We start from the raw sequence: 57,256 nt of genomic DNA, 5'->3' as shown, positions 1-57,256 counted from the left end.
ACCAATCCGCTTGGCGCTGCGGCGGACGCATAGGGGGAGAGAAGTGTCACCTATGTATCCGGTTCAAAGTGTTACCCATCTATCGGCTGGACAGCTGGTCGCAGCCTCGGCGCTCTTCCTGCAACGCTGGCGATTGGCGAAACCGGCGACGACAGCATCCTTCGCCCCGTTTACGAGGAGAAGATGGCGGCAGCCAGATGAGGGGCGGCGCTGGCGTTCGGAAGATGGGTTTGATTGGAAGGGTCTAACCTGCAGCGACCGCGTCGAGAACGCCACCTCCACCTTGCCAAACCCAACCGCGCTGCTATTCTTGCTGCTAAAATAATTTTACACACAGGCAAACATGTTTCTCTAACCGCAAGGCTGAGATGAGCCAGTCGCCCTACCCTTCAGTGACAGCTGGGCCGCCGCGGCCGAGCCTCGTCGTGAGGCCCGGACAGATCGCGCTGCCGCCGGGCATGGAGCGCCATACTATCCTGGGGAATGGCGCGGTGCTGATCGAGGTCGAGGCCGGCGATACGTTCACCGTGCGCAATGTCGAGGGCGGGCAGGCTTGCGAGTTGCTGGCCTGGGACAGGACCGGCGCCACCGATCCTTCCATCCTCGGCGAAAAGTCCAACAGCAATGCCGCCGGGATCAAGGCGCTTCTGGCCGAGGGCGATGACAGCCTGGCTTCCGTCCGTCGTGGCCTTGAGCGCCGCCAGGTGCAGCTCGACGAGCCCAAGGCGGTGCGTGTGTTCGGTGGCGCAACGCCTGCCGGCACCGAGCAGGCATTCACTGTCACGCGCGACGGCGCGATGCTGATTGCCGCACCCGGCGGGCCGATGCTCGTCGACGGCCATGATACGGCAACGCCGCTCACCGTTCTCGTGCGGCGCAACACCATCCGGCTGAAAACGAAGTCGCAGCTTGCCGATCCGCTCGCCGATCCGGTGCTAGACCTGCGCGTCCATTCGGCGACGGCCGAATCCTATTTCGTCAAGGCGGGCGACTACCTGCAGATCATCGATGTCGACGGCCGCCAGTGCACCGATTTCCAGTGCTTCTCGGCGCGCAAGCTGGACAAGGGGCTGGACCATCCGCTCGACGTAACGACCACGCGCACGCTGATGGGGTCGAGCTACCCGATGCCCGGCCTTCACTCGAAATATTACGACCAGGACATGGAGCCCCTGGTCGAGGTTATCCAGGACACATGCGGCCGGCATGATGCGTTCGCGCTGGCGTGTGCCGCCAAATATTACGACGACATCGGCTATCCCGGCCACACCAACTGCTCGGAGAATTTCAACCGCGCGCTGGCCGACAAGGGTGTCACCCCACGTGCCGGCTGGATGGCGATCAACTTCTTCTTCAACACGGCGATCGACGCCCATGGCGTCATGGTGTCGGATGAGCCGTGGTCGCGCGCCGGCGACTATGTCCTGCTCAGGGCGCTCACCGACATCGTCTGCGTCTCCTCCGCCTGTCCCGACGACACGACACCGGCCAATGGCTGGAACCCGACCGACATCCATGTGCGAACCTATTCCGGCCAACACAAATTCTCGCGAGCGATCGCCAGACGCATGACGCCCGATTCGGAACCGAAAATGACCCGCGAGACCGCCTTCCATTCAAGCTTCGCCAAGCACACCCGCAACTTCGTGGAATACCGGGGTTATTGGCTGGCCAATTCTTTCGCCAAAGAGGGGCCGATCGCCGAGTACTGGGCCTGCCGGCAGGACGCGGTGATCATGGACCTGTCGCCGCTGCGCAAGTTCGAGGTCGCCGGTCCCGATTCCGAAGCGCTGCTGCAATACACGCTGACCCGCGACGTCAAGAAGCTCGGCGTCGGCCAGGTCGTCTATTCCGCCATGTGCTACGAGCATGGCGGCATGATCGACGACGGCACGCTGCTGCGGCTCGGCAAGGACAATTTCCGCTGGGTCGGCGGCGATGACATGTCCGGCGAATGGCTGCGCGAGACGGCAAAGAAGCTTGGCCTCAACGTGCTGGTGCGCTCGTCCACCGACCAGATGCACAATGTCGCTGTCCAAGGGCCGAAGAGCCGTGACATTTTGCGAGAGGTGGTCTGGACCTCGCCGCTGCAACCGTCGATCGACGAACTCGAATGGTTCCGCTTCGCTGTCGCGCGCATCGGCGGCGGCAATGGCATTCCGGTCGTGGTGTCGCGCACCGGTTATACCGGCGAGCTCGGCTACGAAATCTGGTGCCACCCACGCGACGCCGAAAAAGTGTTCGATGCCATCTGGGAGGCCGGCCAGCCGCACGGGCTGAAGCCGATGGGCCTGCAGGCACTCGACATGGTGCGCATCGAAGCCGGGCTGATCTTCGCCGGTTACGAATTCTCCGACCAGACCGACCCGTTCGAGGCGGGCATTGGCTTCACCGTACCGTTGAAGGCCAAGACCGACGATTTCATCGGCCGCGAGGCGCTGATAAGGCGCAAGGAACATCCGCAGCACAAGCTCGTTGGCCTCGACATCGACAGCAATGTCGCCGTCGGCCATGGGGATTGCGTCCATATCGGCCGCGCCCAGATCGGTGTCGTCACCTCGGGCATGCGCTCGCCGGTGCTGAACAAAAACATCGCTCTGGCGAGGCTTGACGTCACCCACGCGGCAATCGGCACAGAGGTGGAGATCGGCAAGCTCGACGGTCATGCCAAGCGGCTGCCGGCGCGCGTCGTGGCCTTCGCCCACTACGATCCGCAAAAGACCAGGCCGCGATCCTGAGGGTTGCACCCCCGGCCCTTCGCAGGCTCAGGGCGTTCGAAGCTCGAAAGCAATTGGCTTTCCGTCCGCTACCGCGGACCGCTTCTCACCCCACAAGGGGAGAAGGACAAAGCGAGCGTTTCGCAACCGTGATGTGCACGACGCCACAAATCACTTGACGTGAAAGCGCGCCGGATCAATCTTCACTGTTAAGAAAAAAATACGACTGAGTGGAAACACTGGAGTCGTGCGGTCATGTACCGGGGAACAAGCTTCGCGAAGCCGAGGCATCACCGGCCGGGAACACAAAATGGGGAATTCAGACAGATGAGCACGATTACCACTGCCCTGGAGCAGCCCGCTGAAGGCAAGCTGCTCCGCAACATCGACTGGCGCGGCGCCTTCTGGGTGGCGAGCGGCGTTCCTGCCCTTGTCCTGTTTTCGATCGGCGGCATTGCCGGAACGACGGGAACGCTGGCCTTCGGGATCTGGATCGCTTCCATGATCATGGGCTTCCTGCAATCCTTCACCTATGCCGAGATCGCCGGCCTGTTCCCGAACAAGTCGGGCGGCGCCTCGATCTACGGCGCCACCGCCTGGCTGCGTTATTCCAAGTTCATCGCGCCGCTGTCGGTGTGGTGCAACTGGTTCGCCTGGTCGCCGGTGCTGTCGCTGGGCTGCTCGATCGCCGCCGCCTATATTCTCAACGCGCTGGCGCCGGTGCCGCTGTTCACCGAGGCGTCGCCGGACGTCGTCGCCTATATCGCGGCGCATGCCGGAACGGTGCCTGCCGACGCCATCGCCGCGGTGACCGCGGCGGCCACGCCGGCCATCCGCAACTGGACGCTGTTCAGCCACACGCTAGGTCCTGTCTCCTTCACCCTCAATGCCACTTTCTTCATCGGCGCGGTGCTGATGCTGATCATCTTCTCGATCCAGCATCGCGGCATTCTCGGCACCGCCAATGTGCAGAAGTATATCGGCCTCCTGGTCATCATCCCGATGCTGATCGTCGGTGTCGTGCCGATCGTCACCGGCCAGATCAACTGGGCGAACTTTTCGCCGCTGGTGCCGCTGGCGGCGGCTTACGCGCCGGAGCCCGGCTCGTGGAACATTGCCGGCTGGACGCTGGTTCTAGGCGGCATGTTCATCGCGGCGTGGTCGACCTACGGCTTCGAGACCGCCGTCTGCTACACATCGGAGTTCAAGAACCCCGGCACCGACACGTTCAAGGCGATCTTCTATTCCGGCCTGCTCTGCATGCTTCTGTTCATCCTGGTGCCCTTCACCTTCCAGGGCGTGTTGGGCCTCAACGGCATGCTGGCGACGCCGATCGTCGACGGCTCCGGTGTTGCCGATGCACTGGCCGGCATGGTCGGGGGTGGCGCATTGATCCACAGCCTCTTGGTGATGCTGATGATCCTGGCGCTGGTGCTGTGCATCATGACGGCAATGGCCGGCTCGTCGCGCACGCTCTACCAGGGCTCGGTCGATGGCTGGCTGCCGCGCTATCTCAGCCACGTCAACGAGCATGGCGCGCCGACGCGCGCCATGTGGACCGATCTCGTCTTCAACCTGATCGTGCTGGCCATCGCCTCGGCCGACGCGACGAGCTTCTTCTTCATCCTCGCCGTGTCGAACTGCGGCTACATCATCTTCAACTTCCTCAACCTCAATGCCGGCTGGATCCACCGCATCGACAACGGCCACATCAACCGGCCTTGGAAGGCGCCGAGCTGGCTGCTCGGCCTCGGCGCCATCTTCGCCTATGTAAACGCCATCTTCATGGGCGCCGGCGCCAAGGTGTGGAACCCGATGGCGCTCTGGGCCGGCCTGATCACAGCCGCCTTGATCATCCCGGTGTTCTGCTACCGGCACTACGTCCAGGACAAGGGCAAGTTCCCCGACCACATGCTGGCCGACCTCGGCATGGCGGGCGCAGACCTCTCGGTCAAAAAGGCAGGCATGCTGCCCTACCTGACGCTGGTCGCCGGCCTGGTGGTGATGCTGCTCGCCAACTGGTACTTCGTCATCTGAAAGTGATGGCTTGAAAAGAATGGGCGCGCTTCGGCGCGCCCGTTTCTTTTTGTGGCAGACGTCAGCCGGCCTTGCGGATGACCGCTTCGGAGCCTTCGAAGAACCGGTTCGGCGGACGCTTCAGGCCGAGATTCTCGCGCAAGGTGGTGCCCTCATACTCGCGCCGGAAGAGCTTTCGCCGCTGCAGCTCGGGCACCACCTTCTCGGCGAAGTCGTCGAGCCCGGCTGGCAGATAGGGGAACATGACGTTGAAGCCGTCTGACCCTTCGGCAAACAGCCATTCCTCCATCGAATCGGCGATGGTTTTCGGCGTGCCGACGAAAGCAAGGCCGGAATAGCCGCCGAGCCGCTGCGCCAGCTGGCGGACGGTCAAAGTCTCTCGGCGCGCCAGCTCGATGACGCGCTCACGGCCGCTCTTGGAGGCATTGGTCTCGGGGATTTCGGGCAAGGGCGCGTCGGGATCGAAGCCGGATGCGTCGTGCCCCAGCGCGATCGACAGCGAGGCAATGCCGCTCTCGTAATAGACCAGGCTGTCGAGCTTGGCGCGTTTGGCCTGTGCTTCCTCGACGCTGTCGCCGACGATGACGAAGGCGCCGGGCAGGATCTTGATGTCGTCGCGCGAACGGCCGAGCTTCTCGGCCCGGCTTTTGACATCGGCAAAGAAGCGCTGCCCGGACGCCAGATCGGAATGGGCGGCGAAGATCACCTCCGCCGTTTCGGCTGCCAGCTGCCGCCCGGCCTCAGATGCGCCGGCCTGGACGATGACCGGCCAGCCCTGCACCGGCCGCGCAATGTTGAGCGGGCCGCGCACCGAGAGATGCTCGCCCTTATGGTCGAGCACATGCAGCTTCGCGGGATCGAAATAGAGCCCGCTCTCGGCGTCGCGGATGAAGGCGTCGTCGGCAAAGCTGTCCCAGAGGCCGGTCACCACATCGTAGAATTCCCGCGCATTGTGATAGCGCTCGTCGTGCTCGACATGCTCGTCGAGGCCGAAGTTCAGCGCGGCGTCGGGATTGGATGTGGTGACGATGTTCCAGCCGGCGCGGCCGCCGCTGATATGGTCGAGCGAGGCGAAGCGACGGGCAATGTGATAGGGCGCGTCGAAGGTCGTCGATGCGGTGGCGACAAGGCCGATATGATCAGTGACGGCGGCGAGCGCCGACAGCAGCGTGAACGGCTCGAACGAGGTCACCGTGTGGCTGCGCCGTAGCGCCTCGATCGGCATGTTGAGAACGGCCAGATGGTCGGCCATGAAGAAGGCGTCGAACTTCGCCGCCTCAAGCGTCTGCGCAAAGCGCTTCAGATGGGCGAAGTTGAAGTTGGCATCGGGATATGAGCCGGGATAGCGCCAGGCCCCGGTGTGAAGACTGACCGGACGCATGAAGGCGCCGAGCCGCAATTGCTTATTGTCTACCATGGGATGATCACCTGATGCGAACGAGGGTTGCCGCTCCGATATGTAAGCAGGATCGGACGGCTTTGCCGTCCTGGGAAGGAATTCTGTTTTGCAAAACCGGCGCCGCGAAGCATTTTCATACAGGTGGCCGTTCAACCTATTTTGATGAACCCGCCTGGTGTTGAGATACTTGCCTGGGTGCTCGGTGCCACCGGCAAGGAGAAAGCCAGAACGCCGCACGTCAAGCGTACGGCGTTCCAGCATTTTCCAAGGAAGATCCTGTGCCCCAGCAGCGCCTACTCGGCGGCCAGCGCCAGTGGCGGCCTGTCATTGTCCTGCACGGCCTCATCAGCCGGCTTCCTGCCTTTCTTCGGCTCGCGGCCGAAGAACAGCGCGTAGCCTGCCGGCAGCACCAGGATGGTGAGTACGGTGGCGACGAGGATGCCGCCCATCATGGCGTAGGCGAGCGGTCCCCAGAACACCGCACGCGAGATCGGGATCAGCGCCAGCACCGCCGTCATCGCCGTCAGCACGATCGGCCGGAAACGGCGCACGGCCGAGCCGATGATGGCCTCCGATCGGTCCATCCCCCTGGCGATGTCCTGATCGATCTGGTCGACCAGGATGATCGAGTTGCGCATGATGATTCCGAGCAGCGCGATGACACCAAGGATGGCGACGAAGCCGAACGGCGCGCCGCTGATCAACAGAGCCGCCGCCGCACCGATGATGCCGAGCGGACCGGTGGCCAGCACGAGCATCGCCTTGCCGAAATGCTGCAGCTGGATCATCAGGAGCACGACGATGACGGCCAGCATGATCGGCGCCTTGGCGGCAATCGAGGCCTGGCTTTCGGCGGAATCTTCCGCACCGCCCTGGATCTCGATCTTGTAGCCGGGCGCCAGGCCGGCGCGCATGCCCTGCATGTCATTGTAGAGCTTGGTGACGACGTCGTTCGACTGCACGCCATCCGGCAGCGTGGCGCGCACCGAGATGGTCGGCAGGCGGTCGCGCCGCCATTCGACGCCCTGCTCGAGCACCGGCACCACCTTGGCCACCTGCGACAGCGGCACGAAGCCGCCGAAATCGGTCGGGATATAGACCGAGTCGACCGAGGACAGCAGGCTGCGGCTGGCGTCCGGTTCGCGGGCGACGATGGAAACCGTCTCCTCGCCATCACGGAAGTCATCGAGCGGCGCGCCGGACATCGCTGCCTGCAGCATCTGGCGGATGCGCTGCGAGGTGACGCCAAGCGCACGGGCGCGGTCCTGGTCGATGACCAGCTTCATCGCCGGTACCGGCTCCAGCCAGTCGTCATGGACGGCGCCTAGGAGCGGATTTTCGGCGAATTTCGCCTTCACCTGGTCAGCTATGCGGCGCACCTCCTGGCGGTCCGGACCCATGATGCGCATCTGCACCGGCCAGCCGGTCGGCGGGCCGAGGAACAGACGGTCGACCTTGGAGCGGATCGAAGGGAAATCCTGCGCCAGGACTGAGCGCAGCTTGAGGATCAGCCGCTCACGTGCCGGCTCGTCATTGGCCATCACCAGAAGCTGCGCATAGTTCGGATTGCGCAATTGCTGGTCGAGCGGCAGGAAGAAGCGCGGCGCGCCTTCGCCGATATAGGTGGCGATGAAGCGCTTGTCCTTGTCGTCCATCATCCGGGCTTCCAGCGCTTTGGCCTGCGTCTCGACCTCCTTGATCGAGGTTCCCTCAGGCAACCAGAGATCGACGAGGATTTCCGGCCGCGAGGATTGCGGGAAGAAGTTTTGTGGGATGAACTGGAGCGCCCACAGGCTGGTGGCGAAGGTGACCAGCGTCATCACCAGAACGATGATGCGGTGGCGCACCGCCCAGCCGACCGTGGCGCGCAGCCGCCGGTAGAAGCCGGTGTCGAAGGCGTCATGATGGTTGCCGGCGTGTTTGCGCTGCTTGAGGATCATGTAGCCCAGCCACGGCGTGAAATAGACGGCGACGAACCACGACACGACCAGCGCGATGCCGACCACATAGAACAGCGTGCGCACATATTCGCCTGCGGTCGAGGCGGCGAAGCCGACCGGGATGAAGCCGGCTATGGTGATCAGCGTGCCGCTCAGCATCGGGAAGGCGGTCGAGGAATAGGCGAAGCTCGCCGCCTCGATCTTGACCAGCCCCTCCTCCAGCTTGCGCTCCATCATCTCGACGACGATCATGGCGTCGTCGACCAACAGCCCGAGCGCGATGATCAGGGCGCCGAGCGAAATGCGCTGCAGATCGATGCCGAGCTCGTACATGATGGCGAAGGTGGCGGCCAGCACCAGCGGAATGGCAATGGCGATGACCAGGCCGGAACGCCAGCCGATCGACAGCAGCGAGACAGCAAGCACGATCAGCAGCGCCTCGCCGAGCGCCTCCATGAACTCGTTGACGGCGTCCTTGACAACCTCGGGCTGGTTGGAGATCTGGTCAACCGCAACGCCGTAGGGCAGCGCTTCCTCAAAGCGCTTGTAGGTCGCCTCGACATCCGTGCCGACGTCCCTGACGTTAAAACCCTTGGCCATGACGACGCCGACCTGGACGCTTTCGTGGCCGTTGAAGCGGTACTTGCGCTGATAGGGATCTTCGAGACCGGAACTCACGGTGGCGATGTCGCCAAGACGTGTCACCTGACCACCGGCGCGCAGGCGCAATTCCCTGATGTCGGCAGCCCTGGTGACATCGCCCTCGACCGAGATGCGCACCGAGCGCAGGCCGGTGTCGACGGAGCCCGCCGGATCGACATTGTTCTGGCCCTTGATGGCGTTCTGCAGGTCGGTCAGCGTCAGGCCGCGTTCGGCCAGGGCCTTGGACGAGACGTCGATATAAAGCTTCTCCGGCTGGTCGCCGATGATGACGGCCTTCTCGACGCCCGGCGTCGTCAGCAGCATGTCGCGAGCCTGGGTGGCGAATTTCTTCAGCTCCGGATAGCTGTAGCCGTCGCCGCCGATCGAGTGCAGGGTGATGAAGGTGTCGCCGAACTCGTCGTTGAAATAGGGCCCGAGCAGGCCTTGCGGCAGGTCGCCGGAGATGTCGCCAACCTTCTTGCGCACCTGGTAGAAGGCGTCCTTCACCTCCTCTGCATTGGTGTCGCCCTTGATCTGGACGGTGATGATGGCGCTGCCGGCGCGGGTGTAGGAACGGACGAAGTCGAGGTGCGGCGTTTCTTGCAGCTTGCGCTCGATCTTGTTGACGACCTGGTCTTCCATCTCCTGGATCGAGGAGCCCGGCCAGATCGCCTGGACGACCATGACGCGGAAGGTGAAATCGGGGTCTTCCTTCTGGCCCATGCGCATCAGGCCGAGCGCGCCGGCAATGATGATCAGACCGAACAGGAAGCGCGCGATCGAGGGATGGCCGATGGCCCAGCGCGAAAGATTGAAAGGCTGCTTTTCAGTGCTGTCGGTGGCGGTCATCGGCGTCAGTCCAATTCGTTGATCGTGCGCGCATACGCTTTGCATGCAGCTAGGATATTCCGATGCTGGCTTCCGGGCGGCGAGGCTTTCCGAGCGGAGAGACACTCATCGCGGTGGGACGCGCGGATCGATGCGGAGGAACTCGATCTTGGCGTCTCGACCATCGGGCGCTCGCCGCCCGGAAACCCTGAATTCGCTTGCCCAGCCCTTTCGCCGAAGCGACGATCAAGCCGGCTTCATGCCTGCGGTCAGCGCAGGGCCTTTGCGGCATCGCCTTCCGCAGAGGCGGCCTGGACCGCATCGCCGGTCAGCTTGACCTTGAGATTCTCGGTCATGAACTGGGTGCCGGCGGCAACGACGACATCCCCCGGCTTGAGCCCGTCGGCGACGCTGACGCCGTCGGCGGTGAACTCCGCAACCTTGACCAGGCGCTCGTGCACCGTCTCGCCGGCGCGGTCGACGGTCCAGACAATCTTGCGACCATCCTTTTCCGCAAGCGCGCTGAGCGGGATCGACACCATCTCCTGCTTCTTGGCCACCGAGGCCTCGATGTTGGCGGTCATGCCGAGCAGCACGCGCGGGTCGTCGGGCAGCGAGACGCGGACGGCAAAGGTGCGCGACTGCTGGTCGGCGCTGCCGGCGACTTCACGCACTTTGCCGGAGAGCGCCAGCGCGTCATCGGACCAGAAGCTGGCCTTGACGTCCTTTCCCGGCTTGAAGGCGGCGATGTCCATTTCGGGAACCGCGATCAGCACTTCCTTTTCGCCGTCGACGGCAACGGTCATCACAGGCGTTCCGGCGCCGACCACCTGGCCGACATCGGCCGAGACCGCCGTGACGATGCCGTTCTCGCTCGCCTTGAGATCGGTGTAGACGACCTGGTTCTGCGCCTGGGCAAGGGTAGAGCGGGCGGCATCGCGCGTCGCTACCGCCTGGTTGTAGCTCAGCGTCGCCTGTTCGAGTTGCGACTTGGAGGTGAAGTTCTTGGCAAAAAGCTGTTCGGCGCGCTTGCGAGACAGATCGACCGTCTCGACCTGCCGCTCGGCGGCGTCGAGGCTGGCCTTGGCGCTCTTGACCGACAGCTCATAGTCCGTGGGATCGATACGGGCTAGCACATCGCCTGTCGTCACATGCTGGCCGATGTCGACCAGGCGCTCAGTGACCTTGCCCGAGATGCGAAAGCCGAGGTTCATTTCGGTACGGGCTCGCACCGAGCCGGAATAGGTGAGTTCGCGACTCTTTTCGGCCTGGCCGATCTCGACCACCTTGACCGGACGGATGATGTCCTGGACCTCGGTCTTCTCCTGGCTGCAGGCGGCGAGCCCGAGCGTGGCGACGATCAGGCCGGCGACCGGCAGCTTGCGGATGATGGAACTGGACAAAGACACTTTCGTGCTCCCGACTGGAGATGAACGGTCGACACCGGCGCCCGGCGGGCGGCGGCTGTTACTTCAGAGCCTTGATCGCGTAATCGATGAGATCGTCGGGCATCGCCCGATTGGTCTTGGCAAGGCATTGCGCCACCATTTGGGGGTGACACAGAATGACGGTGGCGGCGCCGAAGCAGCGCGATGCGATGACCGGATCCTGGTCGGCAAACTCGCCGGCCTCGATGCCCTCGCGGATCACCTCGGCAAACAGGTCGTGAATGCTGTCGATATGCTTGTCGATGACGCCCCAGTCGCGCTCGAGCGCGACGATGACCATTTCGTGGACCTTCTGGTCGTCGAGCATGACTTCCAGTGTCATCTTGTACTGCGCATGCACGTAGCGGCGCAGCCGCTCCTCGGCGCTGATCGGCAACCGGGAAATCTCGTAGGCCATGTTGTAGCTGGCGAGGAGCATGCGGCCGCAGACGGCCTGGTGGATTTCGACCTTGGAGGCGAAGAAACGGTAGATGTTGGCCGGCGACATGCCGAGTTCGCGGGCGATGTCGGCGACATTGGTCTTGCCGTAACCATAGTGCCGGAACAGGCGTTCGGCACAGTCGAGAATGCGGGTGACATTCTCCTGGCGGGTGGAGTCGGCCATTATGCTGGCGGCTTCGGACATGGCTCTCTGTCGATTTATGAGTGACGAATTTCAACTTTCGTCAGTCGTAAATCGAAAAGAGGGAAGTGTCAATGCGAATTCGACGTACGCGTATAATTTGGTGACAGAGGGTGACAGAGGGTGTGCGCGAACTCGACCTTGCGCGTGCCGTTGCGCTCTGGAACTAAGATCCCTTCGCCATTTCCCGCAGCTGAAACTTCTGGATCTTCCCCGTCGATGTCTTCGGGATCTCGGCAAAAATCACCGCCTTCGGCACCTTGAAGCGGGCGAGCAGCGCGCGGCAGTGTTCGATGATCTCGGCCTCGCTTGCCACCTTGCCGGGCTTCAGCTCGACATAGGCGACCGGCACCTCGCCCCATTTGTCGTCTGCCTTGGCGACGACGCCGCAGGACGCCACGGACGGGTGTTTGTAGAGGGCTTCCTCGACCTCGATCGATGAAATGTTCTCGCCGCCGGAGATGATGATGTCCTTGGAGCGGTCCTTGAGCTGGATGTAGCCGTCGGGATGCATGACGCCGAGGTCGCCGGAGTGGAACCAGCCGCCGGCAAAGGCCTCTTCGGTCGCCTTCCTGTTCTTCAGATAGCCCTTCATGACGATGTTGCCGCGAAACATGACCTCACCGATCGTCTCGCCGTCGGCCGGCGTCTTCTGCATCGTCCCCGGGTCCATCACGGTCAGGCCTTCGAGTGCGGCATAGCGCACGCCCTGCCTTGCCTTCTTCTGCGCCTTCGATCCCTTGTCTAGATCGTCCCACGCGTCGTGCCATTCGTTGACGACCGCCGGGCCATAGGTCTCGGTCAGCCCGTAGAGATGGGTGACGGCAAAGCCGGCATCGGCCATGCCCGACAGCACCGCTTCCGGCGGAGGTGCTGCCGCCGTATTGAAGGTCACCGTCTGGGAGAACGTCCGCTTGTCTTCGTCCCTGGCGTTGATCAGCACCGACATGACGACCGGCGCACCGCACAGATGGGTGACGCCGTGGTCGGCGATGGCATCGTAGATCGGCTTCGACCGCACCCAGCGCAGGCAGACATGGGTGCCGGCCTGGACGGCCAGCGTCCACGGGAAGCACCAGCCATTGCAGTGGAACATCGGCAGCGTCCACAGATAGACGGCGTGCTTGGCCATGCCGGCATGGATGGTATTGGTGTAGGCCATCAGGGCAGCGCCGCGATGGTGGTAGACGACGCCCTTCGGGTTACCGGTGGTGCCCGAGGTGTAGTTGAGCGAGATGGCGTCCCATTCGTCGTCGGGCATCGACCAGGCGTAGCCCTCGTCACCGCCGGCGACGAACCCCTCATAGTCGATCGCGCCGATGCGCTCGCCCTTCGGATAGGGTGCATCGCTGGCATAGTCGGGATCGTCATAGTCGATGACCAGCGGCTTCACCTTGGCCAGTGCCAGTGCCTGTTTGACGACAGCAGCGAATTCGCGGTCGACGATGAGCACCTTGGTCTCGGCATGGTCGAGCTGGAACGCGATGACGGCGGCATCGAGCCTTGTGTTGAGCGAATGCAGCACCGCTTTGGCCATCGGCACGCCGAAATGCGCCTCCAGCATCGGCGGCGTGTTCGACAGCATCACCGTGACGGTATCGCCCTTGCCGATGCCGCGCTTCGACAGCGCCGAGGCGAGCTTCAGCGAGCGCTGCCAGAAGGTGCGATAGGTGATGCGCTGGCTGCCATGGATGATGGCGACATGATCGGGATAGGTGCTTGCCGCCCGCTCCAGATAGGTGAGCGGCGTCAGCGGCTGATGGTTGGCGGCGTTCTTGCCGAGATCCTGCTCGTAGGGACTGCCCATCCCGTGCTCCCCGAATTTTCATTGTTGAGAACTTCTAACCACAGGTTCCCGCCACGTCACCATCGGCGATTCCCGACCGGGCACATTTGGCGCAATGATCGTCCAGATTCGATGGCCAAAAAGGTATCGTGTACCCACGCCAATTTGACTTTTGTCGAGAGCCGTGAATAATGTCAGCCGAGGAGACGGCATGGCGATCCGACCGGCAGAACAGCTTATCCACAAGGCCGCATGGCTCTATTATGCCCATGGCCTGCGCCAGGACCAGGTCGCCAGCCAGCTTAACATCTCCCGCGCCTCGGTCGCCATGTATTTGCGCAAGGCGCGCGAGACCGGCATCGTCAACATCTCGACCTCGACGCAGCTGTTCACCGACGACGTATTGGCACGCCAGCTCGAGGACGCGCTCAAGCTTGATGCGGTGTGGATCGCGCCGGAGAATGCCTATGTCGTCGACCCTTCGACGGACGTTGCGGTGCTGGCGGCGGGCGTCTTTCTCGAACTGGTCAAGAAGGGCGACCGGATCGGCGTCGCCTGGGGCCGCACCGTCTACACTATCGCCGACGTCATGTCCTATGCCGACCTGCAGGACGTCACCGTTGTGCAGCTCTGCGGCAATCTCGGCGCGCCCTACTCCTACCGTCCCGACCAGTGCACGATGGAGATCGCCCGGCGGCTCAACGCCAAGGGCCTCAATTTCTACGCGCCGCTGGTGCTGACGACGGAATTGCTGGCGCATGGGCTGCGCGCCGAACCGGTGATCCGCGAACAACTGGCCGATATTGCCAACTGCGATCTGGCGCTCTATTCGGTCGGCACCGTCGACGCCGACAGCCATGTCGTCAAATGCGGCGCGCTCAGCCCCGGCGAGATGGGGCTGTTGCGCGAAGCGGGCGCCGCCGGCGTCGTTGCCGGCCAGATCATCGATGCCACCGGCAAGGCGCTCGACTGCAGCTACAACCGCCGCGTCATCTCGGCCTCGCTGTCGTCACTGCGCCAGATCGAAAAGCGGCTGATGGTGGTGCAGGAAGACAGCAAGTTCGAACCGCTGCTCGCCGCGCTCGCCGGCGGACTCTGCACGCATCTCGTCGTCGGCGCCAGCATGGCGCGGCGGCTGCTCGACCATGCCGGAGCCAGTGCGGGGGCAAAAAAGGCTTCCTGACCAACGAAATCCCAGCAGCAGGCGCATTGTCATCAAGGCGTCGCGGCACTCCTGTTCACAGCAACATCAAAGACAGCAAAGCGGACATAGCGACATGAAGAACCTTTGGAATGACGGCGACGCGGAAAGACTGGTTGCCGACTATGCGAAAAAGGGCGTTGCCCGCGACCTCGCGCTGCGCGTCTACACGACCCGGCTGCTCGGCGGCGAGCCGCGGCTGGTGCTGCATGGCGGCGGCAACACCTCCTGCAAGACCAAGGCCACCGATCTCGTCGGCGACGAATGGGATGTGCTGTGCGTCAAGGGCAGCGGCTGGGACATGGGTGTGATCGAGCCGCAAGGCCTGCCGGCGGTCAAGCTCGGCGCGCTGCTGAAGGCGCGTGCGCTGGCCAGCCTCGCCGACGAGGACATGGTGGCGCTGCAGCGGGCGAACCTCATCGACCCCGCCTCCCCCAATCCATCGGTCGAGACGCTGCTGCACGCCTTCCTGCCGCATAAATTCGTCGACCACACGCATTCGACCGCGATCCTCGCCATCGTCGACCAGGCGGACAGCAAGCCGCTGGTCAAGACCGTGTTCGGCGACAAGATGGGGTACGTGCCCTACATCAAGCCGGGCTTCGACCTCGCCAAGGTGGCCGCCGATGTCTACGACGCCGACCCCAGCGTCGAAGGCCTGATCCTCGACAAGCATGGCATCTTCACCTTCGGCGACGCTGCGAAGCAGGCCTATGACCGCATGATCCATTATGTGAACGTGGCCGAAGACTATGTGGCGAAGAACGGCAAGCCGAAGGCAGCGAAAGCCGCACTGCCGGCCAAGCTCGCAACGCCGGCAGCGATCGCGCCGATGCTGCGTGGCGCGGTGGCGGTGGCGCGTGGCGAAGGCCGCTTCGACCGCATGATCAGCGACTTCCGCACCTCGGATGCCATTGTCGATTTCATCAATTCGGCCGGCATTGCAGACTATGCCGGACGCGGCGTGTCGACGCCCGACCTGTCGATCCGCATCAAGACCGGACCGATGGCGGTTCCGGCGCCAGACGCCGACAAGATTGGCGACTACAAGGCCGTCATCAAGAGCCATGTCGACGCCTTCGCCAACGACTATCGCGCCTATTTCGAAACCAACGATGCGCTGGACGACGTCCAGCGCACCATGCTCGACCCGATGCCGCGGCTGACGCTGGTGCCGGGCCTCGGCATGTTCGGCCATGGCCGCACGCTGAAGGATGCGAAGATCGCATCTGATGTCGGCGAGATGTGGATCGAGGCGGTGCGCGGCGCCGAGGCCGTCGGCAGCTTCCATCCTCTATCGAAGGCCGACCTCTTCCCGCTGGAGTACTGGTCGCTTGAGCAGGCCAAGCTCGCCTCCAACAAGCCGAAGCCGCTGACCGGCCAGGTGGTGCTGATCACTGGCGGCGCCGGCGCGATCGGTGCTGCGACGGCAAAACTGTTCGCCGCCAATGGCGCGCATGCCGTCGTCGTCGATCTCGATGCGGCCAGGGCGGCCGAGGCGGCAAAGGCAGCCGGCAACAATTCGATCGGCGTCGGCGCCGACATCACCAACCCGGCCGAGCTGCGCGCCGCCTTCGACAAAGCTGTCGCTGTCTATGGCGGCGTCGACATTCTGGTCTCCAACGCCGGTGCCGCCTGGGAAGGCCGCATCGGCGAGCTCGACGATGCCCTGCTGCGCAAGAGTTTCGAGCTCAACTTCTTCGCCCACCAGTCGGCGGCGCAGAACGCGGTGCGCATCATGCTGGAACAGGGCACCGGCGGTGTGTTGTTGTTCAACACCTCCAAGCAGGCGGTCAACCCGGGTCCGAAATTCGGCGCCTATGGTGTGCCGAAGGCGGCGACGCTATTCCTGTCCCGGCAATATGCGCTCGACTACGGCGCGCACGGCATCCGCTCCAATGCGGTCAACGCCGACCGCATCCGCTCCGGCCTGTTGACCGACGCCATGATCGCCAGCCGTTCCGGCGCGCGCGGCGTGTCGGAGAAGGAATACATGTCGGGCAATCTGCTCGGACAGGAGGTGACGGCAGAAGACGTGGCGCAGGCCTTCCTGCACCAAGCATTGGCCGAACGCACCACCGCCGATGTGACGACGGTCGACGGTGGCAACATCGCCGCAGCGCTGCGCTAGACATAGACCTGGAGCGGTTCATCGTTCACCAAAACGACGAACCGCTCTCCCACCTGAAGGACTCCAGGCGGAGAACTGCTTTTGCAGGTCGTGCTGAAAAACTGCTCGAACTGGTCAAAATCCACTCCAATCCTTGGCCTATTGCTCGACCACTTTAGGGCGCGCCTTGTGTTTCGCATGCGAGCTCCGACCCTGATCCTTGGTGGAGTTGTCGATGGCTGCGAAGAGACTTCGTGTCGGCGTGCTGTTCGGCGGGCGCTCCGCCGAGCATGAGGTTTCGCTGCTTTCGGCAACCATGTCATGCGTACTCTGGATCGGCGAAATACGACTCCGTTCCCACCTTCGTCACCCGCGAAGGCCAATGGCTGCTAAGCGATTTCAAGGACGGCGCGCTGGCGACACCGTCTGATGGGACGCAGCTTTGCCTGCCGCCGGGCGGGCATGGCGGATGCTGGCGATCCCGCCAAGGGCGCCGCATGACCTGCCTGCCATCGAATATGGTGTTCCGGTGCTGCACGCCTGCATGGCGAGGACGGCGCGGTGGCTGGTGCGCGTCGGGCGGTCATGATGCAGGGGCAGATTCCTAACAGATATTGTTAGATCTTGTTGGCTGCATTATAATGTGGGTATGAAAAACGAACCTATGCGCACCCTCACCATATCCCTTACCGCGCAGCAGATAGCTCGCCTGCAAAGCGCTATCGAAGGTGGCGGTTATGCTTCCAACAGCGAGATTGTCCGCGACGCCCTGCGCTTATGGGAGCAGCGCGAGGAATTGCGCACGCTCGAACTCCAGCACTTGAAGCGGGCCTATGCCGACGGGATGGGCAGCGGCAAGCCAGTGGCTGTCGACCACACCGAGTTCATTCGCAGCCTGAAGGCAGAACGCCGCGCCCGTGGCTAGCCATCGGCTCACACCGCGCGCTTCGCAGGATTTGCGAGACATCTGGCACACCATCGCCGCCGACAATGAAAAGGCAGCAGACAGACTGTTGATGCGCATTTTCGAAAGACTGGAGCTGGCGGCGCAGCACCCCAAGATGGGCAGCGCACGGCCCGAGTTAAGCGCAACGGCCCGCGTGCTCGTCGAAGACCGCTATATCATCATCTACGAGCCGCAGCCCGATGGTGTTATCGCTGTGGCGATTGTCCCCGGGATGCGCGATCCAGACCATTGGTTGTAGGCCGGCAGGCTTACCATCAATATGAAAAGAGCGGCCCATAGCCGCCCTTCGCATCTATCAGACGACCGATCCTACTTCGCGTTCGGGTTCGGCATCCAGGCCGGCATGGCGACATCGGCATGGGCGAATTGCGGCAGCTTGGCCGACAGGTCCTCCATGTTCTTGATGTCCTTGTCGATCAGGTCCTTCTGGGTGATCAGCGTCGGCGGCACGACGACGTTGTGGCCGGGATCTTCACCGGCGAGCAGCTGCGCCAGCGCGCGCACCGAGACCTGGCCGACGACGGCAGGGTTGGTGGCGGCGGTGGCGGCCCAGGCGCTGTCGGTCTCGCGCATGGCCGCGATGTCCGAGGTAGAGATGTCGGCGGAGTAGATCTTGATCTTCTTGTTCAGCCCCGCCTCGTCGACGGCGATCTTCACACCCTTGGCGAACTCGTCATAGGGCGCGAACATCACATTGATGTCGGGATGCGCCTGCAGCACCGAGCGCGCCTGGTTGGCGACCGAGTTGGCGATCGGGTTGTCGAGCGTGCCGAACATCGCGACTTCCTTGATGCCGGCATGTTTCTTCTTCACGTCGACCCAGGTCTCGTTGCGGCGGTCGAGCGGCGCGATGCCAGCGACATAGACATAGCCGGCGTTCCAGCTCTCGCCATTGTCCTTGACCGCCTGCTCGAGCGCCAGGCGCGCAAGGTCCTTGTCGGACTGTTCGATCTGCGGGATCTTGGGGTTTTCGACATTGACGTCGAAGGCGACGACCTTGATGCCGGCATCGACCGCGCGCTGGGCGGCGTCCTTCATCGATTCCGTCAGGCCGTGCTGGATGATGATGCCCTGCACGCCGAGTGCGATGGCCTGGTCGACCATGTCGGATTGAAGGGCGGCGTCCTGGCGGCTGTCGAGCACGCGCAGATCGATGCCGAGCGCCTTGGACTGGGACTCGACGCCCGAGAGATAGGCCTGGAAGAAATCGCCGGTCGAGAGATAGCGCACCAGCGCGATCTTGACGCCGGGCTTGTCGAACGGCGCCGGCTTGTCGGCGGCAAAGGCCGGGACCTGCATCAGCATTGTTGCGCCGGCCAATCCGAGCGCGACCTTCCCCAAAAGTCGTCTTGTGATGTTCACGTTCTTTCCTCCGTTTGTTGAACCCAAAACTGTCCCGGCAGCCATTCTATCTCCTGCCCCGGCCGGAAAGGGCGAAGGTAAAGACAAGGGCGACGACGAGAACCACGCCCTTGACGAAATCCTGCGTGTAGTAAGGCGCGTTCATCATCGTCAGGCCTTGCAGCAGGATGCCGACGAACAGCGCGCCGATGGCGGTGCCGAAGGCGTTCGGCTTGGCGGCGCCGAGCACCGCGTAGCCGATCAGCGCCGCGGCAACCGCATCGAGCAGCAGATTATTACCCGACGCGATGTCACCGCGTCCAAGCCGTGCGGCCAGCAAAATCCCGCCGATCGAGGCAAAAACTCCTGAAATGACGTAGGCCCAGATCTTGTATGCCTTGACAGGCGCGCCGGCGAGTTCGGCGGCCCGTTCATTGCTGCCCACGGCATACATCATGCGGCCGAAGCGTGTGTATTCGAGGAAGAACCAGATCAGCACGGCGAGCACGATCAGCACGACCACCGAGACCGGAATGAGGTTCGGGATGAAGAAGTCGAAGCGGTGGCGGCCGAGCGCCAGGAAGGCGTCGGAGAATTTGCCGTTGGCGACCGAGCCGTCCGGCATTGTCATACCGGTGGCGATGGAGCGTCCTTCAGTCGGGATGCGCTGCAAGCCGACGAGCAGGAACATCATGCCGAGCGTCGCCAGCAGATCGGGCACGCGCATATAGACGATCAGCCAGCCATTGATGAGGCCGACAAGGGCGCCGATGAGCAGGCAGATGAGGACAGCGACGACAACGTTCTGCTCCAGCACCACCATGACATAGGCAGCCGCCATCATGGCCGATGTGGCGACCGAGCCGATCGAGAGATCGAAGCCGCCGACAACCAGTGTGGCGGTGACGCCCAGCGCCAGCACGCCGGTGATGGCGACCGACTGGAAAATGAAGACGGCACTTTGCGGCGAGACGAACCCGTCGGCGGCGATGGCGAAATACGCGATCAGCCCGAACAGAAGCACGATGAACCCGTAGCGGATAGCGTAATCGCGCAGCGTCATTCAGCGCCCGCCGTCAATACCCAACTCAAACCCGTGCACTCCATTCCAACCCTCAGTTCTTCAATCATCGTGGCTCAGGCCGCACTGTGCAACGGCCCGCCCGCGACTTCGGCCAGCAGACGGTCGAGATCGACATCGGCGTTGCGGTGTTCGCCGACGATGGTCTGCTCGGACACCACCAATATGCGATCGGCCGTCTCCAGTGCCTCGTCGAGTTCGGTGACGAACAGCAGCGTGGCGCGGCCATTGGCGCTGGCCCTCAGCTTGGCGGCGATGTCGCGCCTGGCGGAGATATCGACGCCCTGGAACGGTTCGTCGAGAATGAACAATCGGGCGTCCTGCGCCATCCAGCGGGCCACCATCACCTTCTGCTGGTTGCCGCCCGACAGAGTGGTCATCTCGTCCTTCTCCGAGCGGCAGACGATGCCGAGATCCTCGATCTGCCGGCGGGCAATAGTGCGTTCAAGGCCGCGTTTGAGAACTGAAAAGCGCGACATGCGCTTGTGGAAGGGCAGGCTGATGTTTTCCTGGATGTTGAAGCCGCCGACGATGCCGTTTTCGCCACGGTCCTTGGCGACCAGAAACACGCCGGCGGCGATGGCTTCGCCGGTCGACGCGGGCGCATAGGGCTTGCCATATAAAGTCATCGTGCCGGACAGCGGCTTGCGCAGGCCGAACAGCGTCTCGGCGAGCGCTGTCTTGCCGACGCCGACGAGGCCGGTGATGGCAACGACCTCGCCGTCGCCGAGCGTCAGCGAGAATGGCCGGGCACCAGGGGCGATGCGCAAGGAATCGACGGTCAGGATCGGCTTGGCAGAACTCCTGGCTTCGATGCGGTCAAGATGGATCTTGCGGCCGAGCATGGCGTTAACGGCACCCTCATAGTCGAGAGGCTTGCTGTCGAAGACGCCTGAGATGACGCCATCGCGCATCGAGACGATGCGGTCGGCCAGCCGCCTGATATCCGACATGCGATGCGAGATGTAGAGGATGGCGACGCCCTGCTCGCGCAAGCGGTCGAGCAGCGCAAACAGCCGGTCGGCCTCGGCGCTGGACAGCGACGAGGTCGGCTCGTCGAGGATCAGCACTTTCGGCTGGTGCGCCATGGCGCGCGCGATGGCCACCATCTGGCGATCGGCCAGCGACAGGTCGCTGATGCGGGCCTTGAGGTCGATGGCGAGCCCCATGCGGTCGGCCACCGCTTTGGCTTCGCGGCGCACCCGGCCGGGGTTGAACAGCAGCGGCGCGCCCTTGCCGCTCAGCCGGTCGAGCGTCAGATTGGTGGCGACATCGAGATCGGCGACGACGCCGTCATTGATGTTTTGGTGCACGGTAACGACACCGGCGCGGATCGCCTCTGCCGGCGTGTTCGGCGCAAAGTTGCCGCCAGCGAGGTGCATGATGCCGCCGTCATGGTCGTAGACGCCGCTGATGATTTTGACGAGGGTGGACTTGCCGGCGCCGTTGGCGCCCATCAGCACAGTGATCTCACCGGCATGCAATTCGAGCGAGACGCCGCCAAGCACCTCGATATGGCCGAAGGATTTCCTCAGCCCGTCCACGCGGAACACGGCATCATTGCCCATTCGTTCCTCCCTGACGATGACGCTATGGGCTACGTGATCAATTGTCAACTCGATTGACAATTGCCAGTCAGCTTCCTAGCTTGGCCTCACCGCCATCGCTCCACTATGATTGGAGCGAGCAAGCGGGAGGGTGAGGAATGACTGCGAAATTGCCGTTTGAAGCACTGTCGGTGGAGACGCTTGCAACGCGCCTCGGTACGAACGAAGCGCTGTGCGCCAAAATCGGCAAGGGCCCTTGGAAGGTGCGCGAGGTCGGCGACGGCAATCTGAACCTCGTCTTCATCGTCGAAGGCGGCTCGGGTGCGGCCGTGGTCAAGCAGGCCCTGCCCTATGTTCGCCTCGTCGGCGACAGCTGGCCGTTGCCGCTCAAACGCTCCTTCTTCGAGTATCACGCGCTGACGCGGCAAGAGGCGCGCGCGCCGGGCTCGGTGCCGGCGATCCTCCATTTCGACGAAGCCCAGGCGCTGATCATCATGGAATATCTGGCGCCGCCGCACATCATCCTGCGCCGTGCCCTGATCGACGGCCGCGAGTTGCCAAATATCGCCCGCGACATCGGCCTGTTCATGGCCCGCACTTTGTTCCGCGGCTCTGATCTCTCCATGCCCACCAAGGACCGCAAGGCCGACCTGGCGCTGTTTGCCGACAATGTCGAGCTCTGCGGCATCACCGAAGACCTGGTGTTTTCCGACCCATATTTCGATGCCAAGCTGAACCGGCATACGTCGCCGCAACTGGACGGCCTGGTTGCCGAACTGCGTGCCGACCGCGACCTCAAGGTCGAAGCGCAGCGGCTGAAGCATATCTTCGCCGCCAACGCCGAGACGCTGCTGCATGGCGACCTGCATTCGGGCTCGATCATGGTCACCGACACCGAGACGCGGATGATCGATCCGGAATTCGCCTTCTACGGTCCGATGGCCTTCGACGTCGGCATGCTGCTCGCCAATTTCTGGATGTCCTACTTCTCGCAGCGCGGCCATGAACAGAAGGGCAAGCGTGACGCCATGCGTGCCTATCTGCTCGGGGTGACCAACGACACCTGGACGGTGTTCCGCGCCGAGTTCTCGCATCTATGGCGCACCGAGCGCACCGGCATGCTTTACCAGAAGAGCCTGTTCGAGGATCAGGGCGACATTCTCGCCTCGGAGCAGGCGCTCGACCATGTGCTGCACCAGATCTGGACCGACCTCTTGGGCTTTGCCGGCATCGAGGTGCACCGGCGCATCCTCGGCCTCGCCCACAATGCCGATTTCGAGACCATCGAGGACGAGGATCTGCGAGCCTCCTGCGAGGCCAAGGCGCTGAAATTCGGCCGTCACATCGCCGTCAACCGGCGCCAGATTCACGGCATGGACGAGGTCAATAATCTGGCCGCTTTGATCGAACGGGAGAGCAGGATTTGAACGTCGGCGAGCGCCACTACCGCACCATCTGGCTGAGCGACGACCAGCGTTCGGTCGAGATCATCGACCAGCGCTGGCTGCCGCACGAGTTCCGGGTCGAGACGATCGGGAGCGTTGCCGGCATCGCCACCGCGATCCGTGACATGTGGGTTCGTGGCGCGCCGCTGATCGGCGTCACCGCGGCCTACGGCGTCGCCATCCAGATGGCGGACGATCCGTCTGACGAAGCGCTCGACGCGGTCTGGGAGACACTGCACAAGACGCGGCCGACTGCGATCAATCTACGCTGGGCGCTGGACGAGATGCGGCGGTTCCTAAGGCCGATCGTATTGGGACAGCGCGCGGAGGCGGCCTATAAGCGCGCTGCCGAAATCGCCGACGAGGATGTCGATCTCAATCGCGCCATCGGCGAGAACGGGCTTGCCATCATCAAGGAGATCGCGGCACGCAAGAAGCCGGGCGAGCCGGTCAACATCCTCACCCACTGCAACGCCGGTTGGCTGGCGACGGTCGATTACGGCACCGCCACGTCGCCGATCTATCTCGCCGTCGAGGCCGGCATTCCGGTCCATGTCTATGTCGACGAGACGCGCCCGCGCAACCAGGGCGCCCAGCTGACCGCCTGGGAGATGGCCGGCCACGGCGTGCCGCACACGCTGATCGTCGACAATGCCGGCGGCCATCTAATGCAGCGTGGCGCGGTCGACATGGTGATCGTGGGCACCGACCGCACCACGGCCAATGGCGACGTCTGCAACAAGATCGGCACCTATCTCAAGGCGCTCGCCGCCTCCGATAATGAGGTGCCCTTCTACGTCGCTCTGCCCTCGCCGACCATCGACTGGACGGTGGGTGATGGCCTCACCGAAATCCCGATCGAGGAACGCTCCGGTGACGAGGTGTCGCTGGTCTGGGGCAAGACGGCGGACGGCAAGATCGCGCAGGTTCGGGTTTCGCCCGAAGCGACGCCGGCGGCCAATCCGGCGTTCGATGTGACGCCGGCACGGCTGGTGACGGGGCTGATCACCGAGCGCGGTGTGGCCAAGGCTTCGCGCGAAGGCTTGAAGGCGATGTTCCCCGAACGCGGATAATCTCCCCCCTTGAGGGGGAGATGTCGCCAAAGGCGACAGAGGGGGTCGGCGCGTCCTGACGCGACCTCCCAGCACCGACAGATGATGCTAGCGCTCCAGTCGAACCGACCCCCTCTGACCTGCCGGCCATCTCCCCCTCAATGGGGGAGATTAGCGCCTCACCGGCTGGCTACCGGATTTCAGCCCTGCAACAAGAATTGCGGCCTCGATGGCCGCTGACGGTTGCGGTTCTGGCGAAATCCGGCCAGAAGCATCTAGGCCGGCAATCGGCCGGCCCGCGACGTTGCGCTTGAAACCAGATACGGGAGACTATTGGGTGGCTCGCATAACACTGAGACAATTGCTCGACCACGCCGCCGAGTACGGCTACGGCGTACCCGCTTTCAACATGAACAATATGGAACAGGGCCTCGCCATCATGGAGGCGGCCGAGGAGACCAAGTCGCCGGTCATCCTGCAGGCAAGCCGCGGCGCCCGCGCCTACGCCAATGATGTGGTGCTGGCCAAGCTGATCGACGCGCTGGTCGAAATCCACCCCGACATCCCGGTCTGCATGCATCTCGACCATGGCAACAACGAAGCCACCTGCGTCACCGCCATCCAGTACGGCTTCACCTCGGTGATGATGGACGGCTCGCTGAAAGAGGACGGCAAGACGCCGGCCGACTACGCCTACAATTCCGGAATCACCCGGCGCGTCGTCGACATGGCGCATTGGGGCGGCGTGTCGGTGGAAGGCGAGATCGGTGTGCTCGGTTCGCTTGAGAGCGGCGGCGGCGAGCAGGAAGACGGCCACGGCGTCGAAGGCGCCATCAGCCACGACCAGCTCTTGACCGACCCAGTGCAGGCGGTCGAATTCGTCAAGGACACCCATGTCGATGCGCTGGCTGTCGCCATGGGCACCAGCCACGGCGCCTACAAATTCTCGCGGAAGCCGGACGGCGCGGTGCTGGCGATGAATGTCATCGAGGAAATCCACCGCCGCCTGCCCAACATGCATCTGGTCATGCACGGCTCGTCCTCGGTGCCCGAGGACCTGCAGGAGATCATCAACAAATATGGCGGCCAGATGAAGCCGACCTGGGGCGTGCCGGTGGAAGAGATCCAGCGCGGCATCAAGCACGGCGTGCGCAAGATCAACATCGACACCGACAACCGCATGGCGCTGACCGGCGCCATCCGCAAGGTGCTGACCGAAAACCCGAGCGAGTTCGATCCGCGCAAATATCTGACGCCGGCGATGGCGGCGATGCGCAAGCTGTGCAAGCAGCGCTTCGAGCAGTTCGGCACCGCCGGCAATGCCCAGAAGATCAAGCCGCTGCCGGTAGCTGAGATGGCCAAGCGGTACAAGTCGGGCAGCCTTGATCCGAAGTTTGGGTGAAGTCCCTGGCGCCTCTTCCTTCTCCCCTTGTGGGGAAGAAAGAAGAGCTATTGACATAAAAAAGGCCGGGCGCGAAAGCGGCCCGGCCAAAAGAAGGTCAAGAACCTTCAGAGGGGAACACCGCTCGGTGGAATGGGAGGAAACCGCCGAACGATAATTCCTATATGCGCGTATTCGCGGCAGATGGCGACGAACGGCTTTCTAAAACAACGCGAGATTCGGAAATTTCGATCTCGTTTTGAAAGATTTCAGCCGGTGAGGCGCCGGTTTCCAGGAGATCGGCGTAGTGCCGGCGCGCCACGTCGGGATGCGAGCGCAGGCGGCTCTTCAGCACATTGGTGCCGACATTGCGAAACAGCGGATTGTCGGGATCGCTGGCCGGGCCCCGCGCCTCGGCCGCCAGTTCCTCGGGCAGGTCGAGCAGCGGAATCGTGGCGTCGAGCCGGGCGCTGAAGAAGAACGGGACCGAGACGCGCTCGACGCCGGCCGGCGGTGTCACCACACGGTGGACTGTCGCCCGGAGATAGCCGTTCGACGCCAGTTCGAGCAGTTCGCCGATGTTGACCACCAGCGTGTCGGGCAGCGGATCGACGTCGACCCAGGCACCGTCATATTCGACCTGCAGCCCCTTGCTCTCGTCCTGCAACAGAAGCGTCAGGAAACCGCCATCCTTGTGCGCGCCGACGCCCTGGTTGTCGCCGGTGGCGTCGCGGCCGGGGTAGCGCACGATCTTCATGCGGTGGTTGGGCTCGGCCCGGTAGACGGGATCGAAGGCGTCCTCGGCCTGATCGAGCGACAAAGCGAAGGCCCGGAGCAGCCGGATCGCCACCGCCGTCGCCTTGGCCTGCCATGCGAGTAGCGCCGGCTTCAGCTCGGGCAGCGTGGCCGGCCACTGGTTGGGCCCTTGCAGCCGCGTCCAGGCGGGCACGCCGGGGCCTTGTTCGATGGCCGGGCGTTCGACGCCGATGTCGAGCTGTTCGCGCCAGTCGGCCTTGCCTTTGGTCAGCTCGCCGCCGGCGCGCGTATAGCCGCGGAACTGCGAGGACTTCACCATTTCGATCGCCAGTTTGTCGGCTTCCGGCAAGGCAAAGAACCGGCGCGAGGCGTCGAGCACTTCTGCGGTATCCGCAGCCGATATGCCGTGGCCGGTCAAATAGAAGAAGCCGACATCGCGCGCGGCCGTGCGCAGGTCGAAGAGAAACGTTCGCCGCTCGGAAGCGCCCTGTTCGAGGCGGCCGAGATCAAGCACGGGTACGATCCTGGGCATGGTCAAGCTCCTTGTTCCGCTGTCACGGTGGCACGCAGGCCGGTCCGATCAAAGCAACGCGCAATCCAATCTCGGCGCCGATAGAGAAAGCCGGCGCTGCGTTTGGCAGCCTGCCGGCAAATAACGTTCGTGGCGCTCATCCGCGCCGGTCCAGCCTGGCGACCAGCCGGTCACCGACCCACTGGATGCCGCAAACGAGGATGATCAGCACAATGACCACGGCGACCATGACGCTGGTCTCAAAACGCTGGTAGCCATAGCGGATGGCGAGGTCGCCAAGCCCGCCGGCACCGATGGCGCCGGCCATGGCCGAGGCACCGATCAGCGTTACCAGCGTCACCGTGAAACCGGCGACGATGCCGGGCAATGCTTCGGGCACCAGCACCTCGCGGATGATGGTCCAGCGGTTGCCGCCCATGGCGCGCGCCGCCTCGATCAGGCCGCGATCGACCTCGCGCAGCGACACTTCGGCGATGCGGGCATAGTAAGGCGTCGCCGCAATCGACAACGGCACGATCGCCGCCCAGGTGCCGATCGAGGTGCCGACGATCAGCCGCGTCACCGGGATCAGCGCCACCAGAAGGATGATGAAAGGCACCGAGCGGAAGCCGTTGATGACGGCGCCGAGCGCGCGGTTCACCCACAGGCTTTCGGCAATGCCGCCGCGCTCGGTGGCAATCAATGCCAGGCCGAGCGGCAGCCCGAAGACGAGCGAGATGAGGCCCGATGCCGCCGTCATCAGGACCGTCTCCCAGATCGAACGCAGCAGAAGTTCAAACAGAACCGGCGACATGGCCAAGCACCTCCACCCGCGCGTCGCGGGCCTTCAGGAATGCGATTACTTTCGACAGATGTTTCGGATCATTGCCCGCGACCGCAAGGAACAGCGTGCCGACCGGCTGCTGCTGGACATGGTCGATGCCACCATGGACGAGGCGGAACCGCCCCGGCACCGCCACCGCAAGATCGGACAGCAGCGGACCGCGCGCGGCCTCACCTGCGACGTCGACCCTGAGGATGAGCTCGGCGCCGCCTCCGGGAGCAAGCCGGCCGGCAATCTCGGCCGGCAGTTGCGGGCGGATGCCGCCGAGCAGGCTCCTGGTGATTTCGGAACGCGGCTCGGCAAAGACCGACCACACTGGGCCTTGTTCGACGATGCGGCCGGCATCGATCACCGCGACGCGGTCGGCGATCGAGCGGATCACCTCCATCTCGTGGGTGATGAGCAGGATGGTGAGGCCGAGCTGCCGGTTGATGTCTTTCAGCAAGGCCAGGATGGAGCGCGTCGTCTCCGGATCGAGCGCTGAGGTCGCCTCGTCGGACAGCAGCAGCGCCGGCCGCGCGGCCAGCGCCCTGGCGATGCCGACGCGCTGCTTCTGGCCGCCCGACAGCGAGGACGGATAGGCCTTCGCCTTCTCCGACAGGCCGACGAGGTCGAGCAATTCGGCGGCGCGCGCCAGCCGTTCGGCCTTTGGGCGGCCCTCGATCTTCAGCGGCAGCGCGACATTGTCCTCCACGGTCTTGGCCGACAGCAGATTGAAGTGCTGGAAGATCATGCCGATGCGACGCCGCAGCGGCTGCAATTCACGCTCGCCGAGCCGGCCGATCTCGCGGCCCTCGATGAAGACGTCGCCGGAGTCCGGCCGCTCCAGCCCGTTGAGGCAGCGGATCAGCGTCGACTTGCCGGCGCCGCTGCGGCCGATGATGCCGAGGATCTCGCCCTTGCGCACCGTCAGCGAGACGCCGTCGAGCGCAGGCGTCGCGCCGAAGCGGCGCTTGAGGTCGACCAGGCGTACGACATCTTCCTGCCCGGCCGATATATTGACCGGACCGGATGCTTCGGCCGTGACGTGCTGGTTCATCTCACTGTCCGTTTCAACGCTCGACAAATGCGACAGCGGCCCGCTCAACAGCGGGCCGCCTGCTCCTGACAACCAGGCGCCAATCAATAGGCGCTGATCCCGGTGCCCTTGTAGACCTTGTCGAACTCGGCCTTGACCGCCTCGTTCTGGTAGGACGCGACCAGCGTCTTCACCCACGCCTCGTTCTCGTTGCCGGATTTCACGGCGATGAAGTTGCGGTAGGGGTTGTCGGCCACCGGCTCCTGGGCGATGCGGTTGTCCGGGCCGAGACCGCTCTTCAGCGCCCAGTCGGTGTTGACGACAGCCGCGTCGAGATCCTCGACCGAGCGGCCGACAATGCCGGCGTCCAGTTCCTTGATGACGACCTTCTTAGGGTTCTCGGCAATGTCGGCGGTGGTCGCCAGGATGCCGGTGCCGTCCTTCAGCTTGATCACGCCTTCGTTCTGCAGAACGCGCAACGCGCGGCCCTCATTCGAGGGGTCGTTCGGCAAGCCGATGACGGCGCCTTCGGGCAGGTCGGCAACCTTGGTGTATTTCTTGGAGTAGAGGCCGATCGGCCAGACGCCGGTGTAGCCGACGCGCACGATGTGGTACCCTTGGGTCTTGATCTGGTTGTCGAGATAGGGCTGGTGCTGGAAGGCGTTGGCGTCGATCTCGCCGCGCTCGAGCGCCTCGTTGGGCTGGGTGTAGTCGTTGAACACCACGGTCTCGACGGTCAGGCCTTTTTCGGCGGCCTGGGCGACGACGACGCGCCAGACATCCTCATCCTCGCCGCTGATGATGCCGACCTTGATAGACTTCTTGTCCTCGGCGAAGGACGGCGTCGGCTGAGCCAGACCGGCAAGCGTGACGGCCGAGGCAAAAAGTGCCGCAAGGGCAGCTCGCCGGCTGATGGCTGAAAAAAGAAGAGAGCTGGAAGCGTTTCCGCGTTCGGACATTGTCGATCCCTCGTAATCCTGAAGTCATTGCGGCGAGGTGGAATACCAAGCCTTGACGACATCATCGGCAATGCTGCTTGCCGGATCAAAGAACCGCATTTCTTCTCAAACACGAAGCCGGGAATATTCTCTCAAAGATTTCGCAATTGCGAGAACAGTAACGCCGGACCGGTCAGAATGTCTCGACAAAGGGCCGCAGCTCGACCTCGAAGCTCCAGGCGCTGCGATGCTGGCGATGGGTCGCGAGATAGGTCTGCGCGATCGCATCGGGCGACAGCTGGCTGTCCGGTCGCTCGGGCTTCGTCCCGACCGGCTCGATCTGGCCGTCGATAATGAAATGGGCGACATGGATGTTCTTCGGGAAGAGTTCGCGCGCCATCGACTGAGCCAGACCGCGCAGGCCGAATTTCGGCATGGCAAAGCCGGCGGAGTTGGGAAAGCCCTTGATGCTGGCGGAAGCGCCGGTGAAAAGAATCGAACCGGAGCCGCGCGCAAGCAGCCGCCGCGCCGCTTGCTGGCCGACCAGGAAGCCGCCATAGGCGCCGACAAGCAAGGCTTGTTTGACCGCATCGGGATCGACCTCGGCGATCGGGCCGCGCGTGCGGCCGCTGGCATTGAAGACGGCAAGGGCCAGCGGGCCTTGCTTGTCGGCGGCGTCAAACAGGCCGGCGACGGAGGCCGGATCGGCGACGTCGGTTTCGACGGCCAGCGCGCCGGTTTCCCCGACCAGCGCCGCGAGTTTGGCCGTGTTGCGGGCGGCCAGCACCACACGATAGCCTTCCGTGGTGAGAAGGCGTGCCAAAGAGGCGCTCAGGCCCGCACCCGCGCCGGCGATCACTGCGACTTCGGATGCCATGTCGTTTCTCCTTGGCGATGACCTGTTCGTCTCATAGCTGGCGTCTTGAGCGGCGAGACGCAAGAACGGCGTTGCTCGATTTTCGCTGTTCGGTGAAAAACTCTGCCGGCAGGTTCGGAGCAATCGACCGCGGCCAGGGTCTTGCCTGGCGAGACAATCCGTCCGACAGGTGATTGCGTTGGAATCGCAAACGGTGTCGCAAGGGAGTCGACCGTGGAACCAATCTGGGCGGTCGGCCTGATGACCGGCACCGTGCTTGACGGCAATATCGACGTCGCGCTGATCAAGACCGATGGCGAGCGGATCGCCGATTTCGGCACCTATACGCTGGCCCCCTACCCCGCAGCGATCCGTGCCTCGCTGGAGGAGACGCTGCGTCAGGCCCGGGTGTGGAATTTCGACGGGCCGGAGCCGGCGATCTTTGCCGAAGCCGAGGAGGCGCTGACGCGGGCGCAGTCGGCGGCGGTGAAGGACCTTGTCGAAAGCTACGGCCTGACCATGGGCGATATCGGCGTGGTCGGTTTTCACGGCCAAACCGTGCTGCATCGTGCCCCGCAACCCGGGCGGCGCGGCGATACGCGCCAGTTGGGCGATGGCGCGCTGATGCATTCCATTTTGGGCGCCAAGGTCGCCTATGATTTCCGCTCGGACGATGTGCGCGCTGGCGGCCAGGGCGCACCACTGGCGGCTGCCTACCACGCGGCGCTTTTGAGGGAAGCCGACGCCAGCGGCGACACGGCGGTGCTCAATCTCGGCGGTGTCGGCAACGTCACCTGGTGGGACGGCAAGGACAACATCGTCGCCTTCGACACTGGCCCGGCCAACGCACCGCTCAACGATTTCATCAAGGCAAACGGCCTCGGCGAGATGGACCGCGACGGCGCACTGGGCGCGGCCGGCACCGTCGATGAAGTGCGGCTGGCCAAATTGCTCCAGCATCCGTATCTGACCAAGCCCTATCCGAAATCGCTCGACCGTTTCGACTTCGGCGCCGCCATGGCCGACGGCCTCAGCGCAGAGGATGGGGCGGCGACGCTGACGGCCTTCACCGTCTCGGCCGTCGGCAAGGCGCTCGATTTGTTGCCGCGCCGGCCGAAGCGGCTGGCGGTCAGTGGCGGCGGCCGCCGCAACCCGACGATGATGGCGATGCTGGCGAGGCGCGCCAACGTCGAGGTGGTGCAGGCCGAGACACTGGGCTGGAAAGGCGATGCGGTGGAGGCCGAATGCTTTGCCTTCCTTGCCGTGCGCGTGCTGCGCGGCCTGCCGATCAGCTTTCCCAGCACCACCGGCGTGCCGCGGCCGATGCAAGGCGGGCGGCTGGCAGGTTAGAGCTTCTTCTGCAGGAAGATGCGGCTGCGGCCGATGGGGAAGTCAGGCAGTTCGCCGAAGCGCCGGTAGCCTTGCCGCTCATAGACTTTGGCCGCTGTCGGATTGAACGTGTCGATCCAGGCGTTCTGGCAGCCCCGGGCGACTGCTTCGCGCTCGGCAGCGTCCAGCATGTCGCCGGCCATATGCCGGCCGCGCAGGCGTTCGTCGACCCACAGCCATTGCACATAGAGCCAGCCCCAGGCGGTGTATCCCGAAATGCCGGCGACAACAGCGCCGTGCTCGTCACGAACGAAGACCGCGATCGGCTTGCGGCCGGAGGGGCCGACAGCGCCGTCATTGAACGCCGTCAGCCGCTCGGCCAGGAAGGCGAGGTCGTCTGACGAGGGGTCGGCAGTGGTTTCAAGCGTCGTCTTCATCCGGGCGGGGCTCGCATGGCAAGCCAAGCTCTAGCGAAGGACGGGATGAGGACGCAAGCTTTACGGCTTGATGGGCGGAGGCGACCGCCATGACCCCGCTGCTGCCGCAACCAGCATCAGCACGGCGGCGACGATCGCGCAGATGGCAAAGCCGAACGATGAATAAAGCGGCCCGAAGCTGGTGGTGCCGATGAAGACGGCGAGGTAGGTGACCGAACTGTTCAGACCCATGATGGTGCCACGGCGCGACGGATCGAGCGCGGTAAGGCGCATCACCAGCACGTTCAGGCCGAAATGATTGGCAAGGCCCCATATGGCGATCATAGCCAGGATCAGCACGAAATTGCTGCTTGCGAGCGCGATGGCGACATAGACGACGGCGACCAGCAGATAGGCGAAGGGCATGACGCGCCGCGCGCCGATGCGGTCGATGACGCCGTCGAGGAAGGCCGCGGCGCCGAAGCCGGCGCCATAGGCGAGCGCGGCCAGCGCATTGGCGCTGACGGGCTCGCCCAGATCCTGGTGCAGATGATCGCCGAGATAGCCGTAGACGCCGTAAAAAGCGGTCATGAAGGCGGTGCAGGCGATGAGCAGCGGCACGATCCCCGGAATGGCCAGCGCAACGAACGGCGACGGCGCCGGGCCGCTCTTCCTGACGTCGCTGAGCGAGGTCATCGACAAGGCAGCAAGCGCAATGGCGGAAAGCACCGCGACGGCGGCGAAGACGGCGCGCCAGTGCACGAGATCGGCAAGCACGGCCGACAGCGACACGCCGGCCACCATGGAGACCGTCCAGCCGGTCAGCACGACGCCGATCGTGCCGCTTTCGCGGCCGGGCGGCGCAATTGCCGCTGCACTGGCATAGATGGCCGGCATGGCGACGCCGGCGGCGATGCCGGCGACGGCCTGGGCCGCGACCAGCATGATCACCGGCGGCGCCAGCGCGCTGGCGAGAAGCCCGACCGCCAGCAACAGCAGAGCGCCCTGCAGCATGCGGCGGGCGCCGACGCCGTCGATATAGCAGGCGAGGAACAAAGCGCTGGCCGAAGTGCCGAGGCCGAAGGCAGCCGACGCGGCCATCACCGCCGGCACGCTGGTGCCGAAGGATGCGGCGACTGCCGGAGCAATTGGACCCAGGACCAGCGAGTTCGAGCCGATGACGGCGATGCAGCCGGTCAGGAGATAGGCCAGCGCCGGGATCGGCTGATGGAGCGTTGCAGCTTGATGCGCGTTCGTCATCGGGTCATAATGGCCGAACTGAATTCCGCGACAACAAGGAATTTCGATATGGACGAAGAAACAGATGGGGTTCTGCAGAACAAGGTAGCTCCCCGCGAGCTCGACGCAATCGACCGAAAAATATTAGGCGTGCTGGTCGAGGATGCGACGATCAGCTACGCCGAACTTGGCGAACGCGTCTGCCTTTCGCCGCCGGCGGCGCATGAGCGGGTCAAGCGCCTGCGGCGCAGCGGCGCCATCCGCGGCACGGCTGTGATCATCGACCCGAAGGCGGTGAAGAAGCCGCTGCTCACCTTCGTGCATATCGATACCAAGGGCTGGGGCAAGACACCGGAGCTGATGGCCGTCTCCCAATATCCTGAGGTCGAGGAAATCCATTCGGTGGCCGGCGACACCTGCATGCTTCTCAAGGTCCGCACCGAGGACACCAGGGCGCTCGAAGGCCTGCTGGCGCGTCTCTACGAAACGCCCGGCGTCACCTCGACGCGAAGCTATGTCGTGCTGTCGACCTATCTCGAGCGCCCGGTGCAGCCCGAGATCACGGCGCAATGGCCGACGCCCCGGCATATGGCCACGCCGCTGTACTGATCTGCGCTATCTTCGTCTTGCCGGGGCCACAACAATCCTTCACAAACGGCACCCTATATTGATGCCAGGCATTGATTTGGGGTGACGAGAGGCGCGGCTTGGAATTCGAACTGAAAACCATCGAGGCGCTGGCCCCCGATCAGGCGTCGCTAAGCGCCGCCTCGAAGCTCACCAAGCGCTCGAACTGGCCGCGGCTGGAGAAGAACGAGCAGCAGGCGCTGATCTGGGGCGAATGCCAGGGCTCGGGATCCAACCCCTATCGCACCGTCGTCGACACCGGCGACCACGGCTACAAATGCACCTGCCCGTCGCGAAAATTTCCCTGCAAGCACACGCTGGCGCTGATGTGGATCGCCGCCACGGCGCCGGCCAGCTTCACATCAGCCGAAACAACGCCGGAATGGGTCAATGACTGGCTTGGCCGGCGCAGGAAGACTGCGCCCCCGCTGGTCGACGCAAAGCCTGGCAGGGGCGCGTCTGGCAAGAGCATTGGCGAGGCCTCGCAGGCGGAGGAAAGCACCGTCGATGACGCCGCCGCGACGGAGCGCCGCGAGACGGCGCAGCGCAAGCGGGCGGAAGATACGCGCACCGCGGTGGCAGGCGCGCTGGACGAACTCGACCAGTGGATTGCCGACCAGCTGCGGCTCGGCCTTTCCGCCTTTGCCGACGCCAGCAGCGAGCGCTGCCGCCGCATTGCCGCGCGGCTTGTCGACATGAAGGCGACGGCGCTTGCCGGACGCATCGACGAAATCCCGGCCCGGCTAATGGCGCTGCGCAGCGAGGAACGGCCGGACACGGCGATCCGCGAACTCGGCAAGCTGGTGCTGCTGGCCAAAGCCTGGCGCTCGGCGCCCGACGATCCCGAGCTGAAGCGACTGGTGTCGGCGTCCGAAACCCGCGACCAGGTTCTGTCCAGTCCCGACGCGAAGCAGGTCGACAGCCATTGGGAGGTCGTCGGCGAGAAGATCGAGACCCGCCGCGACGGTCTCGTCAGCCATTCGACCTGGCTGCTCGATCTGAAAAGGCCGACGCCGCAGTTTGGGCTGCTGCTCGATTTCTTTCCGGCTTCGGCCGGCCGCCGCTCGGCCGCGTTCACGCCCGGTGACCGGTTCCACGCCCGCCTGGTATTCTACCCGTCGCGCCAGCCACTGCGGGCCTTGGTGGCGGAGCGCAAGGGCGACGTCGTGTCGGGCGCCTGGCCGGATTTCGGCCGCGACGCTGTCAAGGACCCGCTCGCGGCGCATGCGGCGCACCAGGACGCAGCGCCCTGGTCGACCGATAGCCCGCTGATGCTGCCTGCCGGCGCGATCCTGCTCGATGAGCGCGGCACCGCCTGGTGGCAAGCGGCGCACGACCCGCAAGGGATCGCCCTGCCTGTTAGCGGGACCGTCGATCAGACCGTGCTTGGCCTCGACCTTGCGGCCACGGCAGCGCTTTGGAACGGCGCGCGGCTCGATCTGCTGGCCGCGCAAAGCGGCTTCGGGAGGCTCGATCTGTCATGAACGAGCTCGAACTAACCGGCCTGGCGACGATGCGCGACTGCTGGATCACCGGCGGAACCGCGTTCGATCTGGCGCCAACCGCATGGAAGGAGATCGCGGGTGGCGCAAGCCCAGACGAACGGGAGCGACGTCTGCTGGCGATCGCGGCGCAGGCGCTCGATGTCGGCCTGCGGCCGTCGGCGCCGAAGACGCTGAAGCGGCGCCCGCCGCTGCCGAGGCTTGGCCTGCCGCTGCTGCCGGAGCGGTTGCGGCCGCTGTTGCGGGCGGCCCTGAAGAACGCCGCCGATGCGCAGCGCAAGTCGCGTGTCGCGACGCTCGTCGCCAGCCGCGGCTACGTGCTGCATCCGATGGACTGGATGCCGTCGGCATCAGACCAGAACAGCCCTGACATCTATGCGCCGTGGATCGACTGGCAGGCCAGCGTCGAGGGGCTGAAGATTGCCCCGCAGGAGCAGCTGACGGCGCAGAACTGGGATGACTTTTACCCCGCCGCGCGCCGTATCGCGTTGGCCGAGATGCGCCGTCGCGATCCGGCCACGGCCCGCAGCCTGATGGAAGCCAAGGCGACGGGCGAGCCGGCTGAAGTCCGGCTGGCGCTCATCGAACTCATGCATTTCAACCTGACGCCCACGGACGCGCCATTCCTGAAAAGCCTGACCACCGACCGCTCCGGCAAGGTGCGGGAGCTGGCGGGCCGGCTGCTGGCAAGGTTGGGCGAGCATGGCCGGCCGGGCAACGACGGAGCCGACGACCCCGTTGCCGAACTCGCCGCCTTCATCACAGAAGGCAAATCCGGCTTCATCCGCCGCCGCACCACATACACGCCGGCAAAGCTCAAATCGCCGGCGCAGGAAAAGCGCCGCGCCGAATTGTTCGAGACCTGCAACCTGGTCGACCTCGCTTCCCGATTTGGGGTCAGCGAACCCGATTTCATTGCAGCCTGGCAATTCGGTGCCGACAAAAATGCGGACATCCAGATCTCACGAATGGTCGCAGCGTCGGGCAGCGACGCTGCCGTAACGCAGATGGCCGACACACTAGTCGCCGGGGGAGGCAAGCCGGCACTATTCGTGCTGCACCTGACACCGCGCCTCGATAGCCGCAGGAAGCGTGTCCTGGTCAGACTGATCCTGAAAGATACGCCGCAGTATATTAGCGCGCTCACCCTTGCCGAGGGCTTCGAAGCCAACTGGCTGGAATGGCCCGACCTGACGAACGGCCAGGGCTTGGCGGCATTGCGTTCGGCTGTCGCCGGCGATGATGACGCTATGAAGCGAACCGCCGACGACCTGCTGGAAACGATGGGCTTTCTGGCCACTGCGGCGACAGCGGAAAAATTGATCGAGCATGTCGTTGCGGCTGGCATGCCGCCGGCGGCAGCCTCGCTCGCTTTCCTGCGCCTCAACGCGGCCCTGACGGGAACCAACACATGACAATCCGGAGAACAGCACCATGAACGCAGCCATCCGCCTCCCTGTCGAGCAGGCCTATGCCGCTGAACTGCAGGCGCTGGCGCGCAATGACGACAAGCAAAAACCTGCGGGATGGAGCCTGTCGCCAAAGGCCGTTCTGACCTACCTGCTCGGCGGCAAGGCAAGCGACGGCACCGTGATATCGCCAAAATATGTCGGCCGCCGCCGGCTGATGGAAACGGCGGTGGCGACACTCGCCACGGACCGCGCGCTGCTGCTGCTCGGTGTTCCCGGCACCGCAAAATCCTGGGTGTCGGAACATCTCGCCGCCGCCATCATGGGCAATTCCACGCTGATCGTGCAGTGCACGGCCGGTACCGACGAGAACCAGGTCCGCTACGGCTGGAACTATGCGCAGCTTTTGGCCAAAGGGCCGAGCCAGGAGGCGCTGGTGCCGACGCCGCTCTACCGCGCCATGGAGAGCGGCAAGCTATGCCGCCTGGAAGAGTTGACGCGCATGGGCTCCGATGTACAGGATACGCTGATCACCGTGCTGTCGGAAAAGATGATGCCGATCCCGGAACTCAACACGTCGCTCTATGCCCAGCGCGGCTTCAACATCATCGCCACCGCAAACAACCGCGACAAGGGCGTCAACGAGCTGTCCTCGGCGCTGAAACGCCGCTTCAATGTGGTGGTGCTGCCGCTGCCCGAGGACATGGCGGAAGAGGTGGCGATCGTCTCCAAGCGGGTCGACGAGATGGCCGGCGGGCTCGACCTGCCGGTGCCGAAAAATGTCGGCGAGGAGATCGCTCGAGTGTTGACCATTTTCCGCGAGCTGCGCTCGGGCGCAACCGCCGACGGCAAGGTGACGCTGAAGACGCCTTCGGGTTCGCTCTCGACCGCCGAGGCGATCGCCACCATGGTCGGCGGCCTCAGCCAGGCGGCGTGGTTCGACAGCGGCAAGCTCGGCGCCGAAGGCCTCGCCGCCAGCCTTGTCGGCGCCATCGTCAAGGACCCGGTGCAGGACAAGGTGGTGCTGGAGGAATATCTCGAAACGGTGCTCAAGAAGCGGCCGGACTATGCCGGCTATTACGCGGCGCTGAACGCAGCGATCTGAGGTCATGAGCGACGTCGCCTATTTCGGCATCCGCCATCACGGGCCGGGCTCCGCCGACAGCCTGGTGCAGGCGCTGCGGGACTTGCAGCCGGTCGCGGTGCTGATCGAAGGGCCGAGCGACGCGTCCGCCCTGCTGCCATTGCTGGCGCGCCCGCAGATGCAGCCGCCGGTGGCGCTGCTCTGCTACCCCGAGGACGATCCGGCCGCGACAAGTTTCTGGCCGTTCGCCGAGTTCTCGCCGGAATACCAGGCGGCGGTGTGGGCGGTGGCGAACAAGGCGGCATTGCGGTTCATCGACCTGCCGTCATCGGCACGGTTCGCGGCACCGGCAACCGACGACCCCGACAAAACGGCTGACGCCGACAAGCCCGAACCCAAGGACGAAACCGGTGAGGATGGCGAGCCCGCATCGCATCGCGACCCGATCGGCACGCTGGCTGCGGCCGCCGGCTATGAAGATGGCGAAAGCTGGTGGGCCGACATTATCGAGCAGAATCCGCAGCCGGGTCCAATCTTCGCTGCCATCACCGATGCGATGACGACGCTGCGCGACGGCGAAGGTGCGATCGCGCCGTTCGAGGCCAAGCGTGAAGCGCATATGCGATTGGAAATCGCCGCCGCGCGCAAGGAATTCGCCGGACCGATCGCCGTCGTCTGCGGCGCATGGCATGTGCCGGCCCTGCAGGCCGCGCACACGCAGAAGAACGACCAGGCGCTGATCAAGGGAATTGCCCGGCGCAAAAGCATCATGACATGGGCGCCATGGACCGGGCCGCGTCTTGCTCTGGGCTATGGTTATGGCGCTGGCGTCGTCGCGCCCGGCTGGTGCAAGCATCTGTGGCGCACACGAGGGCGGCGCGACGCCGCGACGCTGTGGCTGGCGACGATCGCGGCGGTGCTGCGGGCGAAGGGCCATCTGGTGTCGACCGCGTCGCTGATCGAGGCCGAGCGGCTTGCGCGCACACTGGCTGCCATTCGCGAGCGGCCGAAGCCCGGCTTCGAGGAACTGCGCGATGCCGCGATCGCGGCGCTGTTCAACGGCGAAGCGGTGCTGTGGGCGCTGGTCGAGGCCGAGCTGCTTTTGGGCGCGGATGTCGGCGAGATTCCGCCCGACACGCCGCTGGCGCCGCTGATCGAGGACCTGCAGCGCAACCAGAAGGCGGCGCGGCTGAAGCCGGAGGCGCTGGAACGCGAGCTGTCGGTCGATCTGCGCAGCGAAAGCGGACTGTTTCGTTCGACATTGCTGCACCGGCTGGACGTGCTTGGCGTGCAATGGGGCAGGCTGGCCGACGCCGGCCGCAGCCGCGGCACCTTTCGCGAAAAATGGACGCTGGCCTGGGAGCCGGAATATGCCGTGCGCCTGGTCGAGAACCTGATCTACGGCCCGACTATCGAAAAGGCCGCCAATGGCCGCCTGATCCAGATGCTCGGTGCGGCCGCGAGCCTCGACACGCTTGCCGCCCTTGTCCAGAGCGCCATTACGGCGGATCTGTCGGAGGCCGCGAGCGCCGGCCTTGTAGCGTTGGAGGCGCGCGCAGCGCACAGCAGCGAATGCCTGGAGATGCTGGCCTCGGTGCCGCCGCTTGCCGACATCATCCGTTACGGCGAGGCGCGCAAGACCGAAACCAACCGGCTGTCCGGTTTGTTGGAACGGTTGATCGTCGAAGGCGCGATCGCGCTGCCCTATGCGGTGCGCGACCTGGACGAGCAGGCCGCCACCACGCTGGTCGGTGCTGTGCGCAAGGCCGACACGGCCATCCGGCTGGTCGAGCCCGGCGAAGGCGTGCTCGATGCATGGCGCAACGGCCTGACCGGCGTGCTGGAAGGTCCGGGCTCGACGGCGCTGCTCGCCGGCTGCGCCGCGCATCTGCTCTATGAAGCCGGCCAACTGTCGGCAGAGGACGCCGCCGGGCTGCTCGGACGCAGGCTGTCGCCGGGGACGCCGGTCGCCCAGGCAGCGGGGTTCTTCGAAGGTTTCTTCAGCACTGCCGGCCAGCGGCTGATCTACGACGAGGGCCTGCGCGGCGCCGTCGATGGGTGGCTGAAATCGCTCGACGAGGACGCTTTCATCGCGCATCTGCCATTGCTGCGCCGCGTCTTCTCCAATCTGGACTCGATGGAGCGGCAGCGGTTGATCGAGGCCGTGCTCGGCCGCACCGCAAGGTTGCCGGCCGGCCTGACGCCGGCGCCGGATGGCGGCGAAGGCTGGCGCCGTCACCTGGAGCGGCTTGGGCCATTGCTGGCGGGCGGAGTGTGACAATGGATGACGAAGCCGAAGTGCCCGAACCCGGCCCAGCATCCTCCGATAGCGGGCGCGAGCGCCGCTGGCGGCTGGCGATCGGCGCCGATGACGAGGCTTCCTCCGCCCTTTCCAGTGATGACAAAAAACTGTCTTCGGCGCTCGATGCGCTTTACGGCGACGGCGCCAATGCCGATGCCGACCCGCGCAAGCGGCGCGGCGGGCTCGGCCGCTCGGCGCCACGCGTGGCGCAATGGATGGGCGATATCCGCTCCTTCTTTCCCGCCCAGGTGGTCCAGATCGTCCAGAAGGATGCCTTCGAGCGGCTGAACCTGAAGCAGATGCTGATGGAGCCGGAATTCCTCAAGGCGATCGAGGCCGACGTCAACCTCGTCGCCGACCTGATCTCGCTGCGTTCGGTGATGCCGGCCAAGACCAAGGACATTGCCCGCACCATCATCGCCGACATCGTCGCCAAGCTGATGCAGCGGCTGGAGCAGAAGACCGCCGAGGCGATCCGTGGCGCGCTCGACAAGTCGCGACGCACCAACCGGCCGCGCCAACGCGACATCGACTGGCCGCGCACCATCTCGGCCAATCTTCGCCACTACCAGCCTGAGCACAAAACCGTCGTGCCGGAAAAACTGGTCGGCTTCATGCGCAAGCAACGCCGGCTAGTCGATCTCGACGAAGTGGTGCTGTGCGTCGACCAGTCCGGCTCGATGGCGAGTTCGGTGATCTACGCCTCGATTTTCGCCGCGGTGATGGCGTCGCTGCCGGTCGTGCGCACCAAGCTGGTCTGTTTCGACACGGCCATCGTCGACCTGACCGAAGAGCTCAGCGACCCGGTCGAGGTGCTGTTTGGCGTGCAGCTCGGCGGCGGCACCGACATCAACCAGGCGGTCGCCTATTGCGCCGACCGCATCGAGCGGCCGACCAAATCCCACTTCGTGCTGATCACCGACCTCTATGAGGGCGGCAACGGCCAGGACTTGCTGCGGCGGCTTGCGGCGCTGGTCCGGTCCGGCGTCAATGTCATCGTGCTGCTGGCGCTGACCGATCAGGGCCGGCCGGGCTATGATCCGGCGATGTCGGCTTCGGTCGCGGCACTTGGCATACCGGTCTTCGCCTGCACGCCGGACCTGTTTCCCGACATGATGGCGGCGGCGTTGCGGCGCGAGGATATCGGCGCCTGGGCAGCCGGCGCCGACATCAAGCTGATCCGCGCCGAGACGGAGCCGAGCAGTCAGGCCTGACTATTCGAACGAATAGGCAAACCCGTCAGTGGAAGCGCTGACGGTCACCTTGGTCATCTTCTCGCCGTCGAGCGACCGGTTCAGCACGCCGCGGCTGAGTTCCGGCAACAGCGTGTTGGTGAGGATGGCGTCGATCATGCGGCCACCGGACTCGATTTCGGTGCAGCGCGCCTTGACCAGCGCCATGACGCCGTCGCCGATCACCAGTTCGGCGTCGTGGCTGGCGCGCAGCCGCCGCGCGATCTTGCCGAACTGATGGCGGGTGATGGCCTCGATCATCGAATCCGAAAGCGGATAGTAAGGGATGGTCACGACGCGGCCGAGGAAGGCCGCTGGAAACACCTTCAGCAGTGGAGCGCGCAGGGCAGCATCGAGGCCGTCGAGCCCTGCCCTCACCGTGCCGTTGCCGGTCCGCTCCATGATGACTTCGGACCCGACATTGGACGTCAGCAGGATCAGCGTGTTCTTGAAGTCGATGCGCCTTCCCTCGCTGTCATCCATCATGCCCTTGTCGAAGACCTGGAAAAAGATCTCGTGGACGTCGGGATGCGCCTTCTCGACCTCGTCGAGCAGGATCACCGAATAGGGTTTTCGGCGCACGGCCTCGGTGAGAATGCCGCCCTTGCCGTAGCCGACATAGCCGGGCGGTGCGCCCTTGAGCGTCGAGACGGTGTGCGCCTCCTGGAATTCGGACATGTTGATCGAGATCAGGTTCTGTTCGCCGCCATAGAGCGTCTCGGCCAACGCCAGGGCCGTCTCAGTCTTGCCGACACCTGAGGGGCCGCAGAGCAGGAACACGCCGACCGGCTTTTCCGGCGCTCCGAGCCCGGCGCGGCTGGTCTGCACGCGCTTGGCGATCATCTCCATGGCGTGATCCTGGCCGACGACTCGTTCGGACAAAGTGTCGGCGAGCTTGAGCGCCTTTTCCGTCTGGCTGGACAGCATCCTGCCCGTCGGGATGCCGGTCCAGTCCTGGACCACGGCAGCGACCGCATTGCGGTCGACCGACGGCAGGATCAGCGGCGTCTCGCCTTGCGCGGTGGCAAGCTCGGCCATGAGTTCGCGCAACCGCGCCAGATCGGCGGCAGGATCTGACGGCGCAGCTTCGGCCGCCGGCGCCTCGGTCTCGGACGTTTCGGCCTTGGGCGTCTCGGCCTTGGGCACCTTGGTCTTTTCTTCGTCCGGCGCTGCCGGTTCGGCATCGGTCTCAGCTGTCGCCACCGCATCGAGCGGCACGCCGTCGCCGCGCAACCGCGCGCGCAGTTCGAGGATCTCGGCAACCAGCGCCTTTTCGCGCTCCCAGCGCTCCTCGGCGGCGGCGAGCATGGTCCCCGTCTCAGTGAGCCCGGCCTCGACCCGCGCCTGCCGGTCAGTTACTTCGATGCCGATCGCGGCCTCGCGGCCGATGATGCCGCTTTCGACCTCGAGCACCTGGCGGCGCCGCAAAATGTCCTCGACCTCGGCCGGCGTCGCATGCTGCGAGATCGCCACCCTGGCGCAAGCGGTGTCGAGCAGGCTGACCGCCTTGTCGGGCAATTGCCGCGCCGGGATGTAGCGATGCGACAGGCCGACCGCCGCCTCGATCGCCTCGTCCAGGATCTGCACTTCGTGATGCTGTTCGAGCACGCCGGCAACACCGCGCAGCATGAGCACGGCGACCGCTTCCGACGGCTCGTCGATCTTGACCACCTGGAAACGGCGGGTCAGCGCCGGGTCCTTTTCGATGTGCTGCTTGTATTCGGCCCAGGTGGTTGCGGCGATGGTGCGCAGTTCGCCGCGCGCCAGCGCCGGCTTCAAGAGATTGGCGGCATCGCCGGTTCCCGCCGCACCGCCGGCGCCGATCAGCGTGTGTGCCTCGTCGATGAACAGGATGACCGGCGTTTCGGATGACTGAACTTCGTCGATGACCGCCTTCAGGCGCTTTTCGAACTCGCCTTTGACGCTGGCGCCGGCCTGCATCAGGCCGATGTCGAGCATGCGTACGCTGATACCCTGGAGTGGCGGCGGCACGTCGCCCTGGGCGATGCGCAGGGCAAAGCCCTCGACCACCGCAGTCTTGCCGACGCCGGCCTCGCCGGTCAGGATCGGGTTGTTCTGCCGGCGCCGCATCAGGATATCGATGATCTGCCGGATTTCCGGATCGCGGCCGACGACCGGATCGATCTTGCCGTCATGGGCGCGCTGGGTCAGGTCGGTGGCGTATTTGGCCAGCGCGGAGTCCCCGCCCGGAGCTCGCCGCGGCGCCTCCGCGGTGGGAGCCACTGCTGCCATGGCGCCGGCTTCGAGCGAGCCCTCCACCACCTCGGCAAAGCGGGCGATGACCCCGTCGGCGTCGATCTTGTCGAATTCGCCGCTGATCTTCGCCACCAGGCCTTCCAGCACCGGCGTCTTCAGGCAGGCGAGCACGATATGGGCGCTGCGGACCTCCTCCATGCCAAATTCCAGCGTCGCCAGGTTCCAGGCCTCCTGGATGGCGTGGAAAATGTGGTCGGAAAATTCCTCGATCGAGGTGGCGCCGTAGGGCAGCTTGTCGACGGCGCGGGTCATGTCGCTGGTAAGCCGGCTGGCATCGACGCCGGCATCGGCAATGATCATCTGCACATCCGAACGCTCGGACAGCACCAGTTGTTCTATGAAATGGACGAGTTCGACGTAAGGATTGCCGCGCAGCTTGGCGCTGTCGGCGGCGGCCTTGAAGGCGCGCAGGCAGACCGGATTGAGCTTGCCAACCAGTTCCTTGCGTTTGAACCCCTGCGACGACCGGCGCTGTTCCATCGAACGTGCTCCTGCAATCTGCCCGTCGACAGCCTGCCACATAAGCAGCCGCTTGACAAAGCGCTTGATGCAGCCGGCCTTTTCCCGTTGTGGAGAGTCCCGCGCCGCCAAATGGAGACAACCACGATTTTTTCTAATCCTATGCGATGCGCTTCACATACGAGGTTGGCCAAGCACGCCATGAATTGCGCCATCCGAGACGCAGTTGCACCGACATTCATTAGCGCTCGTTAACTTTTGAGCGGATGGCGAATTGTGGGAATATGCAACCGTGTGCTAACGTTGGGTCACGTACGGTTTTAGAGCCGGTCGCCGGGGGTATCTGTGATCGATCTCGCACTCTGGCTTGCTCCGCTGGACGGTGAAAATCCGTCAGGCGAAGACTTGCGCAACGATCCGGCTTTTCATGAGCTGGAGCGGCTCACGGAGCCGCAGGTCAAGGTCGTCCATGACGGGCGCAACAAGCCAGCCGCGCAATCGACCATTCCGGTCGACTGGCCTGCCGTGCTCGGCAAGGCCGAGGAGTTGCGTTCGCATGGCCGCGACCTGCGCCTGCTTGTCATTGTCGCCCGGGCGCTGGCCAATGAAGAGGGATTGGCCGGACTGGCACAGGGCCTGACCCTGATTGCAAGGACCTTCGAGACGCATTGGGAGACGATGCACCCGGCGCTGCGCGCCAGCCCCCAACCACGCGAGGCCGCCCTGCGCCGCCTCAACGCGCTGGCCGACCTGCAGAACGGCCAGGAAGGCCTGCTGGCGAACCTCAGGGAGATGGTCTTCTTCGCGCCGCGTCCCATCGGGCCGATCAGCGGACGCGATCTCGAACAGGGTGCGCTCGACGATCGCGTCATGCTTCAGGAAGCGGCGTCGGGATTGAATGCCACGGAGAAGGCAGCGCTGGTCAGCGCGCACGGACAGCTCCTGAACCGGGTGGGCAGCGGTTGTGCCGCCCATCAGGACCAGGCCGGTGAACAGATGACGGCGCTCATCGCCGGGGCGCACGCTGCGATCGAGGCGCTCGACGCGGTCGATACGGCGCTGAATGCCCGCTTTGACAGCAACGGGGCCGCCGTCCCGGACCTGAAACGATTTTTGCAGCGCGTGCTGACGACGCTGGAACGCAATACGGCGGTCGAGACCACGGAAGAGGCAGCGACGAAGGGGGCGGCCAGCCCGGCTGCTGCGGCGGCAAGCCCGGCCGCGCCGGTCAGAAACGGTCATGGAGCCGAGACGATGGCAAGCTACGCGGAGACCGGTGCGGGGCTCCCGGACAGGATTTCCTCGCGCGACGATGTGGTGAAGTGCCTCGACCTTGTGGTCGCGTTCTACGACCGCACCGAGCCGTCGAGCCCGATCCCGCATCTCGCCCGCCGGGTGCGCAGGATGGTGCACATGGATTTCGTTGAACTGATGGAAGACCTCGCCCCGTCGGGGCTCAAGGAATTCCGGCTGCTCGCCGGCGTTCCAGACGCCAAGAAGACTGCCCAGAAGGATGAAAGGTAGCAACACATGCCAGCCGAAAGCAAAGCGAAGGTCATCGAGCGAAATCGCGCCCCGCGCGTGCAGATCGCCTACGATGTCGAAACCTACGGCAGCCCGACGACGATCGAACTGCCGTTCGTCATGGGCGTGATGGCCGACCTGTCGGGCGCATCGCAGACAAGGGAAGCGTCCAAGACAGTGCTCGACCGTTCCTTTGTCGAGACCGATGCCAACCGCTTCCCCAAATTCATGGAAGCGCTGGGACCCAGGGTCAAGGCGCGGGTGAAGAACACGCTGCCGCAGGCCGAGGGACAGGAGCGCGACGAAGAGCTGGCGCTCGACCTGACCTTCACCAAGATGGGCGATTTCGCCCCCGACAAGATCGCCGAACAGGTCCCGCAGCTGGCCGAAATCCTCAAGATGCGGCGCCAGCTCGAGGAGCTGCTCGGCTTCATGGACGGCCGGGTCGATGCCGAAAAGCGCATAGCCCAATTGCTGAACAACCAGCCGTTGCTTGGCCAGATCGCCGCCCAGGCGCTGTCCGACGACAAGGGTGAGGAATAGATCATGGCCGAACAGCAAAAGACCGCAGCATCCGTCGCCGAGGCCGAGGCCGTCGATCTCGGTGAATTCAGCCAGCTGCTGGAGAAGGACTTCAAGGTCAAGAAGGACGACAGCGAGAAGCTGCAGCAGCTGGTTCGCAACCTGGCTCTGGCGGCGCAGTCGCGCTCCGAGACGACGACGATTTCGTCCAACTCGATCAAGTCGATCAAGTCGTTGATCGCCGGCATCGACAAGATGCTGACGACCCAGGTCAACGAAATCCTGCACGCGCCGGAAGTGCGGCAGATGGAAGGCACCTGGCGCGGCCTCTGGTACCTCATCAACAACACCGAGACGGATCAGAAGCTGAAGATCCGGGTGATGAACATTTCCAAGGAGCAACTGGCCGATACGCTCGAAGACTATGAAGGCCAGATGTGGGACCAGAGCCCGATCTTCAAGAAAGTCTACACCGACGAGTATTCGATGCTCGGCGGCGAACCGATCGGCTGCGTCATCGGCGCCTACGAGTTCTCCAACCACCCGCGCGACGTCGGCCTGTTGCGCAACATCTCCGGCATCTGCGCCTCGGCGCACACGCCGTTCATCGCCGCCGCCTCGCCACGGCTGTTCCGCATGGACAGCTGGCAGGAACTGCCCAACCCGCAGGACCTGCAGCAGATCGTCTCCAACCCGGCCTACGCCTCGTGGCAATCGCTGCGCGAGAGCGAGGATGCGCGCTATATCGGGCTGACCATGCCGCGCGTGCTGGCGCGGCTGCCCTACGGCTCGGAGACAGTCCCGGTCAAGGGCTTCTCCTTCGAGGAGGAAGTGCAGGGCGATCACAACAAATATGTCTGGATGAACGCTGCCTTCCCGATGGGCGTCAACATCAACCGCAGCCACAAGCTCTATGGCTGGGGCACCCAGATCCGCGGCGTCGAAAATGGCGGCACTGTGCTCAACCTGCCGGTGCACTCCTTCCCGACCGATGACGGCTCGATTGCGATGAAGTGCCCGACGGAAGTCGCCATCGACGACCGGCGCGAGGCGGAACTGGCCAAGCTCGGGCTGATGCCGATCCTGCACCGCAAGAACACCGATCTCGCGGCCTTTATCGGCGCCCATTCGCTGCAGGATGACGAGACGCGGGCGGGCCGCCTGGTCGACCCCGACGCCCAATCCAACGAGCGGCTCTCAGCCAACCTGCCCTATCTGTTCCCGGTCTCGCGCTTTGCGCACTACCTCAAGGCGATTGCGCGCGACAAGGTCGGCTCGTTCAAGGAACGCACCGACATGCAGATCTGGTTGACCGAATGGATCAACCGGTACGTGCTGGCCAACCCGGCCTTCGCCGACGACAAGGCACGCGCCAAGCGTCCGCTTGCCGCCGCCGAGGTGCAGGTCGACAGCGTGGAGGGCCGGCCGGGCTACTACAACGCCCGCTTCTATCTGCGCCCGCACTACCAGCTGGAGGGCATCAACGCCTCACTCAGGCTGGTGTCGGAATTGCCGTCCGTGAAGACCTGATTGCAGCAACCAACCTTTGTTTGAAAGCGGTGGAGAACGAAAATGCCCACAATGAAGATCGACGGTTTTCTGAAAGTTCCGGATATCAAGGGGCCTAGCACACGCGACGGCCATGACGACGAGATCGAAATCCATGGCGTCGATTACAAGATGGTCGCGCCCTACGACCCCAATTCCCTCTCGCGCCGAGGCCGCGTGTCGATGGGCATGATCAAGTTCACCAAGCACTATGACAAGGCCTCACCCTATCTGGCCAAGGCCCTGTTCGAAAACAAGGCGCTGGACGAGGTCAAATTCTCCGCGCGGCGGACCATCGACGGCGAGAGCAAGGACTATCTGGTCGTTACCCTGACCGACGCCTCGATCATGGAATACGACATGTCGCAGGCCGATGATGAAGCCGACCTGATCCAGGAGGAAGTCTCCTTCGCCTACAAGAAGATCAAGTTCGTCTATGACGACAATGACGAAGCCGAAATGGATGTCTATGTCGGCAAGTGAGGGGCGAGCAAAGCGCCCTGCCGCCGACAAGGTACAGGCGGGCGGTTCACGGGCCAAGCGCGAGGCGGTACAGCCTTCGCTGTGGGACCGCCTCGTCAACGATCTGCCGGGCCTGAGCTCGGAGATAGACGGGCTCAGGCAGGCTCTGCAGGAGGAGCTTGGCGCAGAGCGCCTGGACGAGCTGCTGGCAGACGGACCGAGGCGCATCGACGCCGATGACGCATTGAACCCCGATCAGAAGCGCCGGCTGCACCGGCTGGCGTTTCAGAACCGGCACCGTGGCGAGCTTGAAAGCCGAGGCATCGTGGTGTCGCCCGATGTGCTGCGCGAGGCCGTGCGGCGCGACATCGAGGCGCTGTTCAACACCGAGCGTTTCGAATCCGCGCCGCTGCTATCCGATCTCGAGGCCGAGCAGATGACCGACCGTCCGACATCGCTGGCCGACTTTCCGGAGGTGCGCCGCAGCGTTGTCAATTATGGCGTGCCGTCCTTCTCCGGCCGGTCGTCGCGCGACTTCGATCGCGATGTTCTGGCACGCGAGATCCGCGCCGTGCTCGCCGCATTCGAGCCGCGGCTGAAGGAGAGCGCGACGAAAGTCACGGTCAACCTCGGCGACAAGACCGGCCTGAAGATCGAGATCGACGCCGTGCTGATCATGACGCCGACGCCCGAGCGCATGCGCCTGCGCACGACGATCAATCTCGACAACGGACTGGCGCGCACCGAGTTCAGGGAAGCCTGAGAGATGGACCGGGTCTTCGTAGAATATTACGAGGAGGAACTGTCCCACATACGCGGGCTGGCGGCGGAGTTCGCCGACATGCATCCGGCGGTTGCCCGCAATTTGTCGCTGGATACGGTGCCGTGTCCCGACCCCTATGTGGAGCGGCTGCTCGACGGCGTCGCCTTCCTCGCCGCGCGCACGCGCCTGAAGGTGGATGCCGAGCGCTCGCGGTTTTCGCGCAGCATCCTCGACGTGCTTTATCCCGATCTCGTCACGCCGGCGCCGGCAACCGCCATGGTGGTGCTGAAGCCCGGCCAGCAGGTGCAGACAATGCTTGCCGGCCACGCCGTCAAGCGCGGCACGCGGCTGGTCTCCAGCCTGCAGGCCGGCCTGTCGACACGCTGCACCTTCACCACCGCGCAGGACATGACGCTGTTTCCGATCGCGATCAGTTCGGTCGGCTATTTCCAGGACCGCAGCGCGCTTGCCGCCGCCGGCATCGGCCCGATCGCCGGCAAGGCCGGCGAAGCGGCACTTCGCATCACGCTGGCGCGGACCGGCAAAGGCAAGCTCGACGAACTGGCGCTCGACCGGCTCGACTTCTATTTCGCCAACCGCACCAAGGCGCCGCTAATCTTCGACGCCATCTTCGGAGTCTGCTCTGGTGTCGGCGCTCGACCGGAAGGCAAGACCAATCCATTGTCGCCGCTACCGCCGCCGGAGATGGTCGGCATTGCCGATGCCGAGGCGCTGATGCCGCGCACGCGGCCGACCTTCGAAGGCTACCGTCTGCTGCGCGAATATTTCATGATGCCCGAGCGCTTCCATTATGGGCGCGTCACCGGCTTGCTGCCGGTCGTGCGCAAATGCCAGGCCGGGCTCGAAATCATCTTCCTGTTCCGGCGTCCGGTGCCCGAACTCGCCGATCTGACGCCGGCGGATTTCGATCTCTTCGCCACCCCGATCATCAATCTCTTCGAGCGCGAGTGCAACATCGTCGAGCTCGACCAGCGCAAGACACGCCAGGTGCTGCATGCCGACCGCACGCGGGCGCGCGACTTTGAAATCTACCGCGTCATCCGCGTCGAAGACGCCGATGCCGAGGGACCCGACGCGGAGATACCGGAACTCTTCAGCCTTGGGCAAAATCGCGGCAGCGGCTGGGTCTATTCGACGGAGCGGCGGCCGCGCCGGCCGACCGAGGACGAGCGGCGCCAGGGCGTGACGCGGACCTCCTATGCCGGCGACGACGTCTTCCTGGCGGTGTCGCGCCCAGTCAACAGTCAGGCCAACCGGCCGCTCAAGCGCGTCGACGTCGTGGCACTGTGCACAAACCGCGATCTTGCCATCCTCGACGACACGCCAACGCTGACGCTGGAAGCGGGCGACCCGGTGGAATCGGTCAGGCTGCTCGGCGCGCTGCGTTCGCCGCAGCCGGCCATCCCGGCAGCGCTGCCGACCGGCGCCGACAGCGAGTCGCGCGCCGACGACCTGGCCTGGCGGCTGGTGTCGCAGCTGGCGCTGAACTTCCTCAGCCTGGCCAAGGAAGGGCGCGGCGTCGATCCGCTGCATGCGCTGCTCGATCTCTATGCCGAACGCGGCGATCCCGGGCTTGCCCGCAATGTACGCTCGATCGTGCGCATCGATTCGCGCGCGGTGATCGAAAGGCTGGCGATCGAAGGTCCGATGTGTTTTGGGCGCGGCACGGAAGTGACGCTGCATGTCGACCAGTCGGTGCTGGCTGGGCAGAGCACCTTGCTGATGTCGGGCCTGCTGTCGCGGCTGTTTGCCCGTCATGCCGGAATAAACGGGTTCGTGCGCACACGCACGCGCTTGCTCCAGAAACAGGAGGATGTGCCATGGCCGATGACGCCCGGCAATCGCTACCTGATCTAGAGCGAGCCGCAACCCTGTCCGAGAGTTTCGACTTTTTCGAACTGCTGCGCCGGCTCGAGCGGCAAGGCGGCCTGTTCGGCCATTCCGGCCGGCCGGACCGCGAGCCGGCAAGGCTCGGCCAGAATGTGCGGCTGTCCTTCGCAGTGCAGGACGTGGTGGATTTCCGCGAACCGACGGACAAGTCGCCGGCGCGGGTGACGGTTAACAATCTGGGCCTGCTCGGGCCTGAAGGGCCGATGCCGCTGCATATGACGCGCTGGGTGCTCGATCGGCTGTCGCAGCGCTGGTATGCGGGCGCCGAGGCGCGGCAGACGAGCGACACGACCTTCGTCGATTTCGTCAACATCCTGCAGCACCGGATGATCGCGCTTTATTATCGCGCCTGGGCGGATGCGCATCCGGCCGTGCAGGTCGAACGCGGTGTCGGCGGCCGCGTCCGCTCCATGCTGGAAGCCATGGCCGGCATCGGGCTGCCGGGCACCCAGGACGCCGAACTCGATGCGGTAAAGCTTCGCCAGGCCGCCTCGCTCGCCAGCCAGGTCGACGGTCCCGAACGGCTGACCCTGTTCCTGGCCGAAGCCTTCAAGGTTCCGGTGGTGCTGAAGGAATTCGTCGGCGCCTGGATGACCATTCCCAAGGCGCTGCAGAGCCGGCTGGCCGGCAGCTATGCCACACTCGGCCGCAGCGCCACCATCGGCCCGCGCAGCTTCAGCCGGCAGAGCCGCATCGAGCTGCGCATCGGCGCGCTCAGCTATATCGATTACAAGGCCTTCCTGCCGGGCGGTGAGCGGCTGAAGCTGTTGAAGCAGGCGGTGCGCGACCTGATCGGCGAGACCATCGATGTCGATCTCAGGATCGTGCTTGCGGCAAAGGCAGTGCCGCCGGCGAAGCTCGGCACCGTCCAGCTTGCCCGCACCACCTGGCTGGCGCGACCGGTCGAAAAGGGGGACGCCGACGACATGCGGTTGCGGACCATCGTCGGCTGGCGGGAAGAGGTGGCGGCATGAGCCTGCTTCTGACTCTCGAACAGGGACCACGCGCGCAAGTCACGCGGCAGGCGCGGCTGGACGAGGGCGAGCTGGTAATCGGCCGCAGCGCCGACGCCGACTGGCAGATCAACGATCCCGACATGTTCGTCTCGCGCGCCCACTGCAAGATCACCAGCAAGCGGGGCGGCTATTTCGTCACCGATACTTCCAGCAGCGGGCTGTTCATCGACGATGCCAGCAGCCCACTCGGCGCGGGAAATTCCGAGCGCCTGCAAAGCGGCATGCGGCTGCGGCTGGGCGACTATGTGGTGTGCGTCGATTTGCAGACAGCGAAGACCGAGGCGCCGGCCTTGAGGCCTTCGATGCCCAGCAAGCCGACGGCGTCGCGGGCGCCGGTCAGTCTCGGCGGCGACGATTTCTTTTCGTCCACGACCCAAGAAGAGCCGGGACGGCCACGCCCTGCCGACCTGCCCGATCCGTTCGAAAAGCCGGTGCCCGGGGCGTTCGCGCGTGCGCGGTCCGATGAACGCAGCTCGCAGGCGTTCGACGATCCGTTCAGCCTCGACCCTGTGGCAACGCCGGTGGCCGAGCCCACTGACAGAAACGGCGCCAAGCCATCGTTCGACGATCCCTTCGGCCTCGACTCCGCGCCGCGGTCGAGAGAGCCGAGCAGATCCAATCCTGAGAAGCTGCCGGCCTACGATGACGGGTTTGGTTTCGGCCCTGCCGGGTCCACCAGCCTCGACGCCGGCGTGACGGATGGCGGTGCAACCGATGCGCCCTCGCCTGCCCCCTCTGCAGCGCCCTGGGATCTGCCAGTCCGCGCGGTCGAGCCATCGCCACCGCAGCCACCGCCTCCCCCGTCTCCACCGCCACCACGCGCTCCTGTCCGCCAATCCGCGGCGCGGCCGTCAGCCGGACCGTCGGACGCGGAATTGCGCGCCGCTTTCCTGCGCGGCATGGGCATGGACGAGGCCGATTTTCCCGGCGGCGATCCGGTGGCCGACATGGAAAAATTCGGCCGCGAGTACCGGCTGATGATGGAAGGGCTGATGCAGCTTTTGCGCAAGCGCGCCGAAGAGAAGGGCAACGCTCGCGTCGCCCAGACCGTGGTTGGCGCATCCGAAGTCAACCCGCTCAAATTCCTGCCCTCGGTCGACGATGCGCTGGTAACCATCCTGGCCGAGCGCAGCCCCGGTTTCCTCGGCGCCGAGGCGGCGATCAAGGACGCGGTGCGCGATCTGGCGCAGCATCACGTTCGCGCCTGGCGCGGCGTGCAAGGCGCGCTCAAGCGCATGATCGACCGCTTCGATCCGGCGGCGATCGAGCAGGAACTGAAGTCGAGTTCGGCGATCGGCAATCTGCTGACCGGCGGGCGCGGAGCCAAGCTCTGGGAGTTGTACCAGAAACGCCACCGTGAAATCGCTCACAGCGCCGAGACGCGTTTTCTGGGCGAGATCGGCGCTGATTTTCGTGATGCATATGAGGAGGACTGAGACATGATCGACAGACGCGAATTCATTCTTGCCATCGGGGCTACGGGACTGCTGACGGCTTGCCAGAGCGGCCCGCCGAAACCATCCGTCATCACAGTGAATCTTGCCGGCGGCGCCGGCATGAACCCGGGACCGGGCGGCGGCGACAGGCCGGTGACGGTGATGATCTTGCGCCTGAAGAGCACCGGCGCCTTCAACTCGGCCGACTATTTCGCCCTGCAGGGCGGTGCCGGCGCGGCACTTGGCGGCGATCTCATCGGCTCCGACACGGTTTCCGTCGGACCCGGCAAGACCGCATCGAAGACCATCACGGTCGAGCCAGAAGTGGCAGCACTCGGCTTCGTCGCGCTGATCAGGGAACCCGGCGGACGCAACTGGCGCACGACCAAATCGGTTTCGCCGGGATCGAAGTTCACGGTCAATGTGAAGCTCGGCAGCGGCGGGATTTCCGCCTAAAGCGCGTCGCGTTTGAACGGATTCAGGCGACGCGCTTTAGATCTTTATTTTTATGCATGTCGTTCTCTCAAAACCGTGACCACTTTTGAGCGACATGCATGGGCGGCAAAAGTCCGCAAGCCGCGCCAGGGTGATGAGCAGGAAGCAGAGAGTGCCGGCATGAGCGACGCAAACAGGGTGCTGTGGTCGGAGGGGTTGTTTCTCCGTACCCAGCATTTCCAGCAACAGGACCGCTTCTTCGAAGCGACGGTGCGCGGCGCCTTGCAGGCCGGGCATCTGCATACGTTCGGCTTTCGAACGCTGACGCTCGATCAGGCGCTGCTCGATGCCGGCCAGATCTCGGTGCTTTCGGCGCGCGGCATCTTTCCCGACGGGACGCCGTTCGCGATCCCCGAGACGATGGATGCGCCGCGGCCGCTGGCGGTGACGCCGGAGATGGGCGCAGGGCCAGTGCTGATCGCACTGCCGCTCGAACCGCCCGGCGGCGTCGGTTTCGATCCTGCCCATGCCGAGCCCTCCGGCGCTCGCTATCGCGGGCGGATCGTCTCGGTGCGCGACGCCGTGCATGGCGGGTCCGACCCCGAGGAAATCGAGATCGCGCGGCCGCAGGCACTGTTGCTGGCGCCGGGCACAGCCGTCGGCGGTTACACAGCGCTGCCGGTGGCCGAACTCAAGGGCGTGCGCGCCGATGGCGGCGTGGCCCTGGACGACACCTTCCTGCCGCCGACCTTGGTCATCGGCGCGGCGTCCTGGTACAGCCGGCTGCTGCAGGAAGTGGTCACCGGCCTCGACCAGATCGCCGAGGCGCATGGCAAGATGGTGCTGGGCGGCCCCGGGCGCAGCGTCGAGGATCTTCTGATCCTCAATTTGGTCAACGCCGCGCGGCCGCGGCTGGCGCACATGCTGGTGCAGGATGTCTTCCATCCAGCCGAGGTCTATATGGAGCTGGCTGGCTTAGCCGGCTCGATGGCGACCTATGGCTCGAGCGCAAGGCGGCTCGGCGAACTGCCTGTCTACGACCACATGGCGCCCGGACCCGCCTATTCGGCGCTGGCCGATGCGCTGCGTTCGCTGATCCTCAGCCTGCGCTACATCGAGCCGAAATCGCGCGCCCTGCCGGTCATGCGCCATGCCACCAATGTGTGGAAGATCCGCATCGACAACCCGAAACTTCTGGTGGCGAGCCGCATCGTGGTGCGGATCGGCTCCGAACTGTCGGAGGATGCCTTGCGCAAGATTTTCGTCAACCAGGCGACCGTCGGCTCGGCCAGCGAATTCGAAGGGCTGTGGAAATCACGCCTGCCCGGCATTCCGCTGAAGCCCCTGCATTCGCAACCGCGCGAAATTCCCTATGACGGCGACCGGCTGTGCCTCGAACTCGACCAGAAAAGCGAGCACTGGGCCTCGCTGCTCGAAGCGCCCGGTTTCGTGATCGGCGTTTCGGGCGTGCTGCCCAGCGAACCGCAGGTCGACTGCTACTCGGTCAACAGGTGAGATGATGAGCAGGGACGATCCGTTCGGACTGTCCGAGGATCGGGAGCGGACGCGCATTCGGCTGAGCGGAGCGCCGACGCCGCGCGCCATGCCGCTGCCGGCGTCAGGGGTGACCGCGAAACGCACCGCGCGCGCGCATCCGAACGTGCTCGTCAACGCGTTCTCGCCGCTGCTGGAATTTGCACCCGAACTCGAAAACGCGCAGCCGCCGGAGAATCCGGAAGCCCTGCGCACCAGGCTGCTCGACGAACTTGTGCGCTGCCGCGACACCACCATGGCGCAGGGCTCCTCGCTCGAGCGCGCCGACCAGGCCGCGTGGCTGGTGGCTGCGTTGCTCGATGATCTGGCGCTGAATACGCCGTGGGGCGGAGCCAGCGCGTGGCCACGCCAGCCGCTGGTGGTGATGCTGCGCGGCGACGTCGATGCCGGCGCGCAGTTCTTCGCCCGGCTCGAAGAGCTTGAACGCCATCCCAATCGCGACCGCGAAATGCTGGAGTTGCAGTATCATTGCATGGCGCTCGGCTTCCGCGGCAAATATCGAGTGCCGGGCCGCTCCGGCGACCGTTCGCTCAATGCGGTGCGGGTGGCTGCAGCGCGTTTCCTGCGCGACAGCGACGGCGAAGGCGCACCGCTGTCGCCCAACTGGAAGGGCGTGATCGCCTCCGACGAACCGCAGCGCTTCATCGTGCCGATCTGGGTGATGGTTGCGGCGGCGGCGGTGATCGCCACCGCCATCCATATCGGCCTGTCGATGAGCCTGAGCAGCCAGGCGGTCGAGCTTTCGGCGCTGGTTCGCGCCTTGCCGCCGCCGACGCGTACGGATGTAACCCGCGCTTCGCCGAAGGTCGACGCGCCGCCGCCGGTGGCGGTGGATTTCGCGCTGCTGCCGGAATTCCAGGCGGCGGCGCCGGACGAGCTCAAGAGAGCGCTGAGCGGCACGGAGAGCGTGTCGCTGGCGCGGCTGGTCATCCAGGCCTCCAATCCCGAACTCTTCCAGTCGTCGCGAGCACAGCTGACAGACGGCTTCGATCCGCTCATCGCCTCGGTCGCCAAGGTGATCCTCGAGAACCAGGAGTTGATCGGCGATATCACCGTGGTCGGCCACACCGACGGCGTTCCCTTGCAAAAGACCAACCCACTGTCCACCAACCAGCGGCTGTCTGAAGCCCGCGCCGCGGAAATTGCCGATATCCTGGTTCAGAACGGCGTGCCTAAGGAGCGCGTGCGCTCCGAAGGCCGGGCCGCCACCGATCCGGTGGCCGACGACGGCACACGCGAAGGGCGGGCCTTGAACCGCCGCGTCGAAGTGCTGGTCGAAAAGAGGCTGTGACATGTTCATCCTGCGCTTCCTCTGGGCGGTCCTGACTTCGCGTTTCCTGTGGACGCTGATCGGCCTGGCGCTGCTGTCGCTGATCATCTGGGTATTCGGCCCGATCGTACGGGTCGGCGACTATGTGCCGATGGCGTCGGAGACGGTGCGCATCGTCATCATCGCTCTTCTGGTGATCTTCTGGCTGATCTGGCTGATCGTCGCGCAGCGCCGCGCGATCCGCGCCAACCGCATGTTCGTCGCCGAGATTTCCGCCCCGGTCGAGGAAAAGCGGCTCAGCCCGGGCGAGGAAAACGTCGCCGCGGTCGGCGCCAAGTTCCAGGACGTCATGGTCGAGTTGAAGCGCCGCAAGCTCGGCGGCCGCAAGTTCCTGCGCGAGATGCCGTGGTATGTGATCGTCGGCCCCCCGGCGACCGGCAAGACGACGGCCTTGCGCCAATCCGGCCTCAAC

Annotated in this window: 44 protein-coding genes and 1 pseudogene (1 of these 45 cut by a window edge); 29 read left to right on the top strand and 16 right to left on the bottom strand. The window is 64.7% G+C overall.

The window, feature by feature from the left end; genetic code table 11:
• Window positions 1-368: 368 nt before the first annotated feature.
• Both NKI37_RS11330 and NKI37_RS11325 read left to right on the top strand, forming a co-directional pair.
• Entirely contained in the window at window positions 369-2,738 is a 2,370-nt protein-coding gene (locus NKI37_RS11330) for a trimethylamine N-oxide demethylase (protein ID WP_023820980.1), read from the top strand.
• Between the two features lie 306 nt (window positions 2,739-3,044).
• Window positions 3,045-4,754 (top strand): trimethylamine N-oxide permease, encoded by a 1,710-nt coding sequence (locus NKI37_RS11325; protein WP_023668560.1) that lies wholly within the window; start codon window positions 3,045-3,047, stop codon window positions 4,752-4,754.
• 61 nt (window positions 4,755-4,815) lie between these two features.
• Here NKI37_RS11325 and NKI37_RS11320 read toward each other — a convergent pair whose 3' ends face one another.
• From NKI37_RS11320 to NKI37_RS11300, 5 genes are all read right to left on the bottom strand, one after another.
• A complete protein-coding gene (locus NKI37_RS11320; protein ID WP_023754046.1) occupies window positions 4,816-6,171 on the bottom strand; it encodes an LLM class flavin-dependent oxidoreductase in 1,356 nt (451 codons plus the stop codon).
• Window positions 6,172-6,446: 275 nt separating this feature from the next.
• On the bottom strand, window positions 6,447-9,584 hold the full coding sequence (locus NKI37_RS11315) for an efflux RND transporter permease subunit (protein WP_352791016.1): 3,138 nt from the start codon (window positions 9,582-9,584) through the stop codon (window positions 6,447-6,449).
• A 248-nt stretch (window positions 9,585-9,832) separates the two neighbouring features.
• Window positions 9,833-10,972, bottom strand: a complete 1,140-nt coding sequence (locus NKI37_RS11310) for an efflux RND transporter periplasmic adaptor subunit (protein WP_023692166.1) — start codon at window positions 10,970-10,972, stop codon at window positions 9,833-9,835.
• A 58-nt stretch (window positions 10,973-11,030) separates the two neighbouring features.
• Window positions 11,031-11,636 carry a TetR/AcrR family transcriptional regulator gene (locus tag NKI37_RS11305; protein WP_023668564.1) on the bottom strand — a complete coding sequence of 202 codons (606 nt, stop codon included), beginning with the start codon at window positions 11,634-11,636 and terminating at the stop codon, window positions 11,031-11,033.
• Window positions 11,637-11,799: 163 nt separating this feature from the next.
• On the bottom strand, window positions 11,800-13,440 hold the full coding sequence (locus tag NKI37_RS11300; RefSeq protein WP_023754043.1) for an acyl-CoA synthetase: 1,641 nt from the start codon (window positions 13,438-13,440) through the stop codon (window positions 11,800-11,802).
• A gap of 190 nt (window positions 13,441-13,630) precedes the next feature.
• Here NKI37_RS11300 and NKI37_RS11295 point away from each other — a divergent pair, with 190 nt between their 5' ends.
• The 5 genes and pseudogenes from NKI37_RS11295 (at window position 13,631) to NKI37_RS11275 (ending at window position 17,935) form a co-directional block, all read left to right on the top strand.
• On the top strand, window positions 13,631-14,602 hold the full coding sequence (locus NKI37_RS11295; RefSeq protein ID WP_023754042.1) for a sugar-binding transcriptional regulator: 972 nt from the start codon (window positions 13,631-13,633) through the stop codon (window positions 14,600-14,602).
• 94 nt (window positions 14,603-14,696) lie between these two features.
• The gene (locus NKI37_RS11290; protein ID WP_352791019.1) at window positions 14,697-16,751 is read left to right on the top strand and encodes a bifunctional aldolase/short-chain dehydrogenase; all 2,055 of its coding nucleotides are present in this window, start codon (window positions 14,697-14,699) and stop codon (window positions 16,749-16,751) included.
• 214 nt (window positions 16,752-16,965) lie between these two features.
• Window positions 16,966-17,300, top strand: a pseudogene (locus NKI37_RS11285) (D-alanine--D-alanine ligase A); the annotation flags it as partial.
• A gap of 94 nt (window positions 17,301-17,394) precedes the next feature.
• A complete protein-coding gene (locus tag NKI37_RS11280; RefSeq protein WP_023704832.1) occupies window positions 17,395-17,655 on the top strand; it encodes a ribbon-helix-helix domain-containing protein in 261 nt (86 codons plus the stop codon).
• Complete coding sequence (locus NKI37_RS11275) at window positions 17,648-17,935, top strand: type II toxin-antitoxin system RelE/ParE family toxin (protein ID WP_023704831.1); 288 nt, start codon at window positions 17,648-17,650, stop codon at window positions 17,933-17,935. Before NKI37_RS11280 ends, NKI37_RS11275 begins: the two co-directional genes overlap by 8 nt.
• A gap of 71 nt (window positions 17,936-18,006) precedes the next feature.
• Here NKI37_RS11275 and NKI37_RS11270 read toward each other — a convergent pair whose 3' ends face one another.
• The 3 genes from NKI37_RS11270 to NKI37_RS11260 all read right to left on the bottom strand — a co-directional run bounded on the left by NKI37_RS11270 (window position 18,007) and on the right by NKI37_RS11260 (window position 21,687).
• Complete coding sequence (locus NKI37_RS11270) at window positions 18,007-19,059, bottom strand: substrate-binding domain-containing protein (protein ID WP_023687049.1); 1,053 nt, start codon at window positions 19,057-19,059, stop codon at window positions 18,007-18,009.
• Between the two features lie 46 nt (window positions 19,060-19,105).
• Window positions 19,106-20,101, bottom strand: coding sequence for an ABC transporter permease (locus NKI37_RS11265; protein WP_023668572.1), 996 nt, complete (start codon window positions 20,099-20,101; stop codon window positions 19,106-19,108).
• 74 nt (window positions 20,102-20,175) lie between these two features.
• Window positions 20,176-21,687, bottom strand: a complete 1,512-nt coding sequence (locus NKI37_RS11260; protein ID WP_352791021.1) for a sugar ABC transporter ATP-binding protein — start codon at window positions 21,685-21,687, stop codon at window positions 20,176-20,178.
• A gap of 137 nt (window positions 21,688-21,824) precedes the next feature.
• On the opposite strand from NKI37_RS11260, the gene mtnK reads away from it, so the two are divergent.
• From mtnK to fba, 3 genes are all read left to right on the top strand, one after another.
• The gene (gene mtnK / locus NKI37_RS11255; RefSeq protein ID WP_023668574.1) at window positions 21,825-23,093 is read left to right on the top strand and encodes an S-methyl-5-thioribose kinase; all 1,269 of its coding nucleotides are present in this window, start codon (window positions 21,825-21,827) and stop codon (window positions 23,091-23,093) included.
• Entirely contained in the window at window positions 23,090-24,184 is a 1,095-nt protein-coding gene (mtnA, locus tag NKI37_RS11250; RefSeq protein WP_023668575.1) for an S-methyl-5-thioribose-1-phosphate isomerase, read from the top strand. Before mtnK ends, mtnA begins: the two co-directional genes overlap by 4 nt.
• A gap of 316 nt (window positions 24,185-24,500) precedes the next feature.
• Window positions 24,501-25,565: a class II fructose-bisphosphate aldolase gene (gene fba, locus NKI37_RS11245; RefSeq protein WP_352625580.1), complete on the top strand. Its 1,065-nt coding sequence runs from the start codon at window positions 24,501-24,503 to the stop codon at window positions 25,563-25,565.
• Between the two features lie 160 nt (window positions 25,566-25,725).
• Here fba and NKI37_RS11240 read toward each other — a convergent pair whose 3' ends face one another.
• The 5 genes from NKI37_RS11240 to NKI37_RS11220 all read right to left on the bottom strand — a co-directional run bounded on the left by NKI37_RS11240 (window position 25,726) and on the right by NKI37_RS11220 (window position 30,488).
• On the bottom strand, window positions 25,726-26,832 hold the full coding sequence (locus NKI37_RS11240) for an isopenicillin N synthase family dioxygenase (RefSeq protein ID WP_023701524.1): 1,107 nt from the start codon (window positions 26,830-26,832) through the stop codon (window positions 25,726-25,728).
• Between the two features lie 136 nt (window positions 26,833-26,968).
• Complete coding sequence (locus NKI37_RS11235) at window positions 26,969-27,625, bottom strand: methionine ABC transporter permease (protein WP_023668578.1); 657 nt, start codon at window positions 27,623-27,625, stop codon at window positions 26,969-26,971.
• The gene (locus NKI37_RS11230; protein WP_023687042.1) at window positions 27,606-28,694 is read right to left on the bottom strand and encodes a methionine ABC transporter ATP-binding protein; all 1,089 of its coding nucleotides are present in this window, start codon (window positions 28,692-28,694) and stop codon (window positions 27,606-27,608) included. Before NKI37_RS11230 ends, NKI37_RS11235 begins: the two co-directional genes overlap by 20 nt.
• Window positions 28,695-28,777: 83 nt before the next feature.
• Window positions 28,778-29,632: a MetQ/NlpA family lipoprotein gene (locus tag NKI37_RS11225; protein WP_023668580.1), complete on the bottom strand. Its 855-nt coding sequence runs from the start codon at window positions 29,630-29,632 to the stop codon at window positions 28,778-28,780.
• Between the two features lie 172 nt (window positions 29,633-29,804).
• Complete coding sequence (locus tag NKI37_RS11220; RefSeq protein ID WP_023668581.1) at window positions 29,805-30,488, bottom strand: SDR family NAD(P)-dependent oxidoreductase; 684 nt, start codon at window positions 30,486-30,488, stop codon at window positions 29,805-29,807.
• Window positions 30,489-30,701: 213 nt separating this feature from the next.
• Between NKI37_RS11220 and NKI37_RS11215 the strand changes: the two genes are divergently transcribed.
• The gene (locus NKI37_RS11215; RefSeq protein WP_352791023.1) at window positions 30,702-31,817 is read left to right on the top strand and encodes an anhydro-N-acetylmuramic acid kinase; all 1,116 of its coding nucleotides are present in this window, start codon (window positions 30,702-30,704) and stop codon (window positions 31,815-31,817) included.
• Here NKI37_RS11215 and NKI37_RS11210 read toward each other — a convergent pair.
• Together NKI37_RS11210 and NKI37_RS11205 are read right to left on the bottom strand one after the other, a co-directional pair.
• Window positions 31,814-32,233 carry a GNAT family N-acetyltransferase gene (locus tag NKI37_RS11210; RefSeq protein ID WP_352747132.1) on the bottom strand — a complete coding sequence of 140 codons (420 nt, stop codon included), beginning with the start codon at window positions 32,231-32,233 and terminating at the stop codon, window positions 31,814-31,816. The genes NKI37_RS11215 and NKI37_RS11210 overlap by 4 nt on opposite strands.
• Window positions 32,234-32,293: 60 nt before the next feature.
• Complete coding sequence (locus NKI37_RS11205; protein WP_352794439.1) at window positions 32,294-33,472, bottom strand: MFS transporter; 1,179 nt, start codon at window positions 33,470-33,472, stop codon at window positions 32,294-32,296.
• A 48-nt stretch (window positions 33,473-33,520) separates the two neighbouring features.
• Here NKI37_RS11205 and NKI37_RS11200 point away from each other — a divergent pair, with 48 nt between their 5' ends.
• The 6 genes from NKI37_RS11200 to NKI37_RS11175 all read left to right on the top strand — a co-directional run bounded on the left by NKI37_RS11200 (window position 33,521) and on the right by NKI37_RS11175 (window position 41,589).
• A complete protein-coding gene (locus NKI37_RS11200) occupies window positions 33,521-34,060 on the top strand; it encodes an Lrp/AsnC family transcriptional regulator (RefSeq protein WP_023687041.1) in 540 nt (179 codons plus the stop codon).
• Between the two features lie 98 nt (window positions 34,061-34,158).
• A complete protein-coding gene (locus tag NKI37_RS11195; RefSeq protein WP_352791024.1) occupies window positions 34,159-35,562 on the top strand; it encodes an SWIM zinc finger family protein in 1,404 nt (467 codons plus the stop codon).
• Window positions 35,559-36,995 carry a DUF5691 domain-containing protein gene (locus tag NKI37_RS11190; protein ID WP_352791026.1) on the top strand — a complete coding sequence of 479 codons (1,437 nt, stop codon included), beginning with the start codon at window positions 35,559-35,561 and terminating at the stop codon, window positions 36,993-36,995. The genes NKI37_RS11195 and NKI37_RS11190 overlap by 4 nt, the downstream gene beginning before the upstream one ends.
• A 19-nt stretch (window positions 36,996-37,014) precedes the next feature.
• Complete coding sequence (locus tag NKI37_RS11185; protein WP_023673899.1) at window positions 37,015-38,094, top strand: ATP-binding protein; 1,080 nt, start codon at window positions 37,015-37,017, stop codon at window positions 38,092-38,094.
• A gap of 4 nt (window positions 38,095-38,098) precedes the next feature.
• Window positions 38,099-40,351, top strand: coding sequence for a DUF5682 family protein (locus tag NKI37_RS11180; RefSeq protein WP_023815192.1), 2,253 nt, complete (start codon window positions 38,099-38,101; stop codon window positions 40,349-40,351).
• A 2-nt stretch (window positions 40,352-40,353) separates the two neighbouring features.
• Window positions 40,354-41,589, top strand: a complete 1,236-nt coding sequence (locus NKI37_RS11175) for a VWA domain-containing protein (protein ID WP_023687036.1) — start codon at window positions 40,354-40,356, stop codon at window positions 41,587-41,589.
• Here NKI37_RS11175 and tssH read toward each other — a convergent pair whose 3' ends face one another.
• Window positions 41,590-44,364, bottom strand: a complete 2,775-nt coding sequence (tssH, locus tag NKI37_RS11170) for a type VI secretion system ATPase TssH (RefSeq protein WP_352791028.1) — start codon at window positions 44,362-44,364, stop codon at window positions 41,590-41,592.
• A gap of 324 nt (window positions 44,365-44,688) precedes the next feature.
• Between tssH and tssA the strand changes: the two genes are divergently transcribed.
• From tssA to tssM, 12 genes are all read left to right on the top strand, one after another.
• The gene (gene tssA, locus NKI37_RS11165; protein WP_023745569.1) at window positions 44,689-45,867 is read left to right on the top strand and encodes a type VI secretion system protein TssA; all 1,179 of its coding nucleotides are present in this window, start codon (window positions 44,689-44,691) and stop codon (window positions 45,865-45,867) included.
• A gap of 6 nt (window positions 45,868-45,873) precedes the next feature.
• Window positions 45,874-46,410, top strand: coding sequence for a type VI secretion system contractile sheath small subunit (gene tssB, locus NKI37_RS11160; RefSeq protein ID WP_023673718.1), 537 nt, complete (start codon window positions 45,874-45,876; stop codon window positions 46,408-46,410).
• Window positions 46,411-46,413: 3 nt separating this feature from the next.
• Window positions 46,414-47,919, top strand: coding sequence for a type VI secretion system contractile sheath large subunit (gene tssC, locus NKI37_RS11155; protein ID WP_023682611.1), 1,506 nt, complete (start codon window positions 46,414-46,416; stop codon window positions 47,917-47,919).
• Between the two features lie 51 nt (window positions 47,920-47,970).
• Complete coding sequence (locus NKI37_RS11150) at window positions 47,971-48,420, top strand: Hcp family type VI secretion system effector (protein WP_023673716.1); 450 nt, start codon at window positions 47,971-47,973, stop codon at window positions 48,418-48,420.
• A complete protein-coding gene (gene tssE / locus NKI37_RS11145; protein ID WP_023714850.1) occupies window positions 48,407-49,162 on the top strand; it encodes a type VI secretion system baseplate subunit TssE in 756 nt (251 codons plus the stop codon). The genes NKI37_RS11150 and tssE overlap by 14 nt, the downstream gene beginning before the upstream one ends.
• A 3-nt stretch (window positions 49,163-49,165) precedes the next feature.
• Entirely contained in the window at window positions 49,166-51,040 is a 1,875-nt protein-coding gene (gene tssF / locus NKI37_RS11140) for a type VI secretion system baseplate subunit TssF (protein ID WP_352794437.1), read from the top strand.
• Complete coding sequence (gene tssG / locus NKI37_RS11135) at window positions 51,004-52,047, top strand: type VI secretion system baseplate subunit TssG (protein ID WP_352787700.1); 1,044 nt, start codon at window positions 51,004-51,006, stop codon at window positions 52,045-52,047. The genes tssF and tssG overlap by 37 nt, the downstream gene beginning before the upstream one ends.
• On the top strand, window positions 52,044-53,525 hold the full coding sequence (gene tagH, locus NKI37_RS11130) for a type VI secretion system-associated FHA domain protein TagH (RefSeq protein ID WP_352787698.1): 1,482 nt from the start codon (window positions 52,044-52,046) through the stop codon (window positions 53,523-53,525). The genes tssG and tagH overlap by 4 nt, the downstream gene beginning before the upstream one ends.
• A 3-nt stretch (window positions 53,526-53,528) precedes the next feature.
• A complete protein-coding gene (gene tssJ / locus NKI37_RS11125; RefSeq protein ID WP_023673710.1) occupies window positions 53,529-53,981 on the top strand; it encodes a type VI secretion system lipoprotein TssJ in 453 nt (150 codons plus the stop codon).
• A 159-nt stretch (window positions 53,982-54,140) separates the two neighbouring features.
• Window positions 54,141-55,475, top strand: a complete 1,335-nt coding sequence (tssK, locus tag NKI37_RS11120; protein WP_352787696.1) for a type VI secretion system baseplate subunit TssK — start codon at window positions 54,141-54,143, stop codon at window positions 55,473-55,475.
• 4 nt (window positions 55,476-55,479) lie between these two features.
• Complete coding sequence (gene icmH / locus NKI37_RS11115) at window positions 55,480-56,805, top strand: type IVB secretion system protein IcmH/DotU (RefSeq protein WP_352787693.1); 1,326 nt, start codon at window positions 55,480-55,482, stop codon at window positions 56,803-56,805.
• 1 nt (window position 56,806) lies between these two features.
• Window positions 56,807-57,256: the 5' portion of a type VI secretion system membrane subunit TssM gene (tssM, locus tag NKI37_RS11110; protein WP_023823516.1), read on the top strand. 3,087 nt of this gene lie beyond the right edge of the window; the window shows 450 of its 3,537 coding nt (coding positions 1-450); its start codon is at window positions 56,807-56,809; its stop codon lies beyond the right edge, outside the window.

It is taken from the genome of Mesorhizobium sp. M0626 (assembly GCF_040320665.1).
GTDB lineage: Bacteria > Pseudomonadota > Alphaproteobacteria > Rhizobiales > Rhizobiaceae > Mesorhizobium.
The sequence above is the reverse complement of the archived record's forward strand: the minus strand, read 5'-3'. Positions and strand labels throughout refer to the sequence as shown.

What these genes read in the sequence shown, in the direction of transcription:
- NKI37_RS11330 (WP_023820980.1), top strand. Translation starts at nt 369, where the DNA reads ATGAGCCAGTCGCCCTACCCTTCAGTGACAGCTGGGCCGCCGCGGCCG.
- NKI37_RS11325 (WP_023668560.1), top strand. Translation starts at nt 3,045, where the DNA reads ATGAGCACGATTACCACTGCCCTGGAGCAGCCCGCTGAAGGCAAGCTG.
- NKI37_RS11320 (WP_023754046.1), bottom strand. Translation starts at nt 6,171, where the DNA reads ATGGTAGACAATAAGCAATTGCGGCTCGGCGCCTTCATGCGTCCGGTC.
- NKI37_RS11315 (WP_352791016.1), bottom strand. Translation starts at nt 9,584, where the DNA reads ATGACCGCCACCGACAGCACTGAAAAGCAGCCTTTCAATCTTTCGCGC.
- NKI37_RS11305 (WP_023668564.1), bottom strand. Translation starts at nt 11,636, where the DNA reads ATGTCCGAAGCCGCCAGCATAATGGCCGACTCCACCCGCCAGGAGAAT.
- NKI37_RS11300 (WP_023754043.1), bottom strand. Translation starts at nt 13,440, where the DNA reads ATGGGCAGTCCCTACGAGCAGGATCTCGGCAAGAACGCCGCCAACCAT.
- NKI37_RS11295 (WP_023754042.1), top strand. Translation starts at nt 13,631, where the DNA reads ATGGCGATCCGACCGGCAGAACAGCTTATCCACAAGGCCGCATGGCTC.
- NKI37_RS11290 (WP_352791019.1), top strand. Translation starts at nt 14,697, where the DNA reads ATGAAGAACCTTTGGAATGACGGCGACGCGGAAAGACTGGTTGCCGAC.
- NKI37_RS11280 (WP_023704832.1), top strand. Translation starts at nt 17,395, where the DNA reads ATGCGCACCCTCACCATATCCCTTACCGCGCAGCAGATAGCTCGCCTG.
- NKI37_RS11265 (WP_023668572.1), bottom strand. Translation starts at nt 20,101, where the DNA reads ATGACGCTGCGCGATTACGCTATCCGCTACGGGTTCATCGTGCTTCTG.
- NKI37_RS11260 (WP_352791021.1), bottom strand. Translation starts at nt 21,687, where the DNA reads ATGGGCAATGATGCCGTGTTCCGCGTGGACGGGCTGAGGAAATCCTTC.
- mtnK (WP_023668574.1), top strand. Translation starts at nt 21,825, where the DNA reads ATGACTGCGAAATTGCCGTTTGAAGCACTGTCGGTGGAGACGCTTGCA.
- NKI37_RS11240 (WP_023701524.1), bottom strand. Translation starts at nt 26,832, where the DNA reads ATGCCCAGGATCGTACCCGTGCTTGATCTCGGCCGCCTCGAACAGGGC.
- NKI37_RS11235 (WP_023668578.1), bottom strand. Translation starts at nt 27,625, where the DNA reads ATGTCGCCGGTTCTGTTTGAACTTCTGCTGCGTTCGATCTGGGAGACG.
- NKI37_RS11230 (WP_023687042.1), bottom strand. Translation starts at nt 28,694, where the DNA reads ATGAACCAGCACGTCACGGCCGAAGCATCCGGTCCGGTCAATATATCG.
- NKI37_RS11225 (WP_023668580.1), bottom strand. Translation starts at nt 29,632, where the DNA reads ATGTCCGAACGCGGAAACGCTTCCAGCTCTCTTCTTTTTTCAGCCATC.
- NKI37_RS11220 (WP_023668581.1), bottom strand. Translation starts at nt 30,488, where the DNA reads ATGGCATCCGAAGTCGCAGTGATCGCCGGCGCGGGTGCGGGCCTGAGC.
- NKI37_RS11210 (WP_352747132.1), bottom strand. Translation starts at nt 32,233, where the DNA reads ATGAAGACGACGCTTGAAACCACTGCCGACCCCTCGTCAGACGACCTC.
- NKI37_RS11205 (WP_352794439.1), bottom strand. Translation starts at nt 33,472, where the DNA reads ATGACGAACGCGCATCAAGCTGCAACGCTCCATCAGCCGATCCCGGCG.
- NKI37_RS11200 (WP_023687041.1), top strand. Translation starts at nt 33,521, where the DNA reads ATGGACGAAGAAACAGATGGGGTTCTGCAGAACAAGGTAGCTCCCCGC.
- NKI37_RS11190 (WP_352791026.1), top strand. Translation starts at nt 35,559, where the DNA reads ATGAACGAGCTCGAACTAACCGGCCTGGCGACGATGCGCGACTGCTGG.
- NKI37_RS11185 (WP_023673899.1), top strand. Translation starts at nt 37,015, where the DNA reads ATGAACGCAGCCATCCGCCTCCCTGTCGAGCAGGCCTATGCCGCTGAA.
- NKI37_RS11180 (WP_023815192.1), top strand. Translation starts at nt 38,099, where the DNA reads ATGAGCGACGTCGCCTATTTCGGCATCCGCCATCACGGGCCGGGCTCC.
- NKI37_RS11175 (WP_023687036.1), top strand. Translation starts at nt 40,354, where the DNA reads ATGGATGACGAAGCCGAAGTGCCCGAACCCGGCCCAGCATCCTCCGAT.
- tssH (WP_352791028.1), bottom strand. Translation starts at nt 44,364, where the DNA reads ATGGAACAGCGCCGGTCGTCGCAGGGGTTCAAACGCAAGGAACTGGTT.
- tssB (WP_023673718.1), top strand. Translation starts at nt 45,874, where the DNA reads ATGCCAGCCGAAAGCAAAGCGAAGGTCATCGAGCGAAATCGCGCCCCG.
- tssC (WP_023682611.1), top strand. Translation starts at nt 46,414, where the DNA reads ATGGCCGAACAGCAAAAGACCGCAGCATCCGTCGCCGAGGCCGAGGCC.
- NKI37_RS11150 (WP_023673716.1), top strand. Translation starts at nt 47,971, where the DNA reads ATGAAGATCGACGGTTTTCTGAAAGTTCCGGATATCAAGGGGCCTAGC.
- tssE (WP_023714850.1), top strand. Translation starts at nt 48,407, where the DNA reads ATGTCGGCAAGTGAGGGGCGAGCAAAGCGCCCTGCCGCCGACAAGGTA.
- tssF (WP_352794437.1), top strand. Translation starts at nt 49,166, where the DNA reads ATGGACCGGGTCTTCGTAGAATATTACGAGGAGGAACTGTCCCACATA.
- tssG (WP_352787700.1), top strand. Translation starts at nt 51,004, where the DNA reads ATGGCCGATGACGCCCGGCAATCGCTACCTGATCTAGAGCGAGCCGCA.
- tagH (WP_352787698.1), top strand. Translation starts at nt 52,044, where the DNA reads ATGAGCCTGCTTCTGACTCTCGAACAGGGACCACGCGCGCAAGTCACG.
- tssJ (WP_023673710.1), top strand. Translation starts at nt 53,529, where the DNA reads ATGATCGACAGACGCGAATTCATTCTTGCCATCGGGGCTACGGGACTG.
- tssK (WP_352787696.1), top strand. Translation starts at nt 54,141, where the DNA reads ATGAGCGACGCAAACAGGGTGCTGTGGTCGGAGGGGTTGTTTCTCCGT.
- icmH (WP_352787693.1), top strand. Translation starts at nt 55,480, where the DNA reads ATGAGCAGGGACGATCCGTTCGGACTGTCCGAGGATCGGGAGCGGACG.